Origin of the sequence: Niallia sp. MER 6 (assembly GCF_023714395.1) — a bacterium.
GTDB lineage: Bacteria > Bacillota > Bacilli > Bacillales > Cytobacillaceae > Niallia.
Map to the genome: position 1 here is coordinate 288,358 of NZ_JAMAUK010000003.1, position 57,671 is coordinate 346,028.

The window sequence follows — 57,671 nt, forward strand, 5'->3', positions numbered from 1 at the left end:
TTAGCGTTCCTTTCTAACCTATAAAAGTAAAGGCTTTTTTTAATCGTTTAGAATAAACTATTGTACATTAGAAATGCAAAATGATACAATATCATCTATGTGAAAAGAATCGGGGAGTGGCAATCATAAATGGATAAGCGAGATTACTACGAAGTCCTTGGAGTTGCAAAAACGGCTTCCAAGGATGAAATCAAAAAAGCATATCGTAAGCTGTCAAAAAAGTATCATCCGGATATTAATAAAGATCCGGGAGCAGATGATCAGTTTAAAGAAGTAAAAGAAGCGTATGAAGTACTTAGCGATGATCAAAAACGTGCCCATTATGATCAATTTGGCCATACAGATCCTAACCAAGGCTTTGGTGGTGGAGCTGGAGACTTCGGCGGCTTTGGCTTTGAAGATATTTTCAGCAGTTTCTTTGGCGGCGGCGGACGCCGACGTGATCCGAATGCACCAAGACAAGGAGCAGACCTGCAGTACACAATGACTCTGTCCTTTGAGGAAGCAGCTTTTGGAAAAGAAACAGAAATTGAAATTCCGCGTGAGGAAACTTGTGAAACATGCAGCGGAACAGGTGCTAAGCCTGGAACAAAACCTGTAACATGTAAACATTGCAGTGGTACAGGGCAATTGAATGTGGAGCAAAATACGCCATTCGGAAAAATTGTTAACAGAAGAACTTGTCAGCATTGTAATGGTACTGGTAAAGAAATTAAACATAAATGCGGAACATGTGGCGGAACAGGTAAAGTGAAAAAACGCCGTAAGATTAAAGTGAAAATTCCTGCTGGAATTGATGACGGTCAACAGCTTCGCGTCAGCGGCCAAGGGGAACCAGGCGTTAATGGCGGACCTGCAGGGGACTTATATGTGGTGTTCCATGTTAGAACACATGAGTTCTTTGAGCGTGATGGTGAGGACGTATACTGCGAAATGCCTATTACGTTTGCACAAGCAGCCCTTGGTGATGAAGTGGAAGTACCAACACTGCACGGTAAAGTGAAATTGAAAGTGCCGGCAGGAACACAGACAGGAACGAAATTCCGTCTAAAAGGTAAAGGTATTGCCAATGTGCGCGGCTACGGTACAGGGGATCAGCATGTTATTGTCCGCTTGATTACGCCGACAAAACTATCCGATAAACAGAAACAATTGCTGCAGGAATTTGCAGAGGTAACAGGAAATGCTCCTCAAGGGGAAGAAGAAGAAAGCTTTTTTTCAAAAGTTAAAAGAGCCTTTAAAGGTGAATAAAGATTGATTGGAGTTGGTAGAAAATGAAATGGTCTGAAATCACAATTCATACAACAAATGAAGCGATTGAACCTATTTCAAACATATTGCATGAAGCAGGTGCAAGCGGGGTGGTAATTGAAGATCCCTTCGATTTGATTAAAGAAAGAGAAGACCGTTTTGGCGAAATCTACCAACTCAATCCTGACGATTATCCAGAAGAAGGCGTATTGGTAAAAGCTTATCTTCCCATCAACAGCTTTTTGGGAGAAACGGTAGAGGAAATTAAAGAGGCAATCAATAATTTGATCCTTTTTAATATTGATATTGGTTTAAATAAAGTTTCCATTATGGAAGTGAATGAAGAAGAATGGGCAACAGCATGGAAGAAATATTACCATCCTGTTAAGATTTCGGAGAAATTCACTATTGTGCCAACTTGGGAAGATTATTCACCAGTTCACAGTGATGAACTAATCATTGAATTGGATCCAGGCATGGCATTTGGTACGGGGACACATCCAACGACTGTATTATGTATCCAGGCTTTGGAGAGAATAGTAAAAAAAGGGGATGCTGTCATTGATGTCGGCACAGGTTCAGGTGTTCTGAGCATTGCAGCAGCTATGCTTAAAGCTAAATCTGTTCTTGCCCTTGATTTAGACGAAGTGGCTGTTCAGTCAGCAAAACTTAATCTTAAACTGAACAAAGTGCATGAAACGGCTCATGTTCAGCAGAATAATTTGCTTGACGGTATCAGCGAGGAGGCAGACGTCATTGTGGCGAACATCCTTGCTGAGGTGATAGTCCGCTTTACGGATGATGTTTACCGTTTATTAAAACAGGATGGCTATTTTATCGCATCAGGAATCATTCTTCAGAAAAAAGAAGAAGTGAAAGCAGCGATTATAGCATCAGGTCTTGAAATTGTTGAAACGGTTCAAATGGAAGATTGGATCAGCATCACAGCGAAAAAAGGAAAGTAAGGTAAAAAAGAAGTTTGTTTGATACACTGCAAACTTCTTTTAGCATGCTTATAATGCTTAAGTAGTGCTTTGTCAAATTATTCCTGATTATATGTAAAGGCAGGTTTTATGCATTGCAACGTTATTTTGCGGAAAATGTAGAGGACACATTCCTAATAAAAGAAGATGACTTCCATCATATTACAAGGGTCATGCGCATGAAGCTTGATGAAGAAATCTATTGTGTCAATTCAAATCAGCAAACCGCCCGCTGTAAAATTGAAAATATTACCGAAAACGAAGTAGTGGCAAAGGTGATACAATGGGTAGAGGAAGACATTGAACTCCCTGTCAAGGTAACAATAGTAAGCGGCCTGCCAAAAGGGGATAAGCTAGAATGGATTATCCAAAAAGGCACAGAATTAGGTGCGCACGAGTTTATCCCTTTTATTGCATCTCGCTCGATTGTTAAATGGGACGCAAAAAAGTCCGATAAAAAAATCAGCCGCTGGAACAAGATTGCAAAAGAAGCGGCAGAACAGTCACACCGCGCTGCGATTCCCAATGTAATAGCCCCGGTTTCGCCAAAAGAGTTAATAAAGATGGCCGCTGATTATGATGTATTAATCATTGCCTATGAGGAAGAAGCTAAGGCTTTAGAATCAGCTAATCTAGCGAGAGCGCTTTCCTCTATGAAGAAGGGGCAGTCGATTCTTGCTGTATTTGGCCCAGAAGGCGGCCTTACAGATACGGAAGTCGAGCTTCTGACAGACAACGGCTTTATTGCCTGTGGACTCGGACCAAGAATATTAAGGACGGAAACAGCACCATTGTATTTGCTTTCCGCTGTTTCCTATCATTTTGAATTAATGAATGGATGAGGTGAAATATAATGCCAACAGTTGCTTTTCACACATTAGGTTGTAAAGTAAATCATTATGAAACAGAAGCTATATGGCAATTATTTAAAGAGCAAGGATACGAAAGAGTAGATTATGAGAACATGTCTGACGTTTATGTCATTAATACATGTACGGTTACAAACACAGGAGACAAAAAAAGTCGTCAAGTAATCAGACGGGCTGTTCGCAAAAATCCCGACGCAGTCATTTGTGTTACTGGTTGCTATGCGCAAACATCGCCGGCAGAAATCATGGCTATTCCTGGTGTAGATATCGTTGTTGGAACACAGGATCGTGTGAAAATGCTTGATTACATCACGCAATATAAAGAAGAACGCCAGCCGATTAATGCAGTCGGCAATATTATGAAAAACAGAGTGTATGAGGAATTAGACGTTCCAGCTTTCACGGACAGAACGAGAGCATCTTTGAAAATCCAAGAGGGCTGTAATAATTTCTGCACATTCTGTATCATCCCATGGGCTAGAGGTTTAATGCGCTCAAGAGATCCGCAGGAAGTAATCAGACAAGCTCAACAGCTTGTACATGCAGGCTATAAGGAGATTGTTCTTACAGGTATCCACACAGGCGGTTACGGCGAGGATATGAAAGACTATAATCTTGCAAGATTGCTTCGTGATTTAGAATCACAAGTAAAAGGATTAAAGAGACTTCGTATTTCTTCCATTGAAGCAAGCCAAATTACGGACGAGGTCATTGAGGTTCTTAATGATTCGAAAATAATTGTAAATCATCTTCATATTCCGATTCAATCCGGTTCTGATACTGTATTGAAGAGAATGAGAAGAAAGTATACAATGGAGTTCTTCGCAGAAAGAATCACTCGTCTTAAAGAGGCGCTTCCTGGTCTCGCTGTCACATCTGATGTAATTGTCGGCTTCCCAGGAGAGACAGAAGAAGAATTTATGGAAACTTACAACTTCATTAAAGAGCATAAGTTTTCTGAGCTTCATGTTTTCCCTTACTCAAAAAGAACGGGTACTCCTGCAGCTAGAATGGAAGACCAGATTGATGAAGATGTGAAAAACGAACGAGTTCATCGGCTGATTGCCCTTTCAGACCAGCTTGCTAAAGAATATGCTTCTAATTACGAAGGCGAAGTCGTGGAAGTGATTCCAGAGGAAGTATATAAGGAATCTGGAAACGGCGATTTGTATGTCGGCTATACAGATAACTATCTGAAAGTAGTATTTCCGGCAACAGAAGAGATGGTTGGCCAAATCGTAAAAGTGAAAATTACTAAAGCAGGCTATCCAGTTAACGAAGGTCAATTCGTCCGATTATTGGAAGAATATACAGAAACAGAAAAAGCGATTGTATAATTAGCAGCAGTACAACAGTTTCAAAGAGTGGAAAAGCATCTGAAGCGATGCTTTTCTAATGACAAAAATCATACATACCATGTAAAAGGAGCCATTAATGATGAGCAGCCAAATTGCAAAAATGATCGATCACACTTTATTGAAAGCAGACGCAACAAAAGAACAGGTTAAAACATTATGTGAGGAAGCAAAACAATACAGCTTTGCTTCAGTATGCGTAAACCCAACTTGGGTTCAATATGCTAGTGAGCTATTGGCAGGCACGGAAGTAAAAGTGTGTACTGTTATCGGTTTCCCATTAGGCGCAACTACTTCTGCAACAAAAGCGTTTGAAACAACGAATGCTATTGAAAATGGAGCAACGGAAGTTGATATGGTTATTAATATTGGTGCACTTAAAGACAAGAACTATGACCTTGTGAAAGAAGACATTAAAGCAGTAGTGGATGCAGCAAAAGGCAAAGCACTTACAAAGGTAATTATTGAAACTAGTCTGCTGACTGATGAAGAGAAAGAAAAAGCATGTGTTTTAGCAGTCGAAGCAGGAACTGACTTTGTGAAAACATCTACTGGATTTTCAACAGGTGGAGCAACGGTTGAAGATATTGCTCTTATGAGAAAAACAGTTGGACCAGATATCGGTGTTAAGGCTTCCGGTGGTGTAAGAAGCAGTGAAGATACGGAGAAAATGATTGCTGCTGGAGCTACTCGCATTGGCGCAAGTTCTGGTGTTGCGATTGTTAACGGACTAACAAGCAACAGCGACTACTAAGAAGAAGGATGGTACCCATTAGGGTCCATCCTTTTTTTATTGCGTCTAAACCTTATGCAGCTTCATAATCCATTTCCCGAACTGTTCAGCAAACGGCAGGACAAGGATAGAGGACAGCACATTGAATAAAAGGCTTGCATGTGCAAGCTGAACGTCCTTAGCACTCGTCATATATTCCACAGCATCTGTTAATTGGCCAATGAACGGGTAGAACAGAAGCACCCCGCCGACATTAAGCCAAATATGAGCATATGCACAAAGCTTTGCCTGCTTTTCGGCGCCGATAGATGCAAGATAGGAGGTTATACAGGTGCCGATATTAGAGCCAAGCATAATTGCAATTCCGGCTTCAATACTCAGCATATCAGCAGTCAAAAAGCCCATGATAATTCCGATTGTTGCGGTGCTTGACTGAATTAATGCTGTCAGGAGAATTCCGACAGCTAAAGCCAAAATAATCCGGTCAGATAAATGAGCGAGGAAGGTCTGCATAAAAGGGTTGTCTTGAATGATGGACGCAAAATGTTTAAATCCTTTCATTGCCGTAAAGACAATCGCTATCCCGAATAATACAAACCCGATACTTCTTAGTTTATGTTTGTTGACTAGTATGAAAACAGCTCCGATTATTGCTAATGGAAGCAAAAAGTCACTAATATCATAGGTGATAAATTCCGTCGTAAAGGTCGTGCCGATATTTGTTCCGAGAATGATGCCGATTGACTGAGGAAAGGTCAATACCCGTGCAGCAATTAATCCGATTGTCAGCACCATAACAGCAGAGCTGCTTTGCAGGACAGCAGTGATGATTATTGCAGCAACCATGCCCTTCCAAGGCTTATTGGTAAGCTTCTCTAATAAGGCTTTAAGTGAATGGGAAGAGAGGTTGAAAAGGCCTGTCCGCAGCAACGTCATTCCATAAATAAATAACAATATCATGATGATAAATAGTCCAATATAAAGCATGAATGTTCACTCCTTCAAAAAAATATATGAAAGAAAGGAAATGGACATGCTAAAAATGCAAAATGATAGAAATATACAAGATTTAAAGTTCTATTTTGTGGTAATATATAAGTGTGAGGATGGACAATGAGGGATACTTGTTTAGAAATCACAAAAAAAATGAAAACAATTTTCGGTACAAGGCTAAATACAGTTGACCTTGCTTCCTTGATATATTATAATGTCAAGGTACATGGAATCCATGTTGATGTTAGTGTGTTGTGTTTCGGAGGGAGGGAAAGAGAATGTCTAAAACCGTCGTTCGTAAAAACGAATCGCTTGAAGATGCTCTTCGTCGCTTCAAACGTTCAGTATCAAAAACTGGTACTTTGCAGGAAGCTAGAAAGCGCGAATTCTATGAAAAGCCTAGTGTTAAACGTAAGAAGAAATCAGAAGCAGCAAGAAAACGTAAGTTCTAAGAGAGGGTGTATTAATTGAGTCTTCTCGAACGCTTAAACAATGATATGAAGCAAGCGATGAAAAACAAAGATAAAGATAAACTCACTAATATCAGAATGCTGAAAGCTGCCATTCAAAATGAAAGCATTAAGATTGGCGGAGATCTTTCTGAAGAGGATGAGTTAACTGTCCTTTCTCGCGAAGTGAAACAACGCAAGGACTCCCTCCATGAGTTTGAAAAAGCAGGTCGCCAAGATCTTGTTGACAAAGTACGTGCGGAGTTAAAGCATGTTGAAATATATATGCCTGAACAGCTTTCAGAAGAGGAGTTAACAGAAATCGTTACTTCTGTAATTGCAGAAACTGGAGCTTCTTCAAAGAAAGATATGGGAAAAGTGATGGCTGCTTTAATGCCAAAGGTTAAAGGTAAAGCAGATGGTTCACTAGTAAATAAACTTGTACAACAACACCTTTCATAAATGAAATTGTTTTAAAGGCTGCAGTCTCAGACTGCAGCCTTTTTACATTGTGTTGGAAAGTTATGAAGAAGTCTATAATAATAATAAATGTATGAAACTTTTTTAAAAGTTAATCGTATATTTACTATAGCCACGATGTTCAGGAAAGGAGGAGGAACTTGAATAGGAAAAAAATATTGATTTTGCCTTTTCTTTTTAGTTTATTATTATCCTTTTTTCCTGTAGTCAGTTTTGCTAACGACCAATCATTAGTCTATATCATTCCAATAAAGAATACAGTGGAAAAAGGCCTGAGTGAGTTTATCGACAGGGGTATCAAAACGGCAGAAGAAAAAAAGGCAGACGTTATTATCTTTGACATGGATACACCTGGGGGAGCAGTTGATGCAGCTGCTGCGATCGGAAAGACGATTTCTGAAACAAAGATAAAGACAGTCACATATATCAATCAGGATGCTATCTCTGCAGGCTCTTATATTGCCTTAAATACAGATATGATTTATATGGATGAGGGCGGAAGATTCGGGGCAGCTGGTATCATAGATGGACAAGGAAACACTGCCGGCGAAAAAGCGCAATCATACTGGTTGTCTGCGATGAGAGGAGCCGCTGAAAAAGGGGGCAAAGACCCTCGTTATGCGATGGCTATGGCTGATAAATCGATTGCCATACCAGAGCTCGGTGATGATGAGAATGAGTTTCTTACATTGACAGCTGCAGAAAGTCTTCACGTTGATTATTCAAATGGAACAGTCTCTAATTTGGATGAACTGCTTGGTGAGCTGGGCATGGAAAATGCAAAAGTCGAAAGAATGGATGAAAGCTTTGCCGACAAAGTGGCACGCTTTGTGACAAATCCGCTCATTATTCCGATTTTGTTATCAATTGGCAGTCTTGGTTTGATATTTGAGTTGTTTTCTCCAGGTTTTGGTGTTCCTGGCTTTGTGGGAATCTCTTCCCTGCTTTTGTTCTTCTATGGCCACCTTGTTTCAGGGCTTGCAGGATATGAAACAATCATTCTGTTTGCTGTAGGGATACTTCTTGTTCTGCTGGAGTTCTTTATAGTCGGCGGAATAGCTGGAACATTGGGCATTGTTGCAATTATAGGCAGTATCTTTCTTGCCGGAGGGAATGCTTATCATATTGCCATTAGCATTTGTATTGCGATAGCTGTATCGATTATCGCCACTATTCTTTTAGTAAAGGTGTTTGGTAGAAAAATGAAATTCTTCAAAAAAATTGTGCTGAGAGACTCTACGAGTACGGAAGAAGGATATGTTTCCAATAAAACAAGAAATGATCTTGTTGGCAAGACAGGTATAACAATGACTGCGCTTCGTCCTTCAGGAACGGTTGTTATTGGAGACGAACGAATTGATGTGGTCAGTGAAGGTAACTTTATTGGAAAAGATGTAAAAGTTAAAATTGTAAAAGCAGAAGGATCAAGAATTGTCGTTAGAGAATTCACCGATATTGATCTGCACAAGGAGGAAAATTAATGGAAGCATTAAGCGCAACGACAATCTTTTGGGTTGCAGTAGTAGTGATTGGAATTATCTTGCTTGGAATCCTGTTGACATTCGTCCCAGTTATGCTGTGGATTTCAGCATTAGCAGCAGGCGTAAGAATCAGCATATTTACATTGATTGGGATGAGGTTGAGAAGGGTAATTCCTAGCCGTGTTGTTAATCCGTTAATCAAGGCGCATAAAGCTGGAATTAATGTAACAATCAATCAATTGGAAAGCCATTACTTGGCTGGTGGTAATGTCGACAGAGTTGTCAATGCATTGATAGCTGCACACAGGGCAAATATTGAGCTTTCGTTTGAACGCTGTGCTGCAATCGATTTGGCTGGCCGTGACGTTCTCGAAGCGGTACAGATGAGTGTTAACCCGAAAGTTATTGAAACGCCATTTATTGCCGGTGTAGCAATGGATGGAATTGAAGTAAAAGCAAAAGCTAGAATTACTGTTCGCGCAAATATTGAGCGCCTTGTAGGGGGAGCTGGAGAAGAAACAGTTGTAGCTCGTGTCGGTGAAGGAATTGTCTCAACAATCGGTTCATCGAATAATCATAAGAAGGTCCTCGAAAACCCAGACATGATCTCACAGACTGTATTGTCAAAAGGTCTAGATGCTGGAACAGCGTTTGAAATCTTATCCATTGATATTGCGGATGTGGATATAGGCAAAAACATCGGAGCTGAATTACAGACAGAACAGGCAGAAGCTGATAAGAAGATAGCACAAGCGAAAGCGGAAGAACGCCGAGCAATGGCTGTTGCACAAGAACAAGAGATGAAAGCCAAAGTTCAGGAAATGCGCGCGAAGGTTGTCGAGGCAGAAGCGGAAGTTCCAATGGCGATGTCTGACGCTCTTCGTTCTGGAAATATGGGTGTTATGGATTATATGAACTTGCAGAACATTACCGCAGATACGGAAATGAGAGGTTCAATCGGCAAAGTAAATAATGAAAATAAAGATGAAGATAAAAAGTAAGGCACGCTGAAGGGAGTAGTCTCTCTTGGAATATATTTCAATTATTATCGTGATAGTAGGCTTCCTGTTCTCCTTATTCCAAAAAGAGAAAGAAAAACAGGAGGATAATGGCAAAAAGGCGAAGAAGAAAACCGCGCCTGTTAATATGCCTGATATTAAGAAGCAAGTAATGAAAAGAGTGGAGCAGGCATTGGAAGCACCTGTGAGAAAAGAAACAGTGCCAGTGCCGAATGAATTGGATGCCATTAAAAAAGAAAGAGATGCTCTCAAAAAGAAGCTGAAGCTGATGGAAAGAAATATCGCACGAAGCCAGCACGAGCACAAACAGCAGGAGATTCTGCCAATAGAATCAAAAGACCTGCTTAACGGTTCAAATCTTGCTGAGGCGGTCATTCTTTCGGAAATTATTGGGCCTCCAAGGGCTAAACGGCCCCATCCTGCAACCCGCAAGAAGCAAATGATTAAACAGTAAAAATATTTAGCAGCAATGCTGAATTTTCCTAAAAAATAGGTGCTAGAACCTTCCTTTTTCTCATACACATGAGATGAAAGGGGGTTCTTTTTTTATGGCTAAAAAATGGGGAAATACGGTACGGAACTGGATGATTAAAAACCTAGAGCTTCCTCAAGATGTCATGATGGACTTACCCAGGATCACAATGATTGGCCAAATCCATATTTATATTGAGAACCACCGTGGTTTGCTGACTTTTTCAGACAAAGAGCTAAGGCTGCTCTTAAAACAGGGACAGCTTTTAATAAAGGGCAAAGGCTTTGTCATAAAGACGATCTTGCCAGAGGAAATACTGCTGGAAGGAAAAATAGATCAGGTGATGTACATAAACGAATAACATGGGAGGAAGCTATGAAAAATCATTGGATAGAATTTTTTACTGGGATTGTAACAGTTAAAGCAACAGGGAAAGGGCTGGAGCGTTTTTTAAATAATCTGCTGAGAAAGAAGATTGCCGTCTGGAGTGTTAAAAAACACGGCCCTCACTCTATCACGTTTCAAATGGGCTTAAAAAGCATCCATAAGTTCCGAGAGGTTGTAAGAGGGAGTGGCATCAAAATAGAGTTTCAGCGTGGCGCTGGAGCTCCCTTTCTTTATAAAAGAATACTGAAAAACAGCGGCTTTGCGATTGGTGTCTTTTTATTCTTAGGACTAGTTCTCACCCTTTCCAATATGGTATGGGGCATTGAGATTAAGGGAGCTAATCCTGCAACTGAATATCAAATCCGCAAGCAACTGGATAAAATGGATATTAAAATTGGGGAATTTCAATTTTTCGCAAAAGAATTGGACGAGATACAAGCTGAACTGACCAATAATATTGACGCAATCACCTGGATTGGCGTGGAGTTAAAAGGGACAACTTACCACTTTCAAGTAGTGGAAAAGAATGAGCCTGATAAAGTAGAAGAGGAAAAACCGCAAAATCTTATCGCGGCTAAAAAAGCAACGATTGTAGATTACTTCATTGAAGAAGGAGACCAAGTTTTCAGCGTTCATGATGTGGTAAAAAAAGGTCAATTATTAGTAACCGGAACATATGGGAAAGATAAAGATACAAAAACCGTCTCAGCCAGAGGGGAGATATGGGGAGAAACCTGGTACAGCTCCACTGTGACAATTCCTTTAGAAAGTACCTTCCAAGTTTTTAATGGCAATGAAAAGCAAAAGCATTACCTTAAAGTAGGCGGTTTTGAAATTCCTGTTTGGGGTTTTGGGAAGGTAGACTACAAGGAATATGAAAAAGAGGAAAACGAAAAAAATCTTAAGTTCTTGAAATGGGAACTGCCAATAAAGGTTACAAATAAGACATACAGGGAAAAGGAAGAAGTGACGAGAAGCTATACGGAAAAAGAAGCCATTAAAGCAGGCAAGGAAAAAGCCCGTAAGGATGTGCAAAAGGAAATTGGCGAAGACGGAAAAATTAAGAAAGAAAAAATTTTGCGACAATCGGTAAAGAATGGTAAAGTAATACTGAATATAGATTTCACAACAATTGAAAATATTGCAGAAGTACAACCTATAACTCAAGGAGACTTGGAATGACAGAAGATTTAAAGACAATGAATGTAAAATTAAATGGCCCAGAAGAGGCAGTAGCCTTGCTTGGAACAGGGGATCGCAATCTGGAAATCCTCGAAAAGGAATTAGATTGCCAAATTGTTACAAGAGGCGAAACTTTGCATGTTTCCTCTACAAACCCAGACAGCATTGAATTGGTTGGAGACATTGTTGAAAAACTTTTGCAGGTAATACGGAAAGGTATTTCCGTTAGCCAGCGCGATGTCAGTTATGCAATTGAAATGGCCAGAAAAGGAACCTTGGAGTATTTTGGAGCACTTTATGATGAAGAAATTGCGAAAACAATTAAGGGAAAATCTATCAGGGTTAAAACAATTGGACAAAGTGAATATATCCGTTCCATTAAAAAAAATGACTTAGTTTTCGGGATCGGACCAGCTGGTACGGGTAAAACGTATTTAGCTGTTGTAATGGCGGTCAGCGCCCTTAAAAGCGGTAAGGTGAACCGAATCATCCTGACAAGGCCTGCTGTTGAAGCGGGGGAAAGTCTTGGTTTTTTGCCAGGTGACTTGAAGGAAAAAGTCGACCCGTATCTCCGCCCTTTATATGATGCTTTGCATGATGTACTTGGAATGGAGCATACTCAGCGTTTGATTGAGAGAAATACAATTGAAATTGCTCCGCTCGCATATATGAGGGGACGAACATTGGATGATGCGTTTGTTATTTTGGACGAGGCACAAAATACGACACAAGCACAAATGAAGATGTTTCTAACGAGACTTGGATTCGGCTCAAAAATGGTTATTACTGGTGACCGTACTCAAATTGATTTGCCGAAGGGTGTTAAGTCCGGTTTAGTGGCAGCAGAGCATATATTAAATAATGTTTCAGGGATAACCTTCAGTTATATGTCTGAAACAGATGTAGTAAGACATCCCCTTGTTGGGAAAATAATAAGAGCATACGATGCACAAGAGAGCTAATGTAAGTGTAAAAGGCAAACCATCTTAATCAGATAAGCATGGTTTGCCTTTTTCTTTGCGCCTATAGTTTGTTTCGTCTAAGTAGGGGTCAGACTAGGGATATTAGTCATTTTTTGCTAAAAAAACTGGATTTTTACGCTTAAACCCTGCTAGTAAAGCGATATATCGAGAAAAAAGATGAAAACATGGCGAAAAACTGATATTATTTTACATAAATATCAGGTTTAATAAGTATTTTTAAGTTTTTACATATAATCATGAGGTATCTGTCAGTTAGTTAGGAGGTTACAATGGGATTTCTTCAAAAAATCATACATAATAAGAACCGTTTTCTAAACAAAACAGCAATTCGGATCTTGCTATTTGTGCTTATTGGAGCGGTATTGTTTTTCTCGATGTACAGCAATGTTAAACCGGAAAAGTTAAATGTAGATGTGTTTACTGTCGCCAACGAGACGATTCGCTCTCCCTTAACGGTGGAAGATACGGAAAGCACGGAAAAGAAAAAAGAAGATAATAAAAACCAAGTGCAAGATGTATACGTTGTAAATAAAGAAATTGCCCAAAACCGTGTTGATTTAATTACCTCTATTTTCGATTCTGTGACAGAGGTGAACAATGAGGCAGATAAGGAAGCAGATAGTGGAGAAACAGACAGTAAAGCTACGAATACAAGCAGTATTACTCCTGATAAGAAACTTTCTTTGCTAAAGGAAAAGCTGACTGCAAATGTAACAAATGAGATTATGGACAGCACGCTTAAGGAGCTGCTTGCTTCATCTGAGGAAGAACTCGAAATTGCAGAGGATATTACAGTCACCGCGATTAACTCTGTTATGAGCAGCAAAATACCGGCAGATGATGTGGAAAATGCTAAAAAGCGAGTGGAAGACGAGCTGAGGAACAGCAGCGGCATTAACAGCGATATAAAAAGTGCTGTTATTGACTTAGGAAGATTTGCGATTATCCAAAATGAATTCTATGATCCGACAGGTACGGAGGAGCTGAGACAGCAAGCAGTAGACAGTGTAGAGCCTGTTAAAATACTGCAAGGGCAAATTCTTGTAGAAGAAGGACAGCTTATTAGCAGGGAGGTTTACCGTCAGCTTGGTTTAGTCGGCTTGCTGGATACAGAACACACGAGTAAGCCGTTTTTAGGACTTGGCTTAATCGTCCTGTCTATTGTTTGTTTATTTTACTTTTATATAGCCGGCATTGACCGAAGAAACAAGGGGACTAAAGGCTATGATTTAATGTTCTCGATTATTTTCATCATTTCCATTCTCATTATGAAAGCAATCAGCCTGTTTCAGCAGGAGGACATTATTGAAATCGGCTATTTCTTCCCAGCAGCAATGGCTGTTATGCTGATAAAAATTTTAATTGAAGAGAAATTAGCAATCTTTGTAACCATTGCCCTAGCAGTATGCGGGATGATTATGTTCAATGAAGGAACGGCAGGAGCATTCCATGTCGGTATTGGAATATATATATTAGCAGGGGGAATTGCAGGCATCCATTTTTTGAAAAAGCATAATCAGCGTTCCAATATTTTGCAGGCAGGCTTGCTAGTTGCACTGATTAATATCATTACAATCCTTGGCATGCTCTATATGCAAAATGGTCAGCTTGAAGCAACAGAATATGGATTTTATCTATTAAGTGCCATTCTATCAGGAATTATATCGGCTGTTTTGACAATAGGGATACTGCCGTTTTTTGAAACTGGCTTTAACATCCTGTCAACGATGAAGCTGATTGAGCTTTCAAACCCTAATCATCCGTTATTGCGAAAGATTTTGACTGAAGCTCCGGGAACGTATCACCACAGTGTAATGGTTGCTAATTTGGCGGAGGCAGCATGTGAAGCAATCGGTGCAAATGGTTTGTTAGCAAGAGTTGGCTGTTATTATCATGACATAGGCAAAACAAAAAGACCGCAGTTTTTTATTGAAAACCAGATGAATATGGGGAACCCCCATGACCGTCTTCCGCCTGCTGCCAGCAAAAATATTATTATTGCTCATGCAACGGATGGAGCGCAGCTTTTAAAAAGCTCAAAAATGCCGAAAGAGATTATTGATATTGCCGAACAGCATCATGGCACGTCCCTGCTAAAGTTCTTTTATTATAAGGCAAAAGAAAAAAATCCTGATGCTGCAGAAGACGACTTCCGCTACCCGGGACCAAAAGCGCAATCAAGGGAGGCAGCAATCATAGGAATTGCTGATAGTGTGGAAGCGGCTGTACGAAGTCTAAGCTCCCCTACACCAGATCAAATTGAAAGCCTGATTAAAAATATTATTGCAGACCGCCTTCAAGACGGGCAGCTCGATGATTGTGATCTTACCTTAAAGGAATTAGAACAGGTTCGCAACACACTCTGTGAAACATTAAAAGGGATATTTCATTCAAGAATAGAATATCCCGACATGAAGAAGTAAAGGATGAATTGAATATGAATTTAGAAATAGATTTTATTGATGAAACTACAAAGGTGGCAGCAGCAGACCAAGAATTAGTAGAGAAATTGTTGATGTTTGCGGCGCAAAAACAAAACTTGTCGGGAAATATTGAGCTTTCGGTTACATTTGTCGATAATGACCGCATCCAGGAAATCAATAAAGAATACCGCAATAAAGACCAGGCGACAGATGTTATTTCCTTTGCAATGGAAGAGCTTGGAGAAGGGGAAATAGAGCTTGTAGGAATGGATATGCCACGGGTGCTCGGCGATATTATCATATCTGTCGACAGGACAAAGGAGCAAGCAGAGGAATATGGTCATACTTATTCACGCGAGCTAGGTTTTCTAGCTGTTCACGGTTTTCTCCACCTGTTAGGATATGATCATCTTACAAAAGAGGATGAAGAAGTAATGTTTACTCTTCAAAAGGAAATTTTAGATGAATTCGGACTCCAAAGATAAAAGGATTCAGAAGAACAGTCAGCTATCTTCCTTTCGCCTTGCGTTCATTGGCATTATATCGGCTGTGAAGAAAGAAAGAAATTTACGGATACATTTATGTTTTACAGCGCTTGTCATATTGTTGGGATTTGTTTTTCATATTTCTGTACAAAACTGGATGTTCCTTTCTATTGCAATAGGGCTGGTCATCTGTATGGAATTGATGAACACTGCCCTTGAGCGTGTTGTAGATCTTGTAACAGAGAAATATCATCCATTGGCAAAACAAGCAAAGGATATTGCAGCAGGTGCAGTATTGTTTGCAGCCATCATTGCCCTTATAATCGGAATGTTCGTTTTTGTACCGGAAATAATGCAACTCATGAGCATTGGGATTTAAAACTCCCTTGCTCTTTTTTGGTTTGTTGAATAGAATTACCTAGCAGGCTTGCTGGCTAATAAGCTTTCATCAGCAGAGAAGATAGTATATAATTTTAATAGGGCTATAAAAGGATATACATATGTGTGCAAATACAGAAATTACATCTGCTTATTTGAAAACGTTCTTTTCTTTTTATAAAATAGGGAACAGCCAAAGTCTTTTGGAGTAAAAAAACAAAAAGAGGCGAATATATGAAGCAGATGCGCTAACTACTTCCTTGTAGTACTAAACATAGTTGAATAAGCGCATGGGCGGTTGTCTTTCGGCCTTAGAGCATCACCGGCAATCAAACAGGAATCAGCAGACATTCAAAAAAATTTACAGCGGCGAAAATGCTGCTTAAAGAGCAATTTTATCGGAGGCATTAAATGGACTTAAATAATAACAGCAACAAGGAACATAAATCAGGATTTATCTCTATTATCGGACGGCCAAACGTCGGAAAATCAACCTTTTTGAACCGTGTAATCGGCCAGAAAATCGCTATTATGAGCGATAAGCCGCAAACAACTAGAAATAAAGTGCAAGGTGTGCTGACGACAGATGACTCTCAGCTGATCTTTATTGATACACCAGGAATTCATAAGCCGAAACATAGACTTGGCGATTTTATGATGAAGGTTGCACAAAACACCTTAAAAGAAGTAGATCTTATCTTGTTTATGGTTAATGCAGAGGAAGGATTCGGAAAAGGGGAAGAATTCATTCTGGAGAAATTTGAGAATATCAAAACGCCTATTTTCTTAGTGGTCAATAAGATTGATACCATTCACCCAGATAAACTGCTGACGGTGATTGACTCATACAAGGAAAAATACCCGTTTAAAGAAATAATTCCTATTTCTGCTTTAGAAGGTAACAATGTGGAAACATTGCTAACCCAAATTAAAAAATATATGCCAGAAGGTCCACAGTTCTATCCGGCAGATCAAGTAACAGACCATCCAGAACGTTTCATCGTTTCAGAATTAATCAGGGAAAAGGCTCTGCACTTAACGAGAGAGGAAATCCCTCATTCTTTAGCGGTAGTTATTGAAAAAATGGAAAGAAAACAAAATGATGTTGTGCATGTAATGGCGACAATTGTTGTTGAAAGGGATTCACAAAAAGGAATCATTATCGGCAAGCAAGGCGGCATGCTGAAGGAAATTGGAAAAAGAGCAAGAACAGATATCGAAAATCTGCTTGGAAATAAAGTGTTCCTCGAGCTTTGGGTTAAAGTGCAAAAGGACTGGAGAAACAAGATGTCCCAATTAAGAGACTTTGGCTTTAGAGAAGACGAGTATTAATTTAAAGCGTAAATAGAATATACAGAAATAAAATTAGCAAAATTTTCGTCTCATGTTTTTATAAAGACAGGCTATGATAAGGTTAAGGCAATGATTAAGCTAGATTAAATCAAAAAAGGTGGGGGTTTATCATGTTAGACTTTACCTGGAAGGTTTTTTCGCAAACAGGTAGCATAGATACGTATCTACTTTTTAAGGAGTTAGAAAAGGCTAACCATGAGATACCGAATGCACAAGAAGAGGAACTAGCCGATATTGATTTTCCTATCTCATAGTCCTGTCCCATAGATAGGGATGGTGAGGGTGATGCTTGAAAAATGTGAAGGCATCGTCATTAGAACGACAGATTATGGAGAGACAAATAAGATTACAACATTATATACCCGTGAATGGGGTAAGGTTGGTGTAATGGCAAGAGGTGCAAAGAAGACGAACAGCAGGCTCTCTGCTGTTACCCAGCCTTTTACATATGCTTACTACTTGGTGCAGCGTTCAAGTGGTCTCGGGCTTGTGCAGCAAGGGGAAATGATTACGAGTTTTCGTGCCATTAAAGAAGATATCATGCTGACAGCTTATGCAAGTTATGTTGTTGAGCTGACAGACCGCTGTACAGAAGATAAGAAGCCTAATCCATTTCATTTTGAGTTATTGCAGCAAACATTAAATTATATGAATGAAGGCTATGATGCCCAGATTTTGTCTAATATTTATGAAATGAAGATGCTGAACGTACTAGGACTATATCCAGTTCTTGATAAATGCACAAATTGTGGTGCAACAGACGGTCAGTTTGCCTTTTCCATAAGAGAGGGCGGCCTATTATGTCATCGCTGTCTCGAACATGATCCATATCACTACAAAATGTCCCAGGCTGCTGTAAAGCTGCTGCGAGTCTTTTATTATTTTGACTTAGCAAGGCTTGGTAATATTTCAGTCAAAGACGCAACGAAAGAAGAGCTTAATACGATTATTTCAGCCTATTATGATGAATACTCAGGTTTGTATTTAAAATCAAAAAAATTTCTGCAGTCGATTAAAAGCTTTGGCAGTGACTTCACGAAGTGAGTAGTATATAGGATTTAAATGAAGATGAAGGTTGACAATTGAAATTTTTTTAGATAATATTTTTTGTAAATAAACAGTTGCGTTGAAAAGAAAGTAGTACTTAAACTCCTCTTGATCCAGCGAGCCTAGGATAGTGAAAGCTAGGTGCAAGAGCTTTAAGGAAGGCGTTCATGGAGCGACATTTACATGAAGGTGGCTGCACAAGTCTGCAGCAAATAGGGTGGAACCGCGGGTAAACTCTCGTCCCTATGTCAATAATTGGCATAGGGGCGGGAGTTTTTTTGTTGTCTTTAGGCAAAAAAATGATTACATAAATTCTTTTGACTTCTATCAATTGACAAGAAAAATAAATTTTTTGGAGGCTGAAGCTGACATGAATATTCAAAACATGATTTTAACATTGCAAAAGCATTGGTCAGATTATGGTTGTATTTTAATGCAGGCATATGATGTAGAAAAAGGGGCTGGAACAATGAGCCCTTACACTTTCTTAAGAGCAATCGGTCCTGAGCCTTGGAATGTGGCTTATGTAGAACCGTCCAGAAGACCGGCAGATGGACGTTATGGGGAAAACCCGAACCGTCTGTATCAGCATCATCAATTCCAGGTGATTATGAAGCCATCACCTGATAATATTCAAGAACTTTACTTGGATTCGCTTAAAGCACTTGGCATCAATCCTTTAGAGCATGATATCCGCTTCGTTGAGGATAACTGGGAGAACCCGTCATTAGGCTGTGCTGGTTTAGGCTGGGAAGTATGGCTTGACGGCATGGAGATTACTCAGTTCACTTACTTCCAGCAAGTTGGCGGTTTAGAGTGTAAGCCAGTTTCTGTTGAAATAACATACGGTATTGAAAGATTGGCTTCTTATATCCAAGATAAAGAAAATGTGTTTGATTTAGAGTGGACAGACGGCTTTACTATCAGAGATATTTTCTATCAGCCTGAATTTGAGCACAGCAAATACACTTTTGAAACTTCAGATGTAGATATGCTGTTTAACCTGTTTAGTGTCTACGAGAAAGAAGCACATCGCCAAATGGATGAAGGCTTAGTTCATCCAGCATACGATTATGTTTTAAAATGTTCCCACGTATTTAACTTGCTTGATGCTAGAGGTGCGATTTCTGTAACAGAGCGTACCGGCTATATTGGAAGATGCCGAACTTTAGCACGTAAAGTGGCCAAAACATTCTATGAAGAGCGTGAGAAATTAGGATTCCCTATTTTAAAAGGCAAGGAGGTTTGATTAGTATGAGTCAAAAAGATTTATTGCTAGAGATAGGTTTAGAGGAAATGCCTGCCCGCTTTGTAACAAGCAGCATGAACAGCTTAAAAGAGAAGGTGGAAGCATGGCTGAATGAAAAGCAATTGCAATATTCCACTGTTGAAGCATTTTCTACGCCAAGACGTCTTGCTGTTCTTGTAAGTGAGCTTGACGAAGCACAAAAAGATATCGAGGAAGAAGCAAAAGGACCAGCTAAGAAGATTGCCCTTGATGAAAAAGGGGAATGGTCAAAAGCGGCGATAGGCTTTACAAGAGGGCAAAATGCTTCTGTTGAGGATATCTATTTCAAAGAAATCAACGGTGTTGAATATGTCCATGTGAAGAAATTTATAAAAGGGCAAGCAACTGTTGATTTGCTGCCTGCATTAAAGGACATTATCTTAAGCTTGTCATTCCCTAAAAATATGCGTTGGGCAAATAATGATCTTCGCTATATTCGTCCGATTAAGTGGATTGCTGCATTATTTGGCAACGAAGTAATTCCGTTCTCCATCACTGGTGTGGAGGCAGACCGCAAATCAACTGGTCATCGCTTCCTTGGTGAAGAAATCAGCTTTGCAGCTCCGAAAGAATATAAAGAAGCACTGCTTGGCCAATTTGTCATCGTAAACCCAGAAGAGAGAAAAGCGGCTATCTTTTCACAAATTAAAAAAATTGAAGAAGAAAATGATTGGGTTATTCCTATTGATGCAGATCTGCTGGAGGAAGTAAATAATCTAGTAGAATATCCGACTGCTTTGTACGGAAAGTTTGAAGAATCATTCCTAGAGCTTCCGACTGAAGTATTAATTACAAGCATGAAGGAGCATCAGCGCTATTTCCCGGTTAAGTCAAAAGATGATAAGCTGCTGCCTTTCTTTATTACTGTCCGCAATGGAGATCATAATCATTTGGACAAAGTGGCAAAAGGGAATGAAAAAGTGCTGAGAGCGCGTCTTGCCGATGCTGCCTTCTTCTATAAGGAAGATCAGAAGCAGGATATTGAAAAGCTGTTAACGAAGCTTCAATCAATTGTTTATCATGAAGAAATCGGCACACTTTCAGAGAAGGTGGCAAGAGTTCAAGGCCTAACAAACAAAATTGCTGAAAAGCTGTCCTTTTCTGCTGAAGAAAAGACAAATGCGGATCGTGCTGCGCAGATTTCAAAATTTGACCTTGTAACAAATATGGTCTATGAGTTCCCTGAGCTTCAAGGACTAATGGGAGAAAAATATGCAAGTCAAAAAGGAGAAGCTCCTGCTGTGGCTAAGGCAATTAATGAGCATTATATGCCTCGTCACGCAGACGATAATACAGCTTCAAGCAATGAAGGAGCAGCACTAGCGATTGCTGAAAAACTTGATACTATTGTTTCCTTCTTTGCAATTGGTATGATTCCAACTGGATCACAAGATCCGTATGCATTGCGAAGACAGGCTACAGGAGTCGTGCAAACTTTAATGGATAAAGATTGGAATTTGACAGTGGAAGAGCTTGTCGAATTGGCAATGAATAATGTTAAGGATATTGCAAAAACGCCAGAGCAAGAGCTGCAAAAGAATATCATGGACTTCTTTAAGGCGCGCATTAAGCATATCCTTCAGGAAGAAGGCATCCGCTATGATTTAATTGATGCTGTTCTTTTTGATCAATTAGGAAGCCCTGCAAGCCTGCTGAGAAAAGCTAATGTGTTAGACAGTCATAAAAACGATGCTGGCTTTAAAAACGGAATAGAAGCATTAGCGCGTGTTATAAATATATCTAAAAAAGCGGAAAGTAAAGGACAGGTAAATCCATCTCTGTTCGAAAATGAAGAGGAACGCAATCTTTACAGTGCTGTGCAATCAGTAAAAGAAAAACTGACAGACAATACAGATGAGGAAGCATATTTCCAACTTCTAACTTCTCTTGAAGGAACGATTGCATTGTACTTCGACAATACGATGGTAATGACAGATAATCCAGCTTTGAAAGAAAACAGATTAAACCAAATGTCAGAGCTTGCTGATATGATTACAAGATTTGCATATGTTTCGGAAATTTTGGTTAAATAAGCAAAAATAAAGCAGCTGTGGTGGAGGTTTCTCCACCTGCTTTATTTTTAATTTGCTTTCTAAAGCTTTATTTCTAAGGTGGTGAATGAACGATAAAACTGAATAGACGCCAACAGCAAATTGTGGAAATTGTGAAAGAGAATGGACCTATAACTGGAGAGCAAATTGCAGAATCCTTACATTTGACAAGAGCCACATTACGCCCTGATCTCGCTATTCTAACGATGGCAGGTTTTCTTGATGCAAGGCCTCGCGTCGGTTATTTTTATACTGGCAAGACGTCAGAGCAGACAGAAAACATTAATAATCTGCTAGTTAAGGATTATTATTCCAGTCCTGTTGTAGCAAGTGATACAACATCTGTTTATGATGCAATCGTTACAATGTTTACGATGGATGTAGGCACTATTTTTATCGTCGATGCAAACGAAATGCTTGCTGGTGTGGTTTCGAGGAAGGACATGCTTCGGGCAAGCATCGGAAAACAGGAATTGTCGTCATTGCCTGTTACCATCATCATGACGAGAATGCCAAATATCACTTACTGTTATTTGGATGATAAGCTTGTGGATGTTGGTAAAAAACTGATAGAACGGGAAATAGATTCATTGCCAGTTGTGAAGGAAGAGCTTGATGGCCTAAAGGTAATTGGCAGAGTAACGAAAACAAATATAACAAAAGCACTTGTAGACTTATCCAATGAACAAATTTAAGAGGAGGGTGAATCATGACGGAAAGGCAAATCATTTATGTAGTTTCTGATTCTGTCGGAGAGACAGCAGAGCTTGTGACGAAAGCAGCAATCAGCCAGTTTTCCGGCCATAATGTGAATGTTTCCATTAAGAGGTTTCCATTTGTCGAAGACAAGTCCAATATACGCGATGTAATTCGCCAGGCGCGCCAAGAGCACGGCATGATTGCTTATACGCTTGTAAAGCCAGAAATGCGCAAATATATGCAAGAGCTGGCAGTTGAAGAAGGTGTATACGCTGCTGACATTATCGGGCCTATTATCGATCAGTTTCAGATGCTCTGGGGCAAAACTCCGTTGTTTGAGCCAGGTCTTGTCAGAAAGCTTGATGAAGACTACTTTAAAAAAGTAGAAGCGATTGAATTTGCAGTCAAATATGATGATGGCAGAGATCCGCGAGGCTTGGAAAAAGCAGATATTATTTTGCTTGGTGTATCAAGAACCTCCAAGACGCCTTTGTCCCAATTTTTAGCCCATAAGCGGGTGAAAGTAGCCAATGTGCCAATAGTGCCTGAAGTGGATCCTCCGAAGGAATTATTTGAAGTGCCAGCACATAAATGCTTTGGTCTAAAAATCAGCCCGAAAAAACTGAATAATATCCGCAAGGAAAGGCTGATCTCTTTAGGTCTAAGTGACAGTGCAAGCTATGCGCAAATTGAGCGGATCGAACAGGAACTAGAATACTTTGAAAGCATTGTGGACCAAATTAAATGTCCGGTAATCGATGTGACGAACAAAGCAGTCGAAGAAACGGCCAATATTATTTTCAACTTATATTATCGTGCCAAAAACACGCAGTTTTGATATTCTAAAACAAAGCAAAGAAGGATCCTGTTGGCGTTTATTGGCAGGATCATTTATTTTACGGAAAATTTTTATTTGAGCAGGAGAAATTGTTGTTGTTTTTTTCGGAAAACTTATGGTATTTACCTAATTTATGTACTATAATAGAAAATTGTGATAAAAAAGTATTGTAAATAGGTTTAGACTTGGCTCATAACGAATAAACTATTTACTGTGAGAAGTCAAGAGGAAGAAAAAAATAATTTTCGACAACATCTCTTTCAACGAAAAAGTATTCGTGAAAGAAGGAATATGTGGAGTGATGTAGAATTATTAGTACAATGGATAATTGCATCATATATGTTGACGCTGATTCTTGTCCTGTGAAAGAAGAAATTGTCGAAATGGCTACAAGCAAATCTATAGAGGTAATTTTTATCGCTTCCTATGCTCACATGAAACTGCATCAAGACGGAACAAACTGGAAATATGTTGACAGTAGCAAGGAAGCAGTAGATATGTTTATTATGAATGCCGTGAAGGCAAATGATGTTGTGGTAACACAGGATATCGGACTGGCGGCAACCTTGCTGCCAAAAGCTGTGCAAGTCTTAACCCCAAGAGGGATTATCCTCGAGGAAAAGGATATTGCCACAGCGCTGGATATGCGTTATCTTTCTGCAAAGGCAAGAAGAAGAGGTATATACGGTAAAGGACCAAGGCCATTCGAAGAAAAGGATCGGCAAAAGTTTAAAAAAAGTTTGGCAATCGTTTTGTCGAAAGTTGCAGGAGAATGAGCTGATTGTGTCGAATGTCTTATTTATAGGAAAGTTAGTAGTAGGGAGATGTGTTAAAAATGGTTGAGCGCATTCCTGATGAAAAGGTAAACGAGGTCAAACAGGCAATTGACATAGTTGACGTCATTGGGGAGCATGTAGCTTTAACAAAGCAAGGACGCAATTATTTAGGGTTGTGTCCATTTCATGGCGAAAAAACCCCGTCATTTTCCGTATCACCCGAAAAGCAGATATTTCATTGCTTCGGCTGTCATGCGGGTGGAAATGTCTTTACTTTCCTGATGGATATACACGGTTATTCCTTCCAGGAAGCCGCATTCCATTTGGCGGAAAGAGCTAATGTCGACTTAGGTGTGGAATTGCAAGAGTCAGGTGATAAGCCTGCCATTTCCAAAGATTTGCAGCAAATGATGGATGCGCATGATTTACTAGCTAAATTTTACCATCATTTGCTTCTAAACACAACGGATGGTGAGCATGCTTTACAGTATTTGCTTAACAGAGGCTTCACTAAAGAAGTAATTGAGAAATTCCAAATAGGCTATGCGCCGAATCAATGGGATTTCGCAGTGAAGTATTTAAAGAAATATGATGTTTCTTTACTGGTAAAAGCAGGTTTGATCATTAAAAGTGAAAAAGGGGATAGATATTTTGACCGTTTCCGCGATCGAATCATGTTTCCCATCTTTGACCGTAATGGCAATACTATTGCATTTTCCGGGCGTACATTAGGGGATTCAACTCCTAAATACTTAAACAGTCCGGAAACACCAATTTTTAATAAAAGCAGCACCCTTTATAATTTTCATTTGGCAAGGCCTGGCATGCGGAAAACACAGCATGCTGTCCTGTTCGAAGGATTTGCCGATGTCATTGCTGCAAGCCGTGCAGGTGTGGAAAACAGTGTCGGGACAATGGGAACATCCCTTACAGAAGAGCATATCGCTATTTTGAAGCGGAACTCCCGGACGATAACGATCTGTTATGATTCAGACTCTGCAGGGATTGAAGCGGCTTATCGGGCAGGAAAAATGCTTGTTGCCGCCAAATGTACTGTTAAGGTCATCATGCTTCCAGATGGTCTGGATCCGGATGATTATCTTAACAAATACGGGGAAGAAAAACTGCAGCATGAAATCATGCAGGCGAGTGTTCCTTTCATGAGCTTTAAGCTCGTGTATCACCGCAGAGGAAAAAATCTGCAAAATGAAGGAGATAAGCTCGCCTATATAGAACAAGTATTGGGAGAAATTGCTCAGCTTGAAAATGCAGTTGAAAAAGATCTCTATTTAAGACAGCTGTCTTCTGAGTTTGCGATTTCTCTTGAAGCATTAAAAATGCAGGAGGAAGAGCTGGCCGGCAGGCGTATAATAAATAAGCCAAATAAAAGCATTAATGCACCAGTTAAGCAATATAGTGTTAAAAAAAGATCTAACAATTTGCTGCCGGCATATCATACTGCCGAAAGAAGGCTGATAGCACATATGCTCAAAAATGAAGATGTCGCGTTAAAGGTGCGGGAAGCATTGCAGGACCGGACGTTTAATATTGATGAACATCAGGCAATCTTCACATACTTGCTGGCTTTTTATGAAACAGGACAAAGCTCAGATTCGAGCGCCTTTCTAAACTTTATTCGTGACGGTGAGCTGCAGCGGATTGTAGCTGACATTGACATGATGGAAGTCAATGAAGAAGTAAATGACCAAGAGCTTGCCGATTATTTAAAACAGCTGTTGAATTATGAAAAAATGCTTGAGATTAATGAAAAAAAAGCATTGCAAAAAGAAGCAGAGCGACAAAATGATTTTCTAAAGGCAGCAGAAATAGGAATGGAAGTCATGTTGTTAGTAAAATCATTAAAATAAATTTGATTGTCTTGATTTTTTGGAAGGAGGGGGACATATGGCTGAAAAGTCAGCCCGTTCAAAAGAGGTTGAAACGGAATTGACCCTTGATCAGGTAAAGGAACAATTAACAGAAGTTGGAAAGAAAACTGGGGTGCTTGCATATGATGATATTGCAGAAAAACTAGCCAGTTTTGAATTAGACTCCCATCAAATGGATGAGTTCTATGAGGTATTAGGAGATCAAGGTATAGAGCTTGTAGGAGATGGCGAGGATGAGCCACCGAATGTTCAAGAGCTTGCAAAAGGCGAGGAAGAGTTCGATCTTAATGATTTAAGTGTGCCTCCTGGCGTTAAAATAAATGACCCTGTACGTATGTACTTAAAGGAAATTGGTCGTGTGGACCTGCTTTCCGCTAAAGAAGAGATTGTATTGGCAAAGCGCATTATGGAAGGCGACGAAGAGGCAAAACGCCGTCTTGCTGAAGCGAACTTAAGACTTGTAGTCTCCATTGCAAAACGTTATGTTGGCCGTGGAATGATGTTCCTTGATTTAATTCAGGAAGGAAATATGGGTCTTATTAAAGCGGTTGAGAAATTCGACTATGAAAAAGGATTTAAATTCAGTACGTATGCGACATGGTGGATTCGCCAGGCTATTACGAGAGCAATTGCGGACCAAGCCCGCACAATCCGTATTCCTGTTCATATGGTTGAAACAATCAATAAATTGATTCGCGTTCAGCGTCAGTTACTGCAGGATTTAGGCCGCGAACCGACTCCTGAAGAAATTGGAGAAGACATGGATCTGACTCCGGATAAAGTAAGAGAAATCTTAAAGATTGCGCAAGAGCCTGTTTCCTTGGAAACGCCGATTGGGGAAGAAGATGATTCCCATTTAGGTGATTTCATTGAAGATCAGGATGCAACATCTCCTTCTGAACATGCAGCTTATGAGCTTCTAAAAGAGCAGCTTGAAGATGTTCTGGATACTTTGACAGACCGTGAAGAAAATGTTTTAAGACTTCGTTTCGGTTTAGATGACGGACGTACAAGAACACTTGAAGAAGTCGGCAAAGTATTTGGTGTAACGCGTGAGCGTATTCGCCAAATCGAAGCAAAAGCACTAAGAAAGCTTAGACATCCGAGCCGCAGCAAAAGACTAAAAGATTTCTTAGAATAAAGCATGAACTGATATATCAAAGTTATCATTGCCAAGAAATAGTTTACTTCTTACAATAGAAGTGGCTGTTTCTTTTTTTTTAACCGTAAATACATGAAGGATGTGCTGCCCATAAAGGATAATAGGAAAACAGTGATTATCCAAGAAATACTTTATTGGAAAAAAAATAAAATGCTTCCGGAGCATTATTGCGATTATTTGCTTACCCTTTACACAGAAGGCAATAGAATGAAGGAAGAAGAATTGCCAAAGCAAAAGCATATTATCTCCAGTGCAATCTTTTTATTGTTTATTCCGATAACAGTAGGTTTCTTATATTTTACTGAATTGTCTTTCATTTTGCAAATGGCTATTTCACTAATTTTTCTGATAATAACTGCAGCGGGCATTTTCTATTATCAAGTAAAAGGGCTGGGAAATGATATCCCTGTTACAGTAGCAGCGTTTATCGTTCTGTTGTTTAGCGTTAAAGCTGTTCTTCATTTTTTTCCAGAAAAAATAATATTCTTATATATTATTTTAACGATAAATTGTTTACTCTGGTTTATAGGAGGAAGAAAGTTTAAGCTAGTTTATTTTACGATTTCTTCCTATATTGGCTTCCTCTTGCTTGCAGTTCTCGTTTTTATGTCATTCCGCGCTTAATGGGAAAAATTACTATGTTCTATATAGGGACAAGCCTGCTGAAAAATCAGTTGTCTTGTGGCATTCCGTTAGCAAATATGTTACAAATAGGTAATAGAATAATCAACTTAGTATAAGAAATAGCAATGAAATGTGGTGTTTAGAATGAATACAGACAGATTATCTAATCGTCTTGAAACAGTAGCAAAATACATACCAGCAGGAGCATCATTCGCAGATATTGGTTCAGATCATGCCTATTTGCCCTGCTATATGCTGAAAAAGCAGAAAGCGTCATTTGCAATTGCAGGAGAAGTGGTGGATGGACCATTTCAATCTGCCCGCAGACAGGTCCAGCAAGAGGGACTTACAGATGTTATATCTGTAAGAAAAGGGAATGGACTAGAGGTAGTAGGAGTAGGTGAAGTCGATTGTATTACGATTGCCGGAATGGGCGGAGCTTTAATCGCTGCTATTCTTGATGATGGCAAACAAAAGCTACAAACTGTCAAAAGACTTGTTCTGCAGCCGAACGTAAGCGCCTATTCTATCAGGCTTTGGCTTATAGAGAATGGCTGGAAGCTCGTGAGCGAAGAGATAATAGAAGAAGATGATAAGATTTATGAAGTGCTCGTTGCTGAACAAGGAGTAGGAAAGGAGCCTTATACAGAGCAAATAGATGCAGAGCTTTTGCTTGGACCTTTTTTAAGCAGAGAAAAAAACCAAGCCTTCCAAAAGAAATGGACGTTAGAAAGACAAAATTGGCAGAGAATAATTGAGCGTATGCAAACAGCAACAGAAACACAAGAGACGGTTGCTAAACTACAAGAGCTTAATTGGAAAATCGCACTTGTACAGGAGGTGCTCGGAAATGAAAACAATTAATGGATTTGAATTAATATCATTGTTCGAACAGTTTTCGCCAAAGGCTTATGCAATGGAAGGGGATAAAATCGGTCTTCAAGTCGGAGATTTGAGCAGACCAGTACATAATGTAATGATTGCCCTTGATGTAACCGAAAAAGTAGTAGATGAAGCAATCTCTTTGAAAACAGATTTAATTATTGCTCACCATCCTCCGATTTTCCGTCCCTTATCGAAAATAACGGCAGATAACCCTGCAGGCAGGCTGATGCAAAAGCTGATTAAGCATGATATTTCTGTATATGCTGCCCATACTAATTTAGATGTAGCTAAAGGCGGTGTTAATGATTTGTTGAGCGATGCATTAGGCTTAACAGATTGTGAAGTACTAGTTCCTACATATGAGGATAAGCTTAAAAAACTGGCTGTTTATGTTCCGGCTGACTACGCTGAGCAAGTGAAGGCAGCATTAGGGAATGCAGGTGCAGGTGCTATCGGCAATTACAGTCATTGCAGCTTTACTGCACAAGGAAAAGGTGAATTTAAACCAGGTCAGGATACAAATCCATTTAAGGGAGAGCCTGGCAAACTGGAGACCGTGGACGAGATGAAAATAGAAACTATCTATCCTCATTCCATTGAAAAAACAGTCATCAAGGCGCTCCAAAAAGCACATCCATACGAAGAACCGGCATTTGATATCTTTGATGTCCAGCAGCAAGGTGAGCAGCTTGGTCTTGGAAGAGTCGGTAAAATAGAAGAAATGACACTTGCAGAATTTGCTGAACACGTTAAAAAGCGCCTCGACGTACAAGGGGTAAGAGTGGTCGGTGATATGAAAGCAAAAGTAAAAAAAGTGGCTGTATTGGGCGGAGACGGCAATAAATATTATTCCCATGCCATCAGAAAAGGCGCGGATGTCTATGTAACTGGCGATATGTATTATCATGTTGCGATTGACGCCAGTGAGCTTGGCTTGAATATAATCGACCCAGGCCATAATGTCGAAAAGGTGATGAAAAAAGGAGTTGCTTATAAGCTCGTTTCTCTTTGTGAGGAATCAGGCTATAAGGTAAATATTTTCCCATCCAGTCTTCATACAGACCCATTTCAGTTTGTATAAGGAAAAAGCGGTAAAGAACCTAAGTTCTTTACCGCTTTTGTTTATTGTTTTGTCTTCACCTTCGGAAGAATCTTGTTTAATGGGACTTTCTTTTCTCTTTCCCATGTTTCTTCCTTTTCTGAATCATATTGCTCAAGGAAGTTAATCACTTCTTTAGTTATCGGTGTCGGGGTTGAAGCGCCAGCTGTCACTGCAACAGATTTAGCATTTTTAATCCATTCTAGTTTCAGTTCAGACACGTCAGCAATACGGTAAGCAGGTGTACCGGCAATTTCCTCAGAAACCTGTGCAAGACGATTTGAGTTATTGCTCATTGGGTCTCCTACCACAATCAAGACATCTGCTTCGCCAGCCTGCTGGGCTACAGCTTCTTGTCTAACTTGTGTGGCTAAGCAAATTTCCTTATGGAATTCAGCATGAGGAAATTTCGAATTGATGCTCTCCATCAAATCTGCAACATCCCATTGGCTCATCGTTGTCTGGTTTGTGACAAGAATCTTTTCTTGCTTAATATCGAGGTTCTCGATATCCTGAACTGTTTCAACTAATGATACGGCATGCGGAGCAACGCCAACAGCACCCTCTGGCTCTGGATGCCCTTTTTTACCAATGTAGATAATATAATAACCTTCTTTTTCTTTCTCACGAATTAAGTCATGTGTTTTTGTAACATCAGGACATGTTGCATCAAGAGTCACAAGGCCTTTTCTTTTCGCTATTTCCCTAATTTCAGGAGAAACGCCATGGGCGGTGAAAATAACAGTACCTGTATCAACTTGTTCAATAATATCCTTGCGATTTTTACCATCTAATGTAATAATGCCATCCTCTTCAAAAGCGTCCGTCACATGTTTATTGTGCACAATCATACCAAGGATGTAAATCGGGCGTGGCAATGTTTTATCTAAAGCCGCATTACGGGCGATTACCATAGCATCAACTACGCCATAGCAATAACCTCTAGGGGCAATTTTTATCACTTTCATTTGTAATCCTCCCACTAGGAACCTCTTTATCCGTCCAAAATACATCAACGTACGGATAAGTATTAGGACTCAGAGTATATCTTAACATATATTATTATATAAAACTTCTTAAAAGAAGACAAAAATATTGAGATAGTGATGGAGGATGGCAAAAATAAAAGACCCATTTTCTACTTGTTTGGGCTGTAAATTTAGATCAGCTGAAAAATAGAAATTTGGGTCTAACTTATTTATATATACATTCTAGGAACAGAAACTCCACTGTCCTGCGGCCCTCTAGCCGGTGTTTCTTCTACTCCCGGAACAGCAGTTGGCTCCGCTGTTTCATTGGAAGTTCCAGTAGCTTCTTGTGTCGTCTTTGTATTCTTCACCTTATTCGTATCAGCAGACTTGTCTGTGCTGGAATCGCTGCTGCTTGTTAAGCCCCTGTAAAGCTTCCACATTGCCGGGATATTTCGCACCATTGGTCCATACTGGCTGATCATCGGACCAACCTGGCTTGCTGTTTGCAGGAATTTTTGCGAATTGGCAAGTAATCCGTTGATGGAAGCAGGATTCGTTAATGTCTTCAATATCCCTCCGCCAGTCGCGGCATTTCTTGAACTTGAGCTGCCTAGCATTGCAGCACCTCTTTGCACATTTGTATCTCCGCCTTTTCCCCCTCCAAGCAATTTAGAAAGAATGCCTCCACCATTACTGGTTTGAGCGCCGCCTCTGCCCATCATCTGTCTTTGATATGGAGCAGGGCCTTGCATCATTCTTCCCCCCATGCCTCTTGGCTGCGGCATACGCGGTCTTGGTGGCATGCTGCTGCCTCCTTTCTATAATAACCTGTATTCCTTATTAGCGTATGCTGTATAGTTGTCACTTGTTTAGGGTTTAAGCGGATAGTGCATAAAATCTGAGTGAATTGTCTTAATTAAAAAATAGAAAATATGGGAAAAATAAAAGGTGAAGCAAGTATATTTAGGAAAAAGGAATCAAAGTTTCGGGAGTAATCAACAGGTTTCGCGTTAATTACCTGAGAATTAGTGGTCTTTTCAGCAGATTTTGATTATAATAATATGATGGACTAGTGAAGCCGCGGCAAGTTTTTTATTGTCTGAATATAAAGGAGTTTTAAAAATGAGTCAAAATACATTCAACCGTTATAATTTAAAGCCGTTCATTTTGAAAGCAGTCGATGAACTGGGCTTTTATGAACCAACAGAAATACAGCAAAAAGTTATCCCATTGATGTTAAAAGGGGAAAGTGCTATTGGACAGTCACAAACGGGAACAGGGAAAACCCATTCTTATGTACTGCCAATTATGGAAAGAATTAATCCTGAGAGTAACACGGTACAAGCTGTAATAACTGCACCGACAAGAGAGCTTGCAACGCAGATTCATAATGAAATTGTTAAAGTGGCAAAGCATTCACCAGAAGCGATCTCAAGCCGCCTGTTCATTGGCGGGACGGATAAACAGCGTGCAATTGAAAAGCTTAAAAGCCAGCCGCATATTGTTGTCGGCACACCAGGAAGAATTAATGACCTTGTAAAGGAGCAGGCTCTGCATGTCCATACAGCTAATATGCTGATTGTCGATGAAGCAGATCTTATGCTTGATATGGGCTTCATTGAAGATGTGGACCAAATTGCTGCAAGAATGCCAAAAGATTTAAGTATCTTTGTATTCTCCGCAACAATACCGGAAAAACTGAAGCCGTTCTTAAAGAAATATTTAGAAAATCCTAAATATGTACATGTGGAGCCAAAGCAGCTGACTGCTGCTAAGATTGAACATGTGCTTCTACCTTCCAGACACAGAGATAAAATTACGACAGTATATGAAGCATTGACAGCTTTCAACCCATTTTTGGCAATCGTGTTCACAAACACAAAGCAAATGTGTGATGAAGTAGCTGCAGGGCTTTCGGAAAAAGGGCTGAAGGTTGCTAGAATTCATGGCGGGCTTACACCTCGTGAAAGAAAGAAAGTGATGAAGCAAGTCCTTGATTTGGAGTTTCAATATATTATTGCAACAGACTTAGCTGCACGAGGAATTGATATTAAAGGGATCAGTCATGTCATCAATTTTGAATTGCCAGCAGATCTTGATTTCTATGTTCACCGTGTCGGCAGAACAGCAAGAGCCGGTTCTTCAGGAATTGCATTGACTATTTACGAGCAATCGGATGAGGATAAGCTAAACCAGCTTGAAAAGCTTGGCATCGAGTTTAAAAATATGGACTTGAAAAACGGTGAGTGGGTCGAAATTGAAGACAGAAACCGCCGAAAAAAACGTCAACGTACTGCAGATGAAATTGATGTGAAAGCAAAATCTCTTGTGAAAAAGCCGAAGAAAGTGAAACCTGGCTACAAAAAGAAGATGCAGCGAGAAGTAGAAGGCATTAAAAAACGGGAAAGACGTTTGAAAAGCAGAAATAAATAAGTAAAAGCTGAGAGGAGAGAGGATGAATGGTGAAATTAGGTTCCCATGTATCCATGAGCGGAAAAAAAATGCTTCTAGCAGCAAGTGAAGAAGCAGTATCTTATGGAGCAAATACCTTCATGATATATACAGGTGCTCCTCAAAATACAAGACGCAAAAAAATTGAAGATTTAAATATAGAAGCAGGAATGAGACATATGCAGGAAAACGGGATAGCAGATATCGTTGTCCACGCTCCTTACATCATTAATATTGCCAACACTACAAATCCGGCAACATTTGAACTAGGTGTTAATTTCCTACGAACAGAAATTGAACGGACAGAAGCGCTTGGTGCTAAACAAATTGTTTTGCATCCAGGCGCACATGTTGGTGCTGGTACAGATATAGGCATAAAAAAAATTATCGAAGGCTTAAACGAAGTGCTGACAGGCAAAGAAAATCTGCAAATTGCACTGGAAACAATGGCTGGTAAAGGTTCCGAATGCGGTAAAACCTTCGAGGAGCTAGCAATGATTATGGATGGTGTCACCTATAATGACAAGCTGTCTGTATGCTTCGATACATGTCATACTCATGATGCCGGCTATAATATTGTCGAGGACTTTGACGGAGTGCTTGATGAGTTTGACCGTATTGTCGGGATAGACAAGCTGAAAGTACTTCATATCAATGACAGTAAAAATGCAGTAGGGATGAGAAAAGACCGTCATGAGAATATTGGCTATGGTCATATCGGCTTTGACGCATTAAGCAAAATTGTTCATCATCCTCAGCTTATTGATATTCCGAAAATCTTGGAAACACCTTATGTCGGGGAAGATAAGACTAACAAAAAAGCTCCATATAAACATGAAATTGATATGCTGAAAACTCAGCAATTTAATGAAAGCTTACTTGACGATATTTTAAAAGGTTAAAGTAAATTAGGCCATTTCACATCATGTGAAGTGGTCTTTTATTTGCTTAAAATAGATTAGTTACTTGTGATGAAGGCTGTAGCAAGGCCGATAAGAAAAAATAATAGAGAGCCAACATTTAAACAATTTATGCTTAAGCTGCCAAGTTTTCTTGTTAATTTATAATTGTTTTTAAAACCAAGATAACTTTTTGCAGTAGTCATCTCACTGTAATTAGTAAATAAGCCTCCTGTGCTAGAGAAAAAGACAAAAATTAAGGTAAGACTCAAACCTACATAAAACATGGCATCTAAATAAAAAATATTCAATTTTTGTGCAACTAAATAAGAAATGCCAAATTCCATTAATATAACAACCATTGTAGCAATCACAAATTTCCCATATTTCATTGAATGCCCTCCTTTGGTAAATTCTTATAAATTTATTATAATACAAAATTTATTGATTTTTCAAAAAAATAGAAGCAAAGACTGCCGTCGAACGGCAGTTTTTGCTTCTATGTTAATTTTGACGATAAACATACGGATCATTAGGCTCGGTAACCTTTGTCCATTTTGTTACTTTGAGAACTGGAATGGTTTTTTTGAAAGGCTGGTAATAAATATTATCAAGAGTTCCTGTTATTTGCAGCCAATCATCATTGCTTGCCTTCAAATCATCAGGCAGGTCCAGAAGAATTCCGTAAACACCTGAATCAGCAATACAATGGATAATTCCGAATCTCAGCAGGAAGGCTTGGTTGGCTGCCAGCTCTTTATCTTTATAAGCAAAACCTGTCAGTGTTATTTCTTCCCCGATAAATTGACCTGGGTAATTGTAGATAGTTTCCAGATCGTTGAGGAAAGTATCTCCCTCCAGCTTAATGGAGTCTACTTTACTTAATTTCTTCAGACCCTTATCCATCATTTCAGAATAGCCTTCTTTTCCGTAATAGCTGCTTGTATCTGGTTGTAGAAACTGATGCTGGCTGTATTCATCTCCTTCCGCATAGACGGGAAAGGAGAGCCCTTTCTTTTCTACTATATTCGAATCAAGTGTGGCAACAGGCAGGAATAGTCCTGTCAATACAGGCGCAATCATAATGAGAAAAGCAATGGCTCTTTTCCACCAACGGTTTTCCTCTGCTGCATGATTATGTCCGCAATGATCACAATCATGCTCATGTTCATGATCGTGTTTATCTCCTTTTATATAAAAATAGATGGAGATAAGCGTAAACAAAATAAAGATATATATGGCAGACTCAGATATATAGGAATACTTCATGTTAATATATTTAGAAATATCGCCAGATGCATGCAGATGGAAAAAAAGGTATGTGAACCCGATTAGAACAAATATCCGAAACATATACATGCCTCCTTAAAAAACTAATGTCACAAGTAAAACAGTGATGGTAATAACGGTGCATAAGAGAGCGACAAATTTCGCTTTAAATGTACTGAGCAGCATCATTGTATTTTTGATGTCGAGCATAGGGCCAAACAGCAAAAAAGCGAGAATCGAGCTTGTGGAAAAGCTGCCGCGAAAGCTTGCAGCAATAAAGGCATCAGCTTGTGAGCATAGGCTTAATACATAAGCTAGCCCCATCATCACAACATGGGAGGAAATGGTTCCGTTCCCAATGGAAACAAGTGTTGATGTTTTAATAGTCGTCTGCACAAGTGCCGCAATAAATGAACCTGCCACTAAATATTTCCCGACTGAAAAGAATTCGTCGATAGAGTGTTTCAGCATAGCAGAAATTTTTTCTGTAAAGGAATGATAATGAGCCGAATGGTTTTCTGTTGATTTTAACGGTGCCTCTTTAACGGTGAATTTAAGAACAATACCAATGATAATTGCCGCAAGTATTGCCAATAATCCACGATGTAACACCATGCTCCAGCTGTTGCCAAAAGCAATATAGGTGGAGAAAAGAACAATCGGATTAATAATTGGCCCTGTGATCATAAACGCTACAGCTGCAGGGATTGATACTCCTTTTAAAATAAGCCTTCTTGTTATCGGAATAATACCGCATTCACAGGCAGGGATAATAGCACCCATTACGGAACCAACCAAAATAGCGAGAATATTATTTTTCGGCATAATTCTTGCAATCATTTCTTCTGAAATAAAGACTTGGATGATTCCGGAGACGATAACACCAATCAAAATAAATGGCAGTGCCTCAATAATGATACTTATAAAAATGGTGTTTAATTGCAGTAATGTATCCATACTCATTATTTTTATTGCTCCTTTTAGCTTCCAAAAAATAAGATAATCTTGTCCAAGCAAACACTTTAGCATAGGCACATGAAAAAAAGATGAGAATAAAAAATGTTTTTATTAAATAAAAAAAGCCTCTTCTTCCCATAGAAGGAAAAAGAGGCAGTCATAAAGCTTATTGGTTTGCAAATAGATTAAACAAGTTATTGACTTCCTTTGCTGTGGCTGGGCTGGTAATTGTCGCAAGCTCTCTGATTAACTGAGCTCTTTCATTTGGATTGAAAATGTTGATTTTTTTGCTGTTTAAATGCTTTGCCAGTGTCTCAGCTTCTCCATCATTAATAGGAATTTTGAATTGTTTGCTGTATTTCAGCAGCTCTGTTGCAGTAATCGTATGGATTTTATGGTTGATTATATTCTCAAAAATTTTCATGTCATCACTCCCCATTCTAACATATGAGGGTTAGGCGAAAATGTGTCATGAAAAATGCAAAAAATCTGAATGATTTATTCGAAAGTCGCCGTATCTTTACATTATCAGGGCATTCTTGTATACTAATTTAGATAAAGGATGACTTCCATTAGTTGAATAAATCGTAACGGTTACTATATATATTCCAGAAAATTGGGAGGTGTCACCATTGAATGTAGATCAAGCATTAGACATACTAAAAGAAGAGGGCTATAAGCATACCGGAAAACGAGAAGATATTCTAGAGCTGTTTGCAGCTAAAAATAAGTATATCACGGCTAAAGATGTACTGGATGCATTGAAAAATGATTATCCTGGTTTAAGCTTTGATACTATATACCGTAATCTTTCTCTTTTTGTGGAGCTCAATATATTTGAGATGACAGAGCTGAACGGAGAGAAGCATTTCCGGTTTACATGCTCACATCACCACCATCATCATCATTTTATCTGTCTGGAATGCGGAAAAACGAAAGAAATTATTACATGTCCGATGGCAGAACTGACTGACAACTTAAAAGGATATGATGTTTCAGGCCATAAATTTGAGATTTATGGAAAATGTCCTGAATGTATTCAATAAAAAATCTACTGTTAGCAAACAGTAGATTTTTTTTATTATTGCTTCGTTTTAATCCAGTTGTCCACCCATTTGGAAGCTTCCTGCCAGCTTGTCACCCGGATTACTCCATCAGGAATTGGCTCTCTATTGTACGGAGTATCAAATAAAATAACAGGAATTCCACATTCATGATGGATCATTACTGCATTATCATGCTTATCCTCAAAAAAGATGTCCACTTCATACTTTTTAACTGCTGCAATTTTATGATGTGTGCCAATTAAGTCAATATGATTATAAGCAATGCCGTTATTTACAAACCATTCTTTCGTAATGTCAAGGAGATGCTGTCCTCTTGCACTGATGAAGTATAGCTCGTGTTTGTCCGCCCAGCTGCTCAAAGCAACGCTTGCTCCCTCTGCAAGAGGAGAAGCAGTATAAATGCGTGGTTCATTATCTATAAACCATTTATCGAATTCCTCGTGTGAAACAGAAACAAGGGGATATAGATCATATTCTTTAATATCTTCTAACGTTATATTTAGTTGGAAGCTCTCATTTAAATAAGGAACGAAGGTATCCGGTCTTGTGACTGTCCCGTCAATATCTATTCCAAAACGCAATTTTTTCATTATGTACTCCTTTTACTGTTGTTTCTTCTAAATTTTTTACTAAAACTTATCCTTCTTTAGCTTATCAAAAGACATGGGAGAGAGAAAGGATTTACGTAAAAAAGTATGTTTCCAAGCTTTTACACTAATAAGGAGTGCTTAATTGGCCATGATAATAAATGCTCCTATTATAGAAAGCGAGGGAATGATCATGGCAGACTACAATAGCAATGAAGAAAAGAATCGCACCGATAGAGAGCAAGACGATTCACGCACAACAGATTATATGGAGGAGACATCTGCAGAGATTGTCAATCCAATGCCTTTTAACACAAGTGTCCCAGTTCGTCAGAGAGTGGAGACGACGAACGAAGAAGCAAAAATGGACACACAGCGCAAGGAACGTACAGAGAGCAATGGCAGAGGAATTGGGATAACAGCGCTGATTATTTCTATTATTTCTCTGTTTGTGATGCCGATTGTATTAGGCATCGTTGGGATTATTGTAGGGTTTGTAGCCCGCAGACGCGGAGCAGTAACGCTTGGATCATGGGCGATCGCTCTTGGAGCATTGTCTATTATCATCGGCATTTTTATTGCCCCGTTCTTTTAGCACAAACCTTTGACTTGTTTGGTCGGCAGCTTCTGTTAGAAGCTGCCGTTTTTTTATTGAAAAAATATTTTTTATAAAATAATATCGAAAGCGTTGACAAATATTTTAAGGCATGATAAATTTAGGTTGTAAAATTTAATGAAACCGCTTTAGGATTGTTACTGATTATGCAGGCAAAACCTAAACTTCGTTCGATAGGAGGATTTTTATATCCTTTATTATGGGCGTAGTTTAGGTTTTTTTTATGGAGTAAAAACGGAGGGATGTAAAAACATAAATAAGCAAGAAAAAAAAGCTGTATATGGGCTGCCACCCTCATACAGCTAAATCAAAGTATAACAATATTATTCCCCTACAAATAGGAGGTACTGTCATGGATTATAATAAATTATCAAAAGAAATATTGCAACAAGTTGGCGGTGAAGAGAACGTAGATAATGTCATTCACTGTATGACAAGATTGCGCTTTAACTTAAAAGACAACAGTAAAGCAAATCGCCCACAAATAGAGGCGCTTGAAGGTGTCATGGGAACAAACATCAGCGGAGGTCAATTCCAAATTATTATTGGGAATGATGTTCCGAAGGTTTATAAAGGAATTATAGATAACAGTAAATTAAGCGGAGAAAAGACAAGCGGCGGATCTTCGGGAGAAAAGAAAAATCCGATAAGTGCTGTATTTGATGTCATTTCTGGTGTGTTCACTCCTATCCTGCCAGCAATTGCTGGAGCAGGTATGATCAAAGGTATTCTAGCGATTCTAGTTGCGTTAGGCTGGCTTTCTAATACGAGTCAAACATATATCATCTTAACAGCTGTTGGTGACGGTGCCTTTTACTTCTTGCCAATCATATTAGCTGTAAGTGCTGCAAGAAAATTTGGAAGCAACATGTTTGTTGCTGCAGCAATCGGTGCAGCCATCCTGCATCCTGACTTAACAGCATTATTTACCGCAGGTGAACCAATTTCCTTTATCGGGCTGCCTGTTACGATTGCTACTTATTCATCAACCGTTATACCGATTCTGTTAGCAATCTGGATTGCTTCTTATGTGGAAAGATGGATAGATAAAGTTACACATGCGTCCTTAAAACTTATTGTAGTACCAAGTGTTACGTTATTAGTAGTTGTTCCGGTTACATTGATCACAGTTGGTCCGCTTGGTGCTATTCTAGGTGAATATCTATCTGGAGGAATCAACTTCTTATTCGACAATGCAGGACTATTTGCGATGATCCTTCTTGCAGGTTCATTCTCGCTAATCATCATGACTGGAATGCATTACGCATTAGTGCCAATCATGATTAACAATGTTACAGTAAACGGCTTTGACTATTTAATGCCAGCAATGTTCTTGGCAAATATGGGGCAAGCTGGAGCAGCATTTGCAGTTGCAATGAAAACGAAAAACAAAAAATTCAAATCACTTTCTTATTCTGTCAGTGTTACAGGATTAATGGGTGTAACAGAACCAGCAATGTATGGTGTTAACGTTCGTCTTAAAAAGCCATTTATCGCGGCACTAATTGGTGGAGCAGTCGGTGGTGCTTATCTAGGAATCACGAAGGTTGCAGCATATATCATGGGTGGTAGTGCAGGTATTCCAGGTGTTACATCATTCATTGGACCAGGACTTAACTTTGTAAACGCTCTAATTGGTATGGCGATTGCGTTTGTTGCTGCAGCAGTTGCGGCATATCTAATCGGATTTGAAGATGTACCTGCTGAAAACGCAGAAGAACCAGCTAAAAACAAAGATGCAGAAGCAGAAGCTGCGGCGACGAAAGAAGCAGGGATTGTATCCGAACAAATTTTAAGCCCTATCGTAGGAAAAGCTGTTTCATTAAGCGAAGTGAATGATCCAACATTCTCCCAAGAAATTATGGGGAAAGGGATTGCTATCATCCCAGAAAAAGGGGAAGTGCTCTCTCCAGTAAATGGAGTTATTACAACACTTTTCAAAACAAAGCATGCTATCGGTATTACAAGTGATAAAGGAGCAGAAATCCTTATCCATGTCGGATTAGATACAGTTCAGCTTGACGGTGAGCATTTTACAGCACATATGAAAGAAGGAGACGTTGTAAAGGTTGGAGACAAAATCACTTCATTTGATATTGATGCATTAAAGAAAGCAGGATTTGACACAATTACTCCTGTTGTTATTACAAACACGATGGAATATAAAGATGTAACACCACTTAAAACTGGTCATACAAGCGCAAACGATGTAGTGCTTGACTTATCTGCAGTTTAAGAAATGTAGGGGGACTGGTTATTCAGTCCCTTTCTAATAACATGAAGAGGTGAATAGAATGGGGAAAAGATTTCCAGAAGGTTTTTTGTGGGGCGGCGCAGTAGCTGCTAACCAGCTTGAAGGTGCATATAAAGAAGATGGAAAAGGACTGTCCACAGCAGACGTATCTCCGCATGGAATTATGAGCCCGCCGGATGAGTCCATGACAGCTTATAATTTATATCATGATGGAATTGATTTTTACCATAAATATAAAGAAGATATCGCACTTTTTGCCGAAATGGGCTTTAAAGCCTTCCGTCTATCTATTGCTTGGACTAGAATATTCCCAAATGGTGATGAAACAGAGCCTAATGAAAAAGGTTTAGCGTTTTATGACAACGTATTTGATGAACTGAAGAAATATAATATCGAGCCTGTAGTAACAATTTCTCACTATGAAATGCCTCTGGCTTTAGTAAAAAACTATGGCGGCTGGAAAAACCGCAAAGTTGTCGAGTTCTATGAACACTTTGCAAGAACTGTTTTCACACGTTATAAAGATAAAGTGAAATACTGGATGACTTTTAACGAAATCAATGTTATTCTCCATGCACCATTTACAGGTGGCGGACTGCTGTTTGATGAAGGGGAAAACAAGAAGAATTCCCAGTATCAAGGCGCACATCACCAATTTATTGCAAGTGCACTTGCCGTAAAAGCCGGTCATGAAATTATCCCAGGATCACAAATTGGCTGTATGATCGCTTCTATGGTCACATATCCATATACATCCAAACCGGAGGATATGTTCGCAGCAATGCAGCAAGACCGTCAGACGCTATTCTTCTCTGATGTTCAGGCAAGAGGAAGCTATCCTGGATACATGAAGCGCTATTTCCGTGACAACAATATTGAAATTGTCATGGAAGAAGGCGATGAGCAGCTTCTAAAAGAAGGCACGGTAGATTATATTGGCTTCAGCTATTATATGTCGTTTGTTGCTAGCACAGACCCAGAGCATCAGAAAACGAGTGGAAACCTGCTAGAAGGTGTCAAAAACCCATATTTGGCTTCGTCTGAATGGGGCTGGCAAATTGACCCTAAAGGCTTGCGAATTGTCTTGAATCAGCTTCATGACAGATATCAAAAACCACTGTTTATCGTAGAGAATGGACTTGGTGCAGTTGATACACTTAATGAGGATGGAACTGTCCAAGATGATTATCGGATTGACTATCTGCAAAGCCATCTTGAAGAAGTGCGAGAAGCGATTGAAGATGGAGTCGAACTAATCGGTTATACTTCATGGGGACCAATCGACCTTGTGAGCGCATCTACAGCAGAGCTTAGAAAACGCTATGGCTATATTTATGTTGACAGAGACAGTGAAGGTAAAGGAACAAATGACCGTATTAAGAAGAAGAGCTTCCATTGGTATAAAGAAGTAATTGAAACAAACGGAGAATCACTGTAACAAAACAAAACCCTTAAGCATATTGCTTAAGGGTTTTATTTTGTCTATAAGCTTCTAAAAGTGGGTCACCCCCCATCAAATCAATGGGGGGTGACTCATTATAGCTTATTGTGTAAGCATATCCTGCTTCTTCTGTTTATCTTCAGCTTCTTCAGCCGCTTTTTTGGCAAAATATTCTTCAGCGATAGCATCTATTTCTTTTTTCAATTCGTCTACCATTGTTTCTTCTGGCACCTTACGGACTATTTTCCCTTTGCGGAACAATAGACCTTCGCCTCTAGCACCTGCGATCCCGATATCAGCCTCTCTCGCCTCTCCAGGACCGTTAACAGCACAGCCAAGCACGGCCACTTTAATCGGTGCTTTAATGGTGGATATATACTCTTCCACCTCATTAGCAATCGAAATAAGGTCAATTTCAATACGTCCGCATGTCGGACAAGAAATTAATGTAGCTGCATTTGCCGACAATCCGAAAGATTTCAATAGCTCACGTGCAACTTTTACTTCTTCAACAGGGTCTGCACTTAAAGAAATACGAACCGTGTTTCCGATTCCTTTGCTAAGAATCGCACCTAATCCAGCCGCACTTTTTACAGTTCCTGCAAACAATGTGCCTGATTCCGTAATCCCAAGATGAAGAGGATAATCAAAAGCTTTTGCCGCTTTTTCATACGCTTCAATCGCAAGATTTACATCAGATGCTTTCATGGATACGATAATATCATGAAAGTCAAGATCTTCGAGTATTTTGATATGGTGCAATGCGCTTTCAACCATGCCATCAGCTGTTGGATAGCCGTATTTTTCGAGGATTCTCTTTTCAAGTGAACCTGCGTTTACACCAATACGGATCGGAATTCCTTTAGCTTTAGCTGCTTTAACAACTGCTTCCACCTTTTCCCGTTTACCGATATTACCTGGGTTAATTCTGATTTTGTCTGCTCCGCCTTCAATAGCTTTCAATGCAAGACGATAATCAAAATGGATATCGACTACAAGCGGGATGTTGATTCTCTTCTTAATTTCTGCAATAGCATCGGCTGCACGTTCATCAGGACAAGCAACGCGGACAACTTGGCATCCAGCTTCTTCAAGTCGATTAATTTCTGCAACTGTAGCTTCGACATCATGTGTTTTTGTTGTTGTCATACTTTGGATAACAACCTCATTGTTTCCGCCAATGGTCAAATTGCCAACTTTTATTGGTCGGGTTTTAGTACGATGTATAATTTCACTCAATGGTGATTCGCTCCTTTAATAATTGGAGAACCCTTAAAAACTTAAGAAGGGTCTCAAATAAATTCAAAAGTACATTCCTATTGTAACAATGAAATACTTATATTGACAAGAAACTTGCTGACATTAACAAATGGAAAATTTGCCGGGAATCGTTTATTGCCCATTGATGTAATGAGGAAAGGTATAAACTTTTCCGACTTGGATATCCTCAGGAGAAACGCCGTCATTCCATTTTTTGAAGTCTGCTATTAAAGTATCAATGCTGACAGGAAGGGCTACAGACGTTTCATTCTCGATGATTGACAGGACCGTTTCGCCTGCTTTTACCTCATGCTCAAAATAGCCGGGGCTGTCAGATCCAGATGATGCCTGTACCTCAATCGCTGGCTCTTTATCTACATTCAATGTGCCGTGATTCAAATCAAAATAGATAACATAGATGGTCAACAGACAGATAAAAGTAATGAAGAGCTTTTTCATACATGATTCCTCCTGCTTTTTATGGATAGTTAAATGTATGTACAAGGAATTTTTAATAGAACCTTTTTCTAGTATTTTATCTATCATTATTTCTAAAAATAATAGATTATAATCCATAAAAAAACCTGCTCTACTAATTTAGAGCAGGTCAGGACGCAAAATAGAAGGTGCTGGAGGGCGAGAAAGATTAAATAAAAAGACTGTCAACAGCTGTTTAGAAAGCTTGTCTACAGTCTTAGTGGCTAATATAGATTTAGAGCAAACAAAAACGGGTATAATTCTAATGCTTATTCTTTTATCGGTTTTTTCGTTTCTATTTCTTTAATAGAAAGGAATACGATGAACAGGGAGATGAACCAATTAAGCATACTGCCGTTAGGTACATTTGTTTCCAAGCTATCCATGATGAAAAAGAAGATAGTCGGAATGGTCATACTGTAGACAGTAATCCTCCATGTTTGGCCATATGTTAATTCTCTTCCTAAAATTCTTGCAAAGACAGTTCCGAAAATCGCAAGAATGAATGCTTCAATTGCTTTAGAAGCTGCAAGGAAGATAAAGAAGATCACGGCCATTATACTCGTAAACAGTGGCACCATTGAATCAAAGGATTTCGCTAATGCTGCTAAATCGCTTTTAGATGCTTGAATATTTCCGAAATAGGAGTACTCAAACGACTGAGATTGTCCTGCTGTGACAATAACGAACTCTTTTGGAAGGAGAGCAACAGTATTGCCTGAAGAGCTGATGTTCTTTTCGTTATAGGTGCCTGTAGAATCAACGATAATTGTTAAGTCTTCTGTATTGGTTACGCTCGGCTCCTTCATATCAGAATGAAGCGTGTTGTCTTCAATTCGGAAGTCGGGAACATCTTCTTCCAATGTGGAAGCTAGTGTATGTATTCCTTCATTCATGCTTTTACTTAAATAATAGATGGTAGGGATAGAGGCGACAATCGAGAGGATCAGAAGAAAAGAGATTGTTTTCCAAATACCCTGTGAACGGAAGCTAGCTATATCTTTTGGTGAATAGATGCTCCGGTAAAACTGCTTAAAAATATTCATTCATTTGACACACCCTTATAAAGATTCATTACTATTTTATCTTTGCACAAATACATATACAAGCGTAAGCCGTTGATTGGCGAAAAAAACTATGTTAAACATAGGAAACTAAAAGATAATGGAGGCTATTAACGTGAATGTCATATATTGGGTTATTATAGGAGCTTTATTTGTAGTTGCGTATATAGGTCTGATTTATCCAATTATTCCAAGTGTTGTATTTATAATTGGAGGTTTTTTGTTGTATGGTCTTTTCTTTACCTTCCAAGAATTCTCTGTCTTGTTCTGGATTATTCAAGGGATGTTCGTTATTTTATTATTTATTGCTGATTATTTAACGAACCTTTTCAGTGTAAAGAAATATGGTGGTTCAAAGGCTGGTATTTGGGGTAGTACGATTGGTCTGATAGCAGGTCCATTTGTTATTCCTGTTGCCGGAATATTAATTGGTCCGTTCTTAGGAGCGGTTATCGCCGAATTGCTTGTAAATAAATCAAATTGGCAAGCAGCCCTTAGAGCAGGCGTCGGCTCTCTTGTCGGTTTTTTAGGAAGCGTCGCAGCAAAAGGGCTGATTCAGACCGTTATGATTGTCTATTTCCTTATCGCAGTTAATTAAAGAAACAGGACTAGTTTAGACCGCAAATCTCAATAGGGCAGTTTTGACAGTCTACCGCTTTTTTTAGGAACGCAAGGTCCTTAACAGTAATTTTTTGAGAGGAGATAGAGATGATGCCGCCATCTCTAAGTTCCTTCATGGCTCTTTGAATAACTTCCCTTGTCCCAAATGTTAAATTTGCCAATTCCTGATGGGTAAGGGGGAAATCAATTAGTATACCATTTGCAGTTCTTTTTCCAAAAGAGTGACATAGCCGGATAAGAATGCTGTACAAGCTTCCTTTTTTACCATGCATGATTAAATCTTGGCATTTAATATTTGCTTTTAAGTAGCCTGTACTCAGCCATGCGGTAAGAGAGGCAAGCATTTTATGGTCATGCAGAGCAAAGTCTTCAAAGTCTGCTCTATCAATGATAAGAAGCTCACAGTCTGTTATAGTTCTCGCAAAATGATAGTATTTCGGTGACTGCTTAAATAATAAGTATTCTAGCAGCAAATCCTCCTCATGGAGAATCTTCATGATAAATTCTTTGCCGTTTTCATGAATTCTGCCTACTGATAGTGTCCCCTCTAACAGGAGATAAATATTGGAAACAGGGTCACCCTCTTGAAACAGCAAGCTTCCCTTTTTAATGAATTGGACATTATTAATCGAAAAATAATGCTGCAATAGCAGACTGTAAAGCGATAGAGTTCCTTCCTTCATCTGTCGCACTCCCTTTGTTGTTTCTCTTTATGCTTCGATTAAAAAATATCGAGTATTTATTGTCAAATGGATTTTGTAATATATTGGAAGGTGAACCTGTCGTTTTTAAGTTAAAACCTATATATACCAACGAAAAGGAATAATGTGTCTATTTAGCGAATCTTTTGAAAGAAGGGATGTTTGTTTTTGCAACAATGTTGGTATAAAAGAAGAGTTCCTTTATATACTAAATTGGGGAATGACTGCAAAAACACAAAAGTCAGTTTTTCTTTTAAAAAATTCCTTGTAAATAAAGCAAAATAATTGAAAGGAATGGCTTAATTTGGTACTGTTTTATTAGAAGAACCTTCTCATGTAAATATTGTCAAAATAGTGATAAATTATATGGGAAGAAAAAAATTTACCTATACATAGGAGGAAAAAACAAATGGCTTTTTCATTACCGCAATTACCATACGCTTACGATGCATTAGAACCGCATATTGACAAAGAAACAATGAATATTCACCACACAAAACACCATAACACATATGTAACAAACTTAAACAACGCTCTAGAAGGAAATGCAGAACTTCTTTCTAAAACGGTTGAAGAGATCGTGTCAAACCTTGATGCAGTTCCAGAAGCAGCACGTACAGCTGTTCGTAACAACGGCGGCGGACATGCTAACCACTCTCTATTCTGGGAAGTTATTTCTCCAAATGGCGGCGGACAGCCTTCAGGTGATTTAGCATCTGCTATCGACAGCAAATTCGGAAGCTATGAAAACTTCAAAGAAGAGTTTGCTAAAGCTGCTACAACTCGTTTCGGTTCAGGCTGGGCATGGCTTGTAGTAAACAACGGTGAGTTGGAAGTAACAAGCACACCAAACCAAGACAGCCCGCTTATGGAAGGAAAAACTCCAATCCTAGGCTTGGATGTTTGGGAGCATGCTTACTACCTTAACTACCAAAACCGCCGTCCAGAGTATATTAATGCATTCTTCAATGTAATTAACTGGGAAGAAGTTACTAAGCGCTACACTGCAGCAAAATAAAACAAAAAACCTTGCTGGCCAATTTGGTCAGCAAGGTTTTTTGTTTTTCGCGAAAATCCTCCTATATCTGCATCATCCTTAATAAATGTTGTATAAGGAACACCCTTTTGTTAAAAACTAGCGAGACAAAGGGGAGTTTTTATCATGAAATTAGGGAATTTGATTGGCAATATCAAACTGACAAAGGAACTGGGACTGCTGCTGACAATCGGTGGACTTTATGCATTAAGCATAGCTCTTTCTAATACCTTTGTTAATATTTTCTTGTGGAAACAATCTGGAGAATTTAAAGATTTAGGGCTGTATAATATGGCTACAATTATTCTGCAGCTGATTACCTTCACCATTGCAGGCAGATGGGCAAAAAAAATTGACAGGGTCATCGTATTTAGAATTGGTGTCATTTTCCTGGCGTTGTTTTATTTGTCTGTACTGCTTATCGGTGATAAGGCATCTACTTATTTGCTGCTGTTAGGCTGTCTGCTTGGCATTGGCTATGGGTTTTATTGGCTTGCCTTTAATGTTCTGACATTTGAAGTTACAGAACCAGATACGAGAGATTTTTTTAACGGCTTTCTTGGCATTCTCGGCTCTGTTGGAGGGATGGTAGGTCCTATGCTGGCAGGGTTTATTATTTCAACCTTGAATAAAACAACTGGCTATATGATTGTGTTCGGAATTTCGCTCGGATTATTTTCATTAGCAGTGGTATTGAGCTTCTTTCTAAAACGAAGACCGGCAAGCGGCCAATATTTATTAAAACGAATTATCGAAGAACGAAAGAATGATGATAATTGGAAAAGTATTACCTATGCTCATTTTTTCCAAGGAATCAGAGAAGGAACGTATGCTTTTGTTATTACTGTGTTTGTGTTTATCGCAACAGGAAGTGAAATGGCGCTAGGCACATTTGGGCTCATTAATTCAGGCATTTCGTTCATCGCCTATTATATCGTGTCACGAAGCATCAAAAGTGAAAAGCGAAATAAGTCCATCCTGGTAGGCGGAATTCTGTTATTCTTGTCAATATTTATCATAGTATTTGACTTTTCATTCATTCGTCTTCTTATTTATTCAGGTATTATTGCCATTGCTTATCCATTAATCCTAGTCCCATATACAAGTCTGACATACGATGTAATCGGCCGCGGCTGGAATGCAGGGGAAATGCGGATAGAATATATTGTCGTCCGTGAAATGTTCTTGAATTTTGGACGGCTATTGTCTGTTCTAATCTTCATTGCAGGCGTAACTATGTTTAATCCGGAAAAATCCATCCCAGTGATGCTGTTTATTCTTGGAAGCGGACATTCAATCATTTATTTCTTTACGCGAAAAATTAAGCTTTCGCCTGCGCCTAGATTAAATGGGCAAGAATAGCAGGACACTATTTAACAAAGGTTCCTTATTTATAAGGAACCTTTGTTATTTTTGTGAATTTTGTTAAATTCTGATAGATAGAACCAGATTTTTACTTTAAAATAAAAGGAGTGAGAATGTCTAAAAAGAAAGGGTTAATTTTATGGGGGAAAAAAAGAGAAAAAGGAGATTTCAGCTGTCTTTACGGTTGAATCTATTATTTTTGCTGATATTTCTACTGTTTTCAATACTGATCCTTCGCTTAGGATTTGTCCAGATTGTTTACGGTGACGAATACAAGCGGAAAGTAGATAAAACAGAGGACATTGTTATCAGTACAACTGTTCCAAGAGGAGAAATATATGACAGGAACGGGAACAGCATTGTAAGCAATAAAGGGAAAAATGCCATTCTTTTTACAAACTGGAAGTATAAGCCGGATGAGTTGAATAAAACGGCAGAAAAGCTTGCAGACTTAATTGCTATGGATTCAAAGAAGGAGATTGACAAGATCACTGATATAGATAAAAAAGATTATTGGCTCTTATTGCATCCAAAAGAAGCAAAAGAAAAAGTAACTATTGAAGAAGATAATAAGCTAAAGGAAAAATTCAGCGAAAAGGACTATCAAAAGCAATTTAATGAGCTGCTTCGAAGCAAGGTAACGGCATCAGAAGTAGCAAGCTTATCTGCACATGACTTAGAATCCTTAGCCATTTATAGGCTGATGACGAGCGGCTATTATTATACGCCGATTGTCATCAAAAATGATGGTGTAACAGAAGAGGAGCTAGCTAAGGTCAGTGAGAATCTGTCCTCGATGCCTGGTGTCGATACAGCAAAAGACTGGGACCGAACATATGGGTATGGAGATACGCTGAAAACAGTTCTTGGGAAAGTCAGCTCCACGCAAAAAGGGATACCAGCAGAGCAAAAGGATGAATATCTCGCAAAAGGCTATAACATGAACGACCGTGTTGGTTTAAGCTATATTGAAAAACAATACGAAGATGTTTTAAGAGGGAAAAAGCAAGCAGTTGAATATGTGAAAGATAAAAAAGATCAAATTGTCTCATCTAATGTTATTTCAGAAGGTAAAGCGGGCAGTGATTTATTCCTGTCAATTGATATGAACCTCCAGCTTGAGGTTGAAAAAATTATTGAAGAAGAATTACGGAAGACAAAGGCAGGCTATGCAGGCACACAGTTTTTAGACAGAGCATTTGTCGTGCTGATGGACCCACATACAGGGGAAGTATTAACAATGGCGGGCAAGCAGCTTGTTAAAAACGACAAGACAGGTTTGCAGGAAGTACAGGATTTTGCATTAGGCAATATTACCACTTCCTATAATGTTGGTTCAGCAGTAAAGGGAGCAATGGTGCTTACTGGATATAAAGAAGGAGTTATTCGTCCTTACTCTATGATGCTTGATGAAGTGATGAGCATCAAGGACTCCCCTGATTTTAAATCTTGGAAGGTGATGAATACTATCAATGACCTTCAAGCATTGCAGCAATCCTCCAATGTATACATGGCCAAAACCGCCATTGCAATCGGAAAAGGCCATTATGCTAAAGGGCAGCCTCTTAGTGTGGAAACACAAGCATATACGACTATTCGTAATTCTTTTGGAGAAATGGGCTTAGGAGTTAGGACAGGAATTGATCTGCCTAATGAGATGGCTGGATTTAAAGGACCAGTAAAACCAAATCAGCCTGGGGATTTAATGTTCTTATCAATCGGTCAATATGACACGTACACAAATATGCAGCTTGCCCAATATATCTCGACAATTGCCAATGGTGGTTACCGAATTGAACCACATATCGTGAAGGAAATCAGAAGTTCTGGAAAAGGCAAAGAGAAATATGGTGTGATGGAGCATGAAATCAAGCCGAAGGTGTTAAATAAGCTAAATATGAAAGAAGAGTGGATGAATCAAGTGCAGAAGGGCTTCCGCATGGTGATGCAGCCTGGCGGAACTGGCAGTGTTTTTGCGGGAAGTTCTTATACTCCTGCAGGCAAAACAGGAACTGCACAAGCCTTTTATGACGGACCATTGCGAGAAAATTATGAAGAACCGCCCCAAGTAATGAATGTCAGCCTTGTTGCCTATGCTCCCTATGAAAACCCAGAGGTGGCAATGGCGGTAATGGTGCCTTGGGTCTATACAACAGACAACGGACCATCACCTAACTTAACTATCGGCAAGAAGGTAATGGATAAATATTTTGATATGAAAAAATAGCAGGAATTTGCCTCGCAAATTCCTTGTTTTTTGTGTAATAATCGCTGTTTTTTCACAATATAGAAAGGTATTTAGAAGACAAATATCGACTTTGCAGGATATCCCAGCAGGTTATTAATAGAAATATTGAAGAGTTTCTATTACAATAGAGTGAGAAATGATTGTAGAAAGTGTGGTATTACATTGGGAAACAAGAAGAAAAAAAAGACGATTCCGATTCGCCTTAACATTATCTTTTTTGCTGTCTTTTTGCTCTTTTCTGCATTGATCCTGAGACTAGGTTTCGTGCAGATTGTTTATGGAGATGAGTATAAGCGGGAACTGGAAAAAACAGAGGATGTAACAGTAGATACATCTGTGCCCCGCGGGAAAATCTATGATTCGACAGGAAAGGTTATTGTTGATAATCTCGCGAAAAATGCGATAACGTACACAAATACCGGTGTCTCTACCGAAAAAATGATGGAGACTGCCGAGGCGCTTGCGAAATATATAAAAAAGGATACCAAAAAAGTTACCGAACGTGACAAACAGGATTACTGGATATTAAAGCATCCGGAAGAAGCGGAAGCTCTTGTTACGAAAGAGGAAAAAACTGCTCTTGCGGAAAAGTACACCGATTCAGATGAATATAACTCTCAAGTATATAAGCTGCAGCTTAAAAGGATCACGGAGGATAAACTAAAGTCTTTGACTAATGATGATTTAGAAGTTATAGCAATTTACCGAGAGTTTTCAAGCGGCTATAAACTGACACCACATATCGTCAAAAACGATAAAGTGACGAACAAAGAAATGGCAGTTGTAAGTGAAAACTTAACGTCTTTAAAAGGTGTCGATACAACAACAGACTGGGATAGAGATTACCCATTCGGCAAGACACTTGCTTCTGTTCTCGGCAGTGTGAGCTCGTCAGAGGAAGGCCTACCAGCTGAGTCGTTGGATTATTATCTTTCAAAAGGCTACAGCCGCAATGATCGTGTCGGCAAAAGTTATCTGGAACTCCAATACGAAGATGTTTTAAAAGGACAGAAAGAAAAAGTCCGCAATGAGACAAACAGTGACGGAGAAATTACAGACACAGAAGTGATTACAGAAGGAAAACGCGGAAATGACCTTGTGCTTGCAATTGACATGGAGCTGCAGCAAAAAGTCGAAGACATCATTGAAAAGCAGCTGAAGGCAGCTAAACAAATGTCAGGAACAAAATTCCTTGACCGTGCTTATGTTGTTCTGATGGATCCAAACACAGGCGATGTGCTGACAATGGCAGGGAAAAGACTTGTAACAGAAGATGGAAAAACAAAGGTGAACGATGATGCTCTCGGCAATATTACGACATCCTACAACGTCGGATCTGTCGTTAAGGGTGCTACTGTTCTGACAGGCTATAATACTGGAGCAATCAGTCCGGGAACAGTTATTAATGATACACCTGTAAGAATAGGCGATACTATTAAGAGATCATGGACAACAATGGGGCCAATCAATGACTTAACAGCCTTGATGCGTTCATCAAACGTCTACATGTTCCAGACTGTTATGAAAATAGCAGGTGCTAGATATGTTTACGGCCAGCCTCTGTCTGTTGATGCAGAGGACTTCACAATAATGAGAAATGCGTACGCTCAATACGGGTTGGGAATTCGCACAGGCATCGACTTGCCGAATGAGCAGACAGGCTTTAAAGGGACAGAAACGTCAGTACCTGGTAAGCTTCTCGATCTTTCCATCGGTCAGTATGATACGTACACAAATATGCAGCTTGCCCAATATATTTCTACAATCGCAAATGGCGGGAACAGAATGGAACCGCATATCGTCAAGGAAATTAGAAGCCCTGTATCTGAAGAAGGCGAGCTTGGGGCAGTAGTTGACTCTGTTGAGCCAAAGGTTTTAAATACGATTGATGCAAAACCAGAGTGGATAAAAAGGGTGCAGACAGGCTTTAAGATGGTTGCCCAAAGTCCAAAAGGAACGGCATACACGTATTTAAGCGGCAAATCATACTCTCCTTCAGCTAAGACTGGTACGGCAGAGGCTTTCTATGATGGACCGCAAAAGAGCAACTATAAGACATTGCAGGAAGTAATGAACTTGAGCTTAGTAAGCTATGCACCTTCTGAAAATCCGGAAGTGGCAATGGCAGTCCTAGTTCCATGGGCATATAACGGCAGTGTTGACAATAAAGCAAACTTAAAAATAGGTGAAGAAGTATTAGATGCTTATTTTGATATGAAAAAAGAACGACAAAAAGAAAAATAAACGATAATGAGGGGCAGTCCAATTGGACTGCCCCTCATTATCGTTTATTTTGTTATCTTTTCAGCAATTTCTCTAAAGCTCATATCGCTGTATACACGGAAAGTGCCAACCTGCACTTTTGTATGATAGTCATTGTCAATTAAGAAAGCTTCAAACTCATCTTTATCTTTAATAATTTTCTCTTTTGTTAATGTATCAGCAATTTCGCCAGGACTCATACCACTTTTAATTTTGAGCTTATATGAGATTGGCTCATCAGCTTTCTCTGTTTCTGCTTGTTTTGCTTCCTCTGTTTCAGCTGCTTTTTTATCAGCTTTTGCCTGCTGGGCCGCTTTCTCGGCCTGTTCTTTAGCAGCAACGAGCTCTTCATAGTCTTCATTGGCAACTGTAGTAAAGCCTTTTGCAGAGAGAACTTTCTCTGCTTGCTCTGTTGTAATTTGTTTGTCTGTATCAGCCTTTTGGCTGCCAGTGTATACGGTGTATGCTCCAATGATGCTGGAGGCTGCGAACAGACCGAATGCAAAGGAACGCAAGCTTCGTTTATTCATTTGCAAATCCTCGCTTTACACCCTCTGTGATAATTTGCTGTACTTGACTAGTTGATAAGGAAGATTGAGAAGCAATTTTTTCAATGGAAACTCCTTGTGACGCAAGAGACCAAACCTGGTTTTTAATAATAGCATGAATGGGATTTGCACCCATTTCTATATTTGGCTGCTTGTCTGTAACAGGGATGGCAGGACTCATATCCATATCGTCTATCAACAGCTCTTCCTCAAGCACCTTCAGCTTCTTTTTTATTTTATATATTTCTTGTACTTGTTGGATGGACAGCTGGTCTATATCCTCTTGCAGCTTTTTATAGGGGTCCTTCATAAATAAAGATACAATAAAAAGAAGAACAGATATCCCCAATAAACTAAACATTAAAATGAACAAAATGAGACACCTCTGCTAAAAAATTTGTAATTTACAAGACTTTTTCATTCTACCACTACCTTTCAACATTTCCCAACAGTAATTTCAAGCAAGCAAGTGTGCGGCAGACAAGTTTATAAGCGGCAGCAAAAAATGTCGGATACAAACTAATTTTATTAATAGTCATTGTCGAATTGCTGTTTTTTATTCAACAGACAAAATTTTTTATGCTGCTTCAAGGTAATAGGGATAAACATTAGCATGATACGACAAATTCCGTTTATTGTGGCTTCTATCATTCGGTGATAACATATAGGAAGAAGGAAGAATCAGTAAATCGACACAAAAGGAATCCTGATAAATCAACCAATACGATAATAGCTAAAACATAATACAGTATTAAATGAAAGGTGCTGATTCCATTGTTAGAACAAATAGTTAATTTAAGGAAGGAAGGCTTGTCTTTCCGAAAAATTGCGAAAGAACTGGATATGAGCCTTGGAAAGGTGCAATATCAGTGGGGGAAGTATTTGAAAGAAGCGGAAAAGGCAGAGCAGAAAGAAGGCGCTTCTCCTAAAGAATATGCCGATAACAGTGCTGTTATGTCCCCTTTTTTATGGACAAGCATTCAAACATTAAAAAAGAGTAATGGCATGGAAGCATGGCTTGCAGGAGAAAACAGAGCACTAATTTTCTGGAGCATACCAGCATCAAAGTGGAACTTAATTTCTTCCTACTGCGGCTTTCTTAATGATGACTTATCGCTAAAGCTGCGTGTCTATGATATCACGAGCATATATTTCGATGGCAGCAATGCACATGCTACCGATGAAATTCAGCTTGATCGTGACAAGAATCAACTCGTTTTGGAAGGATTACAGCCAAATAGAAGTTACTGTTTTGAAGTCGGGATACAGGATGGTAGCGGAGCTCTCATGCCAATTCTGCAGTCTAATCCTATTCATACACCAAGAACAAGTGCAGACCAAGCAGGTGAAAATGCAAAGGATGTAATAGCATGGAGCGAAGGAAAAACTCCACTTCCTAATTGGATTGAGCATGTTAGCACATACAGTTATTATGAGACAGCGGTAAAGGAGAGTGTGAAGAAGCAATGAACGTATCCTATTTTCAGCTAATCGTTCATGCAGAGCTTCCTGTCATGAATTATTATTCCAGCAATAAAGAAGACAGACAGTCTTTTCATATAGCTTCGATAGCTTTGCTTACTTTTTTAAAGAACATGGAAAAGAAGGCAGTGCCATACAGCGTTTCCCTTGCATTGCCACCGATTTATTTAGAATTGGCAGAAACAGAAGATTACCAAAAAGAAATAACTGAATTTTTAGAAAAAAATAAATGGAAATGGGAAGAAGAATACTCCTACTGGCTCAAGATTGACAGGAATATAACAGCAACCATTAAGAAATTGGTACATGACCATAAAATAGAGATATTGGCCACATCTGCGTCCTATTCCTCTCTTACAGCTCTGTCAACGGTAAATGGTGTGAAACTCCAAATTGAAACAGGAATTTCCATTATAGAAGACCATTTAAATATTCGTCCAAATGGATTTTGGCTTCCAAATGGCGCCTTTTCACCAGGCATTGATTTGCATCTTAAAAAGGCGGGGATTGGATATAGCTTTGTGTATGACAAAACTTTAGCCATCACAGATCCTGTTCCTAAAGCAGAAGGTTTGCCAGTGAAATCACCTCATGATATATGCATGATACCATTAAGACAATGGTCTGACGTTAAGGAGACGGGAAGTTTATTTACAGGTTTGCCGAAAACAAAAGATATTCCTGCGATGACAGCAATTGCTGTGAGTGTAGCCGAGATTAATGAGTTTTCACAAGAATTAACGAAGGACTTCGTGGAAAATGATTCGATTATGCCGTTATCACCAGAAGCATATATTCGTCAATTTAGCGGGAATTTAGAGAAGGTTCATATTAGTTCCTCCTTTTTTAATCAGCAGAAGTTAAATAGAATACACGAAGATGGAAAGAGCTATGCTAGACTGTCCTTCCTTGAAAAAGAGGTTACAGCCTGGCGGGAGCAGAAGCTTTCTGACTGTGCTGACAGGGTCGTTAAACAGCTGGAAAAGGAATGGCTCATGCTTCATGCTATTGTTAATCAACTGGATTATCCAGATAACCTGCAGCACAATCATTGGGAAGCTGCTGATAAGCTGAGTGTCTTTTTGAAAGACAGTATAGAAAAAGCATGGTTAGAAGACCGAGAAAGTAAACACGCTATCTTCCGTGCAGTTCCTGCTTACCAAAAGGAAATGAATAACCCCTTTGCACAAGGAGGAAGCAAGAAAAAAATTCTGATTCTTTCATGGGAATACCCACCCAATATTATTGGAGGACTTGGAACACATGTAGCTGGGTTAGCAGAAACATTAGCCAAACAATATGAAGTTCATGTAATCACGTCACAAGACATGAATCAAGAATTAGTTGATGAACAGGTAAGTCCTTCCTTGTATGTGTATCGAGTGAAGCCACTGCATCAGCGGGAAAAGAACTTTATAACTTGGATTGGCGGCTTAAATATAAGCATGTGGGAAAAAGCCTTAGACTTAGCAGCTAACCATCATTTTGAGCTAATTCAAGGCCATGATTGGCTCATCGGAGCAGCAGCTACAGCAATAAAGACAGAACTAGGCATTCCGTTAGTTACAACTATGCACGCAACAGAACATGGAAGAAACGGCGGCATCTATACAGAAATGCAAAAATTTATTCATGAAAAGGAACAGCAGCTAATCAATGCGTCCGATTCAGTAATTGTCTGCAGTGAGTACATGAAAACAGAAGTGTCTTCGTTATTTGCTGTAAGTGAAAACAAACTTAATGTTATTCCAAACGGAATTAAGTTGGAAAATAATCAGCCAGCCTTAAATTCAGCAGAAGAATTGGGATTGGATCCAAGTAAGAAGACGGTTTTTGCGCTAGGAAGAATGGTGAAGGAAAAAGGATTTGAAACATTGCTTGAAGCAGCTACACGTCTTAAAATCAAGGATATTCAATTTGTTCTTGCGGGTGCTGGTCCAATGTTTAATGAATATAAACAATATATTGCTGCAAATGGTTTATCGGACAAGGTTCACTTGATTGGCTACTTACCGGAAGACAGAAAAAATGGTTTCTTCCAAGTAGCAGACATTGTTGTCATTCCAAGCCATTATGAACCTTTCGGCATTGTTGCTTTAGAATCGCTGTGTTTTGAGAAGCCGACAATCGTATCCAACACGGGCGGCTTAAAAGGGATAGTAGAGCATGGTAAGACAGGGATGCTTATGGAACCAGGGAATACTGAAAGTATGTTAGAACAATTGCAATCCTTAATCGATGACCCACTTATGGCATTGGAGATTGGAAAAAATGGCAGGGCGATTGTAGAAAAGCTGTTTGGCTGGAACAGAGTCGGCGATGAAACCTCAAGGGTGTTTGAAGAAGCAATCCTAAATAAGAGGATGGCAGAAACGGCAGCTACTATGGAATAAAAAAAATAGGAAAAAAAGGTGAAGAAGGATGAAAACGGAGATTTCTTTACAGTCTGATTATCAGAATT

The 57,671-nt window shown here is 39.2% G+C and carries 57 protein-coding genes (1 of these 57 running past the window's edge); 43 read left to right on the forward strand and 14 right to left on the reverse strand.

Translation table 11 applies throughout. From position 1 onward, the window contains the following. Window positions 1-129: 129 nt before the first annotated feature. The 5 genes from dnaJ to deoC all read left to right on the forward strand — a co-directional run bounded on the left by dnaJ (window position 130) and on the right by deoC (window position 5,212). The gene (gene dnaJ / locus M3600_RS06075) at window positions 130-1,251 is read left to right on the forward strand and encodes a molecular chaperone DnaJ (RefSeq protein WP_233313105.1); all 1,122 of its coding nucleotides are present in this window, start codon (window positions 130-132) and stop codon (window positions 1,249-1,251) included. Between the two features lie 23 nt (window positions 1,252-1,274). After that, window positions 1,275-2,216 (forward strand): 50S ribosomal protein L11 methyltransferase, encoded by a 942-nt coding sequence (gene prmA, locus M3600_RS06080; protein WP_233313106.1) that lies wholly within the window; start codon window positions 1,275-1,277, stop codon window positions 2,214-2,216. A 113-nt stretch (window positions 2,217-2,329) separates the two neighbouring features. Continuing rightward, the gene (locus tag M3600_RS06085; RefSeq protein WP_251644923.1) at window positions 2,330-3,076 is read left to right on the forward strand and encodes a 16S rRNA (uracil(1498)-N(3))-methyltransferase; all 747 of its coding nucleotides are present in this window, start codon (window positions 2,330-2,332) and stop codon (window positions 3,074-3,076) included. Between the two features lie 11 nt (window positions 3,077-3,087). Beyond that, window positions 3,088-4,440: a tRNA (N(6)-L-threonylcarbamoyladenosine(37)-C(2))-methylthiotransferase MtaB gene (mtaB, locus tag M3600_RS06090; protein WP_233313108.1), complete on the forward strand. Its 1,353-nt coding sequence runs from the start codon at window positions 3,088-3,090 to the stop codon at window positions 4,438-4,440. 100 nt (window positions 4,441-4,540) lie between these two features. Continuing rightward, window positions 4,541-5,212 carry a deoxyribose-phosphate aldolase gene (gene deoC / locus M3600_RS06095; RefSeq protein WP_233314702.1) on the forward strand — a complete coding sequence of 224 codons (672 nt, stop codon included), beginning with the start codon at window positions 4,541-4,543 and terminating at the stop codon, window positions 5,210-5,212. 45 nt (window positions 5,213-5,257) lie between these two features. On the opposite strand, the gene M3600_RS06100 is transcribed toward deoC, so the two are convergent. Then, complete coding sequence (locus M3600_RS06100) at window positions 5,258-6,178, reverse strand: Na/Pi symporter (protein WP_233313109.1); 921 nt, start codon at window positions 6,176-6,178, stop codon at window positions 5,258-5,260. 284 nt (window positions 6,179-6,462) lie between these two features. Between M3600_RS06100 and rpsU the strand changes: the two genes are divergently transcribed. From rpsU to M3600_RS06220, 24 genes are all read left to right on the forward strand, one after another. Next, window positions 6,463-6,636 (forward strand): 30S ribosomal protein S21, encoded by a 174-nt coding sequence (gene rpsU / locus M3600_RS06105; RefSeq protein ID WP_003152957.1) that lies wholly within the window; start codon window positions 6,463-6,465, stop codon window positions 6,634-6,636. Between the two features lie 15 nt (window positions 6,637-6,651). Next, window positions 6,652-7,095, forward strand: a complete 444-nt coding sequence (locus tag M3600_RS06110; RefSeq protein ID WP_233313110.1) for a GatB/YqeY domain-containing protein — start codon at window positions 6,652-6,654, stop codon at window positions 7,093-7,095. Between the two features lie 158 nt (window positions 7,096-7,253). Then, entirely contained in the window at window positions 7,254-8,594 is a 1,341-nt protein-coding gene (locus tag M3600_RS06115; protein ID WP_237941722.1) for an NfeD family protein, read from the forward strand. Beyond that, window positions 8,594-9,595, forward strand: coding sequence for a flotillin-like protein FloA (floA, locus tag M3600_RS06120; protein ID WP_233313112.1), 1,002 nt, complete (start codon window positions 8,594-8,596; stop codon window positions 9,593-9,595). Before M3600_RS06115 ends, floA begins: the two co-directional genes overlap by 1 nt. A gap of 25 nt (window positions 9,596-9,620) precedes the next feature. Then, the gene (locus M3600_RS06125) at window positions 9,621-10,067 is read left to right on the forward strand and encodes a hypothetical protein (RefSeq protein WP_233313113.1); all 447 of its coding nucleotides are present in this window, start codon (window positions 9,621-9,623) and stop codon (window positions 10,065-10,067) included. Window positions 10,068-10,161: 94 nt separating this feature from the next. Further along, entirely contained in the window at window positions 10,162-10,446 is a 285-nt protein-coding gene (gene yqfC, locus M3600_RS06130; protein ID WP_233313114.1) for a sporulation protein YqfC, read from the forward strand. 14 nt (window positions 10,447-10,460) lie between these two features. Beyond that, complete coding sequence (yqfD, locus tag M3600_RS06135) at window positions 10,461-11,654, forward strand: sporulation protein YqfD (RefSeq protein ID WP_251644931.1); 1,194 nt, start codon at window positions 10,461-10,463, stop codon at window positions 11,652-11,654. Next, complete coding sequence (locus tag M3600_RS06140) at window positions 11,651-12,616, forward strand: PhoH family protein (RefSeq protein ID WP_233313116.1); 966 nt, start codon at window positions 11,651-11,653, stop codon at window positions 12,614-12,616. The genes yqfD and M3600_RS06140 overlap by 4 nt, the downstream gene beginning before the upstream one ends. 290 nt (window positions 12,617-12,906) lie before the next feature. Beyond that, complete coding sequence (locus tag M3600_RS06145) at window positions 12,907-15,060, forward strand: HD family phosphohydrolase (protein WP_251644933.1); 2,154 nt, start codon at window positions 12,907-12,909, stop codon at window positions 15,058-15,060. 14 nt (window positions 15,061-15,074) lie between these two features. Then, window positions 15,075-15,545 (forward strand): rRNA maturation RNase YbeY, encoded by a 471-nt coding sequence (gene ybeY, locus M3600_RS06150; protein WP_233313118.1) that lies wholly within the window; start codon window positions 15,075-15,077, stop codon window positions 15,543-15,545. Further along, window positions 15,523-15,924 (forward strand): diacylglycerol kinase family protein, encoded by a 402-nt coding sequence (locus M3600_RS06155; RefSeq protein WP_233313119.1) that lies wholly within the window; start codon window positions 15,523-15,525, stop codon window positions 15,922-15,924. Before ybeY ends, M3600_RS06155 begins: the two co-directional genes overlap by 23 nt. 410 nt (window positions 15,925-16,334) lie before the next feature. Continuing rightward, on the forward strand, window positions 16,335-17,255 hold the full coding sequence (gene era / locus M3600_RS06160) for a GTPase Era (RefSeq protein ID WP_237941717.1): 921 nt from the start codon (window positions 16,335-16,337) through the stop codon (window positions 17,253-17,255). 131 nt (window positions 17,256-17,386) lie between these two features. After that, window positions 17,387-17,530 carry a YqzL family protein gene (locus tag M3600_RS06165; protein WP_233313121.1) on the forward strand — a complete coding sequence of 48 codons (144 nt, stop codon included), beginning with the start codon at window positions 17,387-17,389 and terminating at the stop codon, window positions 17,528-17,530. 31 nt (window positions 17,531-17,561) lie between these two features. Continuing rightward, complete coding sequence (gene recO / locus M3600_RS06170; protein WP_233314703.1) at window positions 17,562-18,320, forward strand: DNA repair protein RecO; 759 nt, start codon at window positions 17,562-17,564, stop codon at window positions 18,318-18,320. Window positions 18,321-18,693: 373 nt separating this feature from the next. Beyond that, a complete protein-coding gene (gene glyQ / locus M3600_RS06175) occupies window positions 18,694-19,572 on the forward strand; it encodes a glycine--tRNA ligase subunit alpha (RefSeq protein ID WP_233313122.1) in 879 nt (292 codons plus the stop codon). Between the two features lie 5 nt (window positions 19,573-19,577). Further along, window positions 19,578-21,644 carry a glycine--tRNA ligase subunit beta gene (glyS, locus tag M3600_RS06180; protein ID WP_251644941.1) on the forward strand — a complete coding sequence of 689 codons (2,067 nt, stop codon included), beginning with the start codon at window positions 19,578-19,580 and terminating at the stop codon, window positions 21,642-21,644. A gap of 92 nt (window positions 21,645-21,736) precedes the next feature. Continuing rightward, entirely contained in the window at window positions 21,737-22,357 is a 621-nt protein-coding gene (gene ccpN, locus M3600_RS06185) for a transcriptional regulator CcpN (RefSeq protein WP_233314704.1), read from the forward strand. A 14-nt stretch (window positions 22,358-22,371) separates the two neighbouring features. Continuing rightward, entirely contained in the window at window positions 22,372-23,199 is an 828-nt protein-coding gene (locus M3600_RS06190) for a pyruvate, water dikinase regulatory protein (RefSeq protein ID WP_233313124.1), read from the forward strand. Between the two features lie 320 nt (window positions 23,200-23,519). Further along, on the forward strand, window positions 23,520-23,975 hold the full coding sequence (locus M3600_RS06195) for a YaiI/YqxD family protein (protein WP_233313125.1): 456 nt from the start codon (window positions 23,520-23,522) through the stop codon (window positions 23,973-23,975). A gap of 59 nt (window positions 23,976-24,034) precedes the next feature. After that, window positions 24,035-25,843, forward strand: a complete 1,809-nt coding sequence (dnaG, locus tag M3600_RS06200) for a DNA primase (RefSeq protein ID WP_251644950.1) — start codon at window positions 24,035-24,037, stop codon at window positions 25,841-25,843. Window positions 25,844-25,880: 37 nt separating this feature from the next. Next, entirely contained in the window at window positions 25,881-27,005 is a 1,125-nt protein-coding gene (gene rpoD / locus M3600_RS06205; protein WP_127737424.1) for an RNA polymerase sigma factor RpoD, read from the forward strand. Between the two features lie 228 nt (window positions 27,006-27,233). After that, entirely contained in the window at window positions 27,234-27,650 is a 417-nt protein-coding gene (locus M3600_RS06210; RefSeq protein WP_251644953.1) for an LTA synthase family protein, read from the forward strand. Between the two features lie 144 nt (window positions 27,651-27,794). Continuing rightward, complete coding sequence (locus tag M3600_RS06215; protein WP_233313128.1) at window positions 27,795-28,514, forward strand: tRNA (adenine(22)-N(1))-methyltransferase; 720 nt, start codon at window positions 27,795-27,797, stop codon at window positions 28,512-28,514. Beyond that, complete coding sequence (locus tag M3600_RS06220) at window positions 28,501-29,616, forward strand: Nif3-like dinuclear metal center hexameric protein (RefSeq protein WP_251644959.1); 1,116 nt, start codon at window positions 28,501-28,503, stop codon at window positions 29,614-29,616. The genes M3600_RS06215 and M3600_RS06220 overlap by 14 nt, the downstream gene beginning before the upstream one ends. Before the next feature lie 41 nt (window positions 29,617-29,657). Here M3600_RS06220 and M3600_RS06225 read toward each other — a convergent pair whose 3' ends face one another. Both M3600_RS06225 and M3600_RS06230 read right to left on the reverse strand, forming a co-directional pair. Continuing rightward, window positions 29,658-30,602 carry a 4-hydroxy-3-methylbut-2-enyl diphosphate reductase gene (locus tag M3600_RS06225; protein WP_233313130.1) on the reverse strand — a complete coding sequence of 315 codons (945 nt, stop codon included), beginning with the start codon at window positions 30,600-30,602 and terminating at the stop codon, window positions 29,658-29,660. Between the two features lie 230 nt (window positions 30,603-30,832). Then, the gene (locus M3600_RS06230) at window positions 30,833-31,408 is read right to left on the reverse strand and encodes a YqfQ family protein (RefSeq protein ID WP_233313131.1); all 576 of its coding nucleotides are present in this window, start codon (window positions 31,406-31,408) and stop codon (window positions 30,833-30,835) included. 319 nt (window positions 31,409-31,727) lie between these two features. On the opposite strand from M3600_RS06230, the gene M3600_RS06235 reads away from it, so the two are divergent. Together M3600_RS06235 and M3600_RS06240 are read left to right on the forward strand one after the other, a co-directional pair. Continuing rightward, window positions 31,728-33,038, forward strand: a complete 1,311-nt coding sequence (locus M3600_RS06235) for a DEAD/DEAH box helicase (RefSeq protein ID WP_233313132.1) — start codon at window positions 31,728-31,730, stop codon at window positions 33,036-33,038. Between the two features lie 26 nt (window positions 33,039-33,064). Then, a complete protein-coding gene (locus M3600_RS06240) occupies window positions 33,065-33,958 on the forward strand; it encodes a deoxyribonuclease IV (RefSeq protein WP_233313133.1) in 894 nt (297 codons plus the stop codon). Between the two features lie 56 nt (window positions 33,959-34,014). Here M3600_RS06240 and M3600_RS06245 read toward each other — a convergent pair whose 3' ends face one another. The 4 genes from M3600_RS06245 to M3600_RS06260 all read right to left on the reverse strand — a co-directional run bounded on the left by M3600_RS06245 (window position 34,015) and on the right by M3600_RS06260 (window position 36,605). Continuing rightward, window positions 34,015-34,347: a hypothetical protein gene (locus M3600_RS06245; protein ID WP_251644961.1), complete on the reverse strand. Its 333-nt coding sequence runs from the start codon at window positions 34,345-34,347 to the stop codon at window positions 34,015-34,017. 112 nt (window positions 34,348-34,459) lie between these two features. Next, window positions 34,460-35,308 carry a TIGR03943 family putative permease subunit gene (locus M3600_RS06250; RefSeq protein ID WP_233313135.1) on the reverse strand — a complete coding sequence of 283 codons (849 nt, stop codon included), beginning with the start codon at window positions 35,306-35,308 and terminating at the stop codon, window positions 34,460-34,462. Window positions 35,309-35,320: 12 nt separating this feature from the next. Next, window positions 35,321-36,187: a permease gene (locus M3600_RS06255; protein ID WP_233313136.1), complete on the reverse strand. Its 867-nt coding sequence runs from the start codon at window positions 36,185-36,187 to the stop codon at window positions 35,321-35,323. 160 nt (window positions 36,188-36,347) lie between these two features. Then, window positions 36,348-36,605 (reverse strand): DUF2624 domain-containing protein, encoded by a 258-nt coding sequence (locus M3600_RS06260; protein ID WP_233313137.1) that lies wholly within the window; start codon window positions 36,603-36,605, stop codon window positions 36,348-36,350. Between the two features lie 208 nt (window positions 36,606-36,813). Here M3600_RS06260 and zur point away from each other — a divergent pair, with 208 nt between their 5' ends. Beyond that, on the forward strand, window positions 36,814-37,227 hold the full coding sequence (gene zur, locus M3600_RS06265) for a zinc uptake transcriptional repressor Zur (protein ID WP_233313138.1): 414 nt from the start codon (window positions 36,814-36,816) through the stop codon (window positions 37,225-37,227). A gap of 35 nt (window positions 37,228-37,262) precedes the next feature. Here the strand turns inward: zur and M3600_RS06270 are convergent, their stop codons facing one another. Then, entirely contained in the window at window positions 37,263-37,838 is a 576-nt protein-coding gene (locus M3600_RS06270) for a 5' nucleotidase, NT5C type (protein WP_233313139.1), read from the reverse strand. 148 nt (window positions 37,839-37,986) lie between these two features. Here M3600_RS06270 and M3600_RS06275 point away from each other — a divergent pair, with 148 nt between their 5' ends. The 3 genes from M3600_RS06275 to bglH all read left to right on the forward strand — a co-directional run bounded on the left by M3600_RS06275 (window position 37,987) and on the right by bglH (window position 42,143). Beyond that, a complete protein-coding gene (locus tag M3600_RS06275; protein WP_233314705.1) occupies window positions 37,987-38,430 on the forward strand; it encodes a DUF308 domain-containing protein in 444 nt (147 codons plus the stop codon). Between the two features lie 373 nt (window positions 38,431-38,803). After that, window positions 38,804-40,687, forward strand: a complete 1,884-nt coding sequence (locus M3600_RS06280; protein ID WP_237941711.1) for a beta-glucoside-specific PTS transporter subunit IIABC — start codon at window positions 38,804-38,806, stop codon at window positions 40,685-40,687. Window positions 40,688-40,745: 58 nt separating this feature from the next. After that, a complete protein-coding gene (gene bglH / locus M3600_RS06285) occupies window positions 40,746-42,143 on the forward strand; it encodes an aryl-phospho-beta-d-glucosidase (RefSeq protein WP_245399883.1) in 1,398 nt (465 codons plus the stop codon). 105 nt (window positions 42,144-42,248) lie between these two features. Here bglH and ispG read toward each other — a convergent pair whose 3' ends face one another. From ispG to M3600_RS06300, 3 genes are all read right to left on the reverse strand, one after another. Beyond that, entirely contained in the window at window positions 42,249-43,385 is a 1,137-nt protein-coding gene (gene ispG / locus M3600_RS06290) for a flavodoxin-dependent (E)-4-hydroxy-3-methylbut-2-enyl-diphosphate synthase (RefSeq protein WP_233313142.1), read from the reverse strand. A gap of 153 nt (window positions 43,386-43,538) precedes the next feature. Continuing rightward, a complete protein-coding gene (locus M3600_RS06295) occupies window positions 43,539-43,865 on the reverse strand; it encodes a LysM peptidoglycan-binding domain-containing protein (RefSeq protein WP_233313143.1) in 327 nt (108 codons plus the stop codon). A gap of 287 nt (window positions 43,866-44,152) precedes the next feature. Continuing rightward, window positions 44,153-44,929: a DUF1189 domain-containing protein gene (locus tag M3600_RS06300; RefSeq protein ID WP_251644963.1), complete on the reverse strand. Its 777-nt coding sequence runs from the start codon at window positions 44,927-44,929 to the stop codon at window positions 44,153-44,155. A 133-nt stretch (window positions 44,930-45,062) separates the two neighbouring features. Between M3600_RS06300 and M3600_RS06305 the strand changes: the two genes are divergently transcribed. Beyond that, window positions 45,063-45,545 (forward strand): DUF456 domain-containing protein, encoded by a 483-nt coding sequence (locus M3600_RS06305; RefSeq protein WP_237941708.1) that lies wholly within the window; start codon window positions 45,063-45,065, stop codon window positions 45,543-45,545. 10 nt (window positions 45,546-45,555) lie between these two features. On the opposite strand, the gene M3600_RS06310 is transcribed toward M3600_RS06305, so the two are convergent. Further along, window positions 45,556-46,251, reverse strand: coding sequence for a Crp/Fnr family transcriptional regulator (locus M3600_RS06310; protein ID WP_237941707.1), 696 nt, complete (start codon window positions 46,249-46,251; stop codon window positions 45,556-45,558). 427 nt (window positions 46,252-46,678) lie between these two features. On the opposite strand from M3600_RS06310, the gene M3600_RS06315 reads away from it, so the two are divergent. The 4 genes from M3600_RS06315 to M3600_RS06330 all read left to right on the forward strand — a co-directional run bounded on the left by M3600_RS06315 (window position 46,679) and on the right by M3600_RS06330 (window position 53,162). Continuing rightward, window positions 46,679-47,287, forward strand: coding sequence for a superoxide dismutase (locus tag M3600_RS06315; protein WP_233313147.1), 609 nt, complete (start codon window positions 46,679-46,681; stop codon window positions 47,285-47,287). Between the two features lie 144 nt (window positions 47,288-47,431). Then, on the forward strand, window positions 47,432-48,667 hold the full coding sequence (locus M3600_RS06320) for an MFS transporter (protein ID WP_233313148.1): 1,236 nt from the start codon (window positions 47,432-47,434) through the stop codon (window positions 48,665-48,667). 142 nt (window positions 48,668-48,809) lie between these two features. Next, entirely contained in the window at window positions 48,810-50,897 is a 2,088-nt protein-coding gene (locus tag M3600_RS06325; protein WP_251644965.1) for a peptidoglycan D,D-transpeptidase FtsI family protein, read from the forward strand. A gap of 183 nt (window positions 50,898-51,080) precedes the next feature. Further along, window positions 51,081-53,162 carry a peptidoglycan D,D-transpeptidase FtsI family protein gene (locus M3600_RS06330; protein WP_251644967.1) on the forward strand — a complete coding sequence of 694 codons (2,082 nt, stop codon included), beginning with the start codon at window positions 51,081-51,083 and terminating at the stop codon, window positions 53,160-53,162. Between the two features lie 44 nt (window positions 53,163-53,206). Here the strand turns inward: M3600_RS06330 and M3600_RS06335 are convergent, their stop codons facing one another. Both M3600_RS06335 and M3600_RS06340 read right to left on the reverse strand, forming a co-directional pair. Then, window positions 53,207-53,710, reverse strand: coding sequence for a hypothetical protein (locus tag M3600_RS06335; RefSeq protein WP_233313151.1), 504 nt, complete (start codon window positions 53,708-53,710; stop codon window positions 53,207-53,209). Next, window positions 53,703-54,101, reverse strand: coding sequence for a hypothetical protein (locus M3600_RS06340; RefSeq protein WP_233313152.1), 399 nt, complete (start codon window positions 54,099-54,101; stop codon window positions 53,703-53,705). Before M3600_RS06340 ends, M3600_RS06335 begins: the two co-directional genes overlap by 8 nt. A 401-nt stretch (window positions 54,102-54,502) precedes the next feature. Here M3600_RS06340 and M3600_RS06345 point away from each other — a divergent pair, with 401 nt between their 5' ends. The 3 genes in view from M3600_RS06345 to M3600_RS06355 are tightly spaced (at most 28 nt apart) and all read left to right on the forward strand, a layout consistent with a single transcriptional unit that may run on beyond the window. After that, a complete protein-coding gene (locus M3600_RS06345) occupies window positions 54,503-55,198 on the forward strand; it encodes a DUF4912 domain-containing protein (protein ID WP_237941704.1) in 696 nt (231 codons plus the stop codon). Further along, window positions 55,195-57,603 carry a glycosyltransferase gene (locus tag M3600_RS06350; protein ID WP_251644969.1) on the forward strand — a complete coding sequence of 803 codons (2,409 nt, stop codon included), beginning with the start codon at window positions 55,195-55,197 and terminating at the stop codon, window positions 57,601-57,603. Before M3600_RS06345 ends, M3600_RS06350 begins: the two co-directional genes overlap by 4 nt. 28 nt (window positions 57,604-57,631) lie before the next feature. Beyond that, window positions 57,632-57,671, forward strand: the start of a protein-coding gene (locus tag M3600_RS06355) for a hypothetical protein (protein ID WP_233313155.1). Its footprint extends 587 nt past the window's final position; the window shows 40 of its 627 coding nt (coding positions 1-40); its start codon is at window positions 57,632-57,634; the stop codon falls past the right edge of the window.

Coding starts and splice junctions, on each gene's coding strand:
- M3600_RS06220 (WP_251644959.1), top strand. CDS start 28,501: ATGAAAACAATTAATGGATTTGAATTAATATCATTGTTCGAACAGTTT.
- M3600_RS06280 (WP_237941711.1), top strand. CDS start 38,804: ATGGATTATAATAAATTATCAAAAGAAATATTGCAACAAGTTGGCGGT.
- dnaJ (WP_233313105.1), top strand. CDS start 130: ATGGATAAGCGAGATTACTACGAAGTCCTTGGAGTTGCAAAAACGGCT.
- glyQ (WP_233313122.1), top strand. CDS start 18,694: ATGAATATTCAAAACATGATTTTAACATTGCAAAAGCATTGGTCAGAT.
- M3600_RS06270 (WP_233313139.1), bottom strand. CDS start 37,838: ATGAAAAAATTGCGTTTTGGAATAGATATTGACGGGACAGTCACAAGA.
- M3600_RS06310 (WP_237941707.1), bottom strand. CDS start 46,251: ATGAAGGAAGGAACTCTATCGCTTTACAGTCTGCTATTGCAGCATTAT.
- rpoD (WP_127737424.1), top strand. CDS start 25,881: ATGGCTGAAAAGTCAGCCCGTTCAAAAGAGGTTGAAACGGAATTGACC.
- bglH (WP_245399883.1), top strand. CDS start 40,746: ATGGGGAAAAGATTTCCAGAAGGTTTTTTGTGGGGCGGCGCAGTAGCT.
- mtaB (WP_233313108.1), top strand. CDS start 3,088: ATGCCAACAGTTGCTTTTCACACATTAGGTTGTAAAGTAAATCATTAT.
- glyS (WP_251644941.1), top strand. CDS start 19,578: ATGAGTCAAAAAGATTTATTGCTAGAGATAGGTTTAGAGGAAATGCCT.
- recO (WP_233314703.1), top strand. CDS start 17,562: ATGCTTGAAAAATGTGAAGGCATCGTCATTAGAACGACAGATTATGGA.
- M3600_RS06225 (WP_233313130.1), bottom strand. CDS start 30,602: ATGAAAGTGATAAAAATTGCCCCTAGAGGTTATTGCTATGGCGTAGTT.
- M3600_RS06335 (WP_233313151.1), bottom strand. CDS start 53,710: ATGAATAAACGAAGCTTGCGTTCCTTTGCATTCGGTCTGTTCGCAGCC.
- yqfC (WP_233313114.1), top strand. CDS start 10,162: ATGGCTAAAAAATGGGGAAATACGGTACGGAACTGGATGATTAAAAAC.
- M3600_RS06320 (WP_233313148.1), top strand. CDS start 47,432: ATGAAATTAGGGAATTTGATTGGCAATATCAAACTGACAAAGGAACTG.
- M3600_RS06210 (WP_251644953.1), top strand. CDS start 27,234: ATGAAGGAAGAAGAATTGCCAAAGCAAAAGCATATTATCTCCAGTGCA.
- rpsU (WP_003152957.1), top strand. CDS start 6,463: ATGTCTAAAACCGTCGTTCGTAAAAACGAATCGCTTGAAGATGCTCTT.
- M3600_RS06350 (WP_251644969.1), top strand. CDS start 55,195: ATGAACGTATCCTATTTTCAGCTAATCGTTCATGCAGAGCTTCCTGTC.
- M3600_RS06295 (WP_233313143.1), bottom strand. CDS start 43,865: ATGAAAAAGCTCTTCATTACTTTTATCTGTCTGTTGACCATCTATGTT.
- M3600_RS06195 (WP_233313125.1), top strand. CDS start 23,520: ATGGATAATTGCATCATATATGTTGACGCTGATTCTTGTCCTGTGAAA.
- ybeY (WP_233313118.1), top strand. CDS start 15,075: ATGAATTTAGAAATAGATTTTATTGATGAAACTACAAAGGTGGCAGCA.
- era (WP_237941717.1), top strand. CDS start 16,335: ATGGACTTAAATAATAACAGCAACAAGGAACATAAATCAGGATTTATC.
- prmA (WP_233313106.1), top strand. CDS start 1,275: ATGAAATGGTCTGAAATCACAATTCATACAACAAATGAAGCGATTGAA.
- M3600_RS06100 (WP_233313109.1), bottom strand. CDS start 6,178: ATGCTTTATATTGGACTATTTATCATCATGATATTGTTATTTATTTAT.
- M3600_RS06245 (WP_251644961.1), bottom strand. CDS start 34,347: ATGAAATATGGGAAATTTGTGATTGCTACAATGGTTGTTATATTAATG.
- M3600_RS06240 (WP_233313133.1), top strand. CDS start 33,065: ATGGTGAAATTAGGTTCCCATGTATCCATGAGCGGAAAAAAAATGCTT.
- floA (WP_233313112.1), top strand. CDS start 8,594: ATGGAAGCATTAAGCGCAACGACAATCTTTTGGGTTGCAGTAGTAGTG.
- M3600_RS06165 (WP_233313121.1), top strand. CDS start 17,387: ATGTTAGACTTTACCTGGAAGGTTTTTTCGCAAACAGGTAGCATAGAT.
- M3600_RS06230 (WP_233313131.1), bottom strand. CDS start 31,408: ATGCCACCAAGACCGCGTATGCCGCAGCCAAGAGGCATGGGGGGAAGA.
- M3600_RS06325 (WP_251644965.1), top strand. CDS start 48,810: ATGGGGGAAAAAAAGAGAAAAAGGAGATTTCAGCTGTCTTTACGGTTG.
- M3600_RS06255 (WP_233313136.1), bottom strand. CDS start 36,187: ATGAGTATGGATACATTACTGCAATTAAACACCATTTTTATAAGTATC.
- M3600_RS06315 (WP_233313147.1), top strand. CDS start 46,679: ATGGCTTTTTCATTACCGCAATTACCATACGCTTACGATGCATTAGAA.
- deoC (WP_233314702.1), top strand. CDS start 4,541: ATGAGCAGCCAAATTGCAAAAATGATCGATCACACTTTATTGAAAGCA.
- M3600_RS06260 (WP_233313137.1), bottom strand. CDS start 36,605: ATGAAAATTTTTGAGAATATAATCAACCATAAAATCCATACGATTACT.
- M3600_RS06250 (WP_233313135.1), bottom strand. CDS start 35,308: ATGTTTCGGATATTTGTTCTAATCGGGTTCACATACCTTTTTTTCCAT.
- M3600_RS06215 (WP_233313128.1), top strand. CDS start 27,795: ATGAATACAGACAGATTATCTAATCGTCTTGAAACAGTAGCAAAATAC.
- M3600_RS06145 (WP_251644933.1), top strand. CDS start 12,907: ATGGGATTTCTTCAAAAAATCATACATAATAAGAACCGTTTTCTAAAC.
- M3600_RS06275 (WP_233314705.1), top strand. CDS start 37,987: ATGATAATAAATGCTCCTATTATAGAAAGCGAGGGAATGATCATGGCA.
- M3600_RS06235 (WP_233313132.1), top strand. CDS start 31,728: ATGAGTCAAAATACATTCAACCGTTATAATTTAAAGCCGTTCATTTTG.
- dnaG (WP_251644950.1), top strand. CDS start 24,035: ATGGTTGAGCGCATTCCTGATGAAAAGGTAAACGAGGTCAAACAGGCA.
- M3600_RS06190 (WP_233313124.1), top strand. CDS start 22,372: ATGACGGAAAGGCAAATCATTTATGTAGTTTCTGATTCTGTCGGAGAG.
- yqfD (WP_251644931.1), top strand. CDS start 10,461: ATGAAAAATCATTGGATAGAATTTTTTACTGGGATTGTAACAGTTAAA.
- M3600_RS06155 (WP_233313119.1), top strand. CDS start 15,523: ATGAATTCGGACTCCAAAGATAAAAGGATTCAGAAGAACAGTCAGCTA.
- M3600_RS06300 (WP_251644963.1), bottom strand. CDS start 44,929: ATGAATATTTTTAAGCAGTTTTACCGGAGCATCTATTCACCAAAAGAT.
- M3600_RS06140 (WP_233313116.1), top strand. CDS start 11,651: ATGACAGAAGATTTAAAGACAATGAATGTAAAATTAAATGGCCCAGAA.